At 45.0% G+C, this 57,671-nt stretch carries 35 protein-coding genes (2 of these 35 cut by a window edge); 21 read left to right on the top strand and 14 right to left on the bottom strand.

The window, feature by feature from the left end; translation table 11 throughout:
• From RB622_RS20000 to RB622_RS19965, 8 genes are all read left to right on the top strand, one after another.
• Positions 1-111, top strand: partial view of a hypothetical protein gene (locus RB622_RS20000; RefSeq protein WP_308048393.1) — the end only. 1,149 nt of this gene lie to the left of the window's left edge; only the last 111 of its 1,260 coding nucleotides appear in the window; its start codon lies beyond the left edge, outside the window; the stop codon is at positions 109-111.
• Between the two features lie 5 nt (positions 112-116).
• On the top strand, positions 117-488 hold the full coding sequence (locus RB622_RS19995) for a hypothetical protein (protein WP_308048391.1): 372 nt from the start codon (positions 117-119) through the stop codon (positions 486-488).
• Between the two features lie 21 nt (positions 489-509).
• Positions 510-2,006: a hypothetical protein gene (locus tag RB622_RS19990; protein ID WP_308048390.1), complete on the top strand. Its 1,497-nt coding sequence runs from the start codon at positions 510-512 to the stop codon at positions 2,004-2,006.
• Positions 1,967-5,581, top strand: coding sequence for a hypothetical protein (locus RB622_RS19985; RefSeq protein ID WP_308048389.1), 3,615 nt, complete (start codon positions 1,967-1,969; stop codon positions 5,579-5,581). Before RB622_RS19990 ends, RB622_RS19985 begins: the two co-directional genes overlap by 40 nt.
• 11 nt (positions 5,582-5,592) lie before the next feature.
• On the top strand, positions 5,593-6,804 hold the full coding sequence (locus tag RB622_RS19980; protein ID WP_308048388.1) for a hypothetical protein: 1,212 nt from the start codon (positions 5,593-5,595) through the stop codon (positions 6,802-6,804).
• 17 nt (positions 6,805-6,821) lie between these two features.
• On the top strand, positions 6,822-8,531 hold the full coding sequence (locus RB622_RS19975; protein WP_308048386.1) for a hypothetical protein: 1,710 nt from the start codon (positions 6,822-6,824) through the stop codon (positions 8,529-8,531).
• Positions 8,528-9,070, top strand: a complete 543-nt coding sequence (locus RB622_RS19970; RefSeq protein WP_308048385.1) for a hypothetical protein — start codon at positions 8,528-8,530, stop codon at positions 9,068-9,070. The genes RB622_RS19975 and RB622_RS19970 overlap by 4 nt, the downstream gene beginning before the upstream one ends.
• 62 nt (positions 9,071-9,132) lie before the next feature.
• On the top strand, positions 9,133-10,548 hold the full coding sequence (locus RB622_RS19965; RefSeq protein ID WP_308048384.1) for a hypothetical protein: 1,416 nt from the start codon (positions 9,133-9,135) through the stop codon (positions 10,546-10,548).
• Positions 10,549-10,804: 256 nt separating this feature from the next.
• Here RB622_RS19965 and RB622_RS19960 read toward each other — a convergent pair whose 3' ends face one another.
• The 3 genes from RB622_RS19960 to RB622_RS19950 form a co-directional block, all read right to left on the bottom strand.
• Positions 10,805-11,125, bottom strand: a complete 321-nt coding sequence (locus tag RB622_RS19960; protein ID WP_308048383.1) for a hypothetical protein — start codon at positions 11,123-11,125, stop codon at positions 10,805-10,807.
• A gap of 69 nt (positions 11,126-11,194) precedes the next feature.
• Complete coding sequence (locus RB622_RS19955) at positions 11,195-11,965, bottom strand: hypothetical protein (protein ID WP_308048382.1); 771 nt, start codon at positions 11,963-11,965, stop codon at positions 11,195-11,197.
• Positions 11,966-11,994: 29 nt separating this feature from the next.
• Positions 11,995-12,567 (bottom strand): type VI secretion system tube protein Hcp, encoded by a 573-nt coding sequence (locus RB622_RS19950; RefSeq protein WP_308048381.1) that lies wholly within the window; start codon positions 12,565-12,567, stop codon positions 11,995-11,997.
• Positions 12,568-13,010: 443 nt separating this feature from the next.
• Here RB622_RS19950 and RB622_RS19945 point away from each other — a divergent pair, with 443 nt between their 5' ends.
• The 8 genes from RB622_RS19945 (at position 13,011) to RB622_RS19910 (ending at position 27,566) form a co-directional block, all read left to right on the top strand.
• Positions 13,011-13,418, top strand: coding sequence for a hypothetical protein (locus RB622_RS19945; RefSeq protein WP_308048380.1), 408 nt, complete (start codon positions 13,011-13,013; stop codon positions 13,416-13,418).
• A gap of 503 nt (positions 13,419-13,921) precedes the next feature.
• A complete protein-coding gene (locus RB622_RS19940) occupies positions 13,922-14,497 on the top strand; it encodes a sigma-70 family RNA polymerase sigma factor (RefSeq protein WP_308048379.1) in 576 nt (191 codons plus the stop codon).
• 118 nt (positions 14,498-14,615) lie between these two features.
• Positions 14,616-15,698 (top strand): FecR domain-containing protein, encoded by a 1,083-nt coding sequence (locus RB622_RS19935; protein WP_308048425.1) that lies wholly within the window; start codon positions 14,616-14,618, stop codon positions 15,696-15,698.
• Positions 15,699-15,896: 198 nt separating this feature from the next.
• Positions 15,897-19,511: a TonB-dependent receptor gene (locus tag RB622_RS19930; RefSeq protein WP_308048378.1), complete on the top strand. Its 3,615-nt coding sequence runs from the start codon at positions 15,897-15,899 to the stop codon at positions 19,509-19,511.
• 11 nt (positions 19,512-19,522) lie between these two features.
• Positions 19,523-21,241, top strand: coding sequence for a RagB/SusD family nutrient uptake outer membrane protein (locus RB622_RS19925; protein WP_308048377.1), 1,719 nt, complete (start codon positions 19,523-19,525; stop codon positions 21,239-21,241).
• Between the two features lie 79 nt (positions 21,242-21,320).
• On the top strand, positions 21,321-24,584 hold the full coding sequence (locus RB622_RS19920; protein ID WP_308048376.1) for a DUF1553 domain-containing protein: 3,264 nt from the start codon (positions 21,321-21,323) through the stop codon (positions 24,582-24,584).
• Positions 24,585-24,597: 13 nt separating this feature from the next.
• Complete coding sequence (locus tag RB622_RS19915) at positions 24,598-26,076, top strand: DUF1501 domain-containing protein (protein WP_308048375.1); 1,479 nt, start codon at positions 24,598-24,600, stop codon at positions 26,074-26,076.
• Positions 26,077-26,090: 14 nt separating this feature from the next.
• Positions 26,091-27,566: a c-type cytochrome domain-containing protein gene (locus RB622_RS19910; RefSeq protein WP_308048374.1), complete on the top strand. Its 1,476-nt coding sequence runs from the start codon at positions 26,091-26,093 to the stop codon at positions 27,564-27,566.
• Positions 27,567-27,780: 214 nt separating this feature from the next.
• Here RB622_RS19910 and RB622_RS19905 read toward each other — a convergent pair whose 3' ends face one another.
• The 4 genes from RB622_RS19905 to RB622_RS19890 form a co-directional block, all read right to left on the bottom strand.
• A complete protein-coding gene (locus tag RB622_RS19905) occupies positions 27,781-31,416 on the bottom strand; it encodes a T9SS type A sorting domain-containing protein (RefSeq protein WP_308048373.1) in 3,636 nt (1,211 codons plus the stop codon).
• Positions 31,417-31,926: 510 nt separating this feature from the next.
• On the bottom strand, positions 31,927-33,027 hold the full coding sequence (locus RB622_RS19900) for an efflux RND transporter periplasmic adaptor subunit (protein WP_308048372.1): 1,101 nt from the start codon (positions 33,025-33,027) through the stop codon (positions 31,927-31,929).
• Positions 33,008-36,217: an efflux RND transporter permease subunit gene (locus tag RB622_RS19895; RefSeq protein WP_308048371.1), complete on the bottom strand. Its 3,210-nt coding sequence runs from the start codon at positions 36,215-36,217 to the stop codon at positions 33,008-33,010. Before RB622_RS19895 ends, RB622_RS19900 begins: the two co-directional genes overlap by 20 nt.
• A gap of 17 nt (positions 36,218-36,234) precedes the next feature.
• Positions 36,235-37,605, bottom strand: a complete 1,371-nt coding sequence (locus RB622_RS19890; protein WP_308048370.1) for a TolC family protein — start codon at positions 37,603-37,605, stop codon at positions 36,235-36,237.
• 158 nt (positions 37,606-37,763) lie between these two features.
• On the opposite strand from RB622_RS19890, the gene RB622_RS19885 reads away from it, so the two are divergent.
• Together RB622_RS19885 and RB622_RS19880 are read left to right on the top strand one after the other, a co-directional pair.
• Positions 37,764-38,441 (top strand): response regulator transcription factor, encoded by a 678-nt coding sequence (locus RB622_RS19885; protein ID WP_308048369.1) that lies wholly within the window; start codon positions 37,764-37,766, stop codon positions 38,439-38,441.
• Positions 38,438-39,808: a HAMP domain-containing sensor histidine kinase gene (locus tag RB622_RS19880; RefSeq protein WP_308048368.1), complete on the top strand. Its 1,371-nt coding sequence runs from the start codon at positions 38,438-38,440 to the stop codon at positions 39,806-39,808. Before RB622_RS19885 ends, RB622_RS19880 begins: the two co-directional genes overlap by 4 nt.
• A gap of 264 nt (positions 39,809-40,072) precedes the next feature.
• Here RB622_RS19880 and RB622_RS19875 read toward each other — a convergent pair whose 3' ends face one another.
• From RB622_RS19875 to RB622_RS19850, 6 genes are all read right to left on the bottom strand, one after another.
• Positions 40,073-42,370: a hypothetical protein gene (locus tag RB622_RS19875; RefSeq protein ID WP_308048367.1), complete on the bottom strand. Its 2,298-nt coding sequence runs from the start codon at positions 42,368-42,370 to the stop codon at positions 40,073-40,075.
• A 359-nt stretch (positions 42,371-42,729) separates the two neighbouring features.
• The gene (locus RB622_RS19870; RefSeq protein WP_308048366.1) at positions 42,730-43,242 is read right to left on the bottom strand and encodes a hypothetical protein; all 513 of its coding nucleotides are present in this window, start codon (positions 43,240-43,242) and stop codon (positions 42,730-42,732) included.
• A 20-nt stretch (positions 43,243-43,262) separates the two neighbouring features.
• On the bottom strand, positions 43,263-44,723 hold the full coding sequence (locus RB622_RS19865) for a RagB/SusD family nutrient uptake outer membrane protein (protein ID WP_308048365.1): 1,461 nt from the start codon (positions 44,721-44,723) through the stop codon (positions 43,263-43,265).
• Between the two features lie 13 nt (positions 44,724-44,736).
• Entirely contained in the window at positions 44,737-48,252 is a 3,516-nt protein-coding gene (locus RB622_RS19860) for a TonB-dependent receptor (RefSeq protein WP_308048364.1), read from the bottom strand.
• 225 nt (positions 48,253-48,477) lie between these two features.
• Positions 48,478-49,539 (bottom strand): FecR domain-containing protein, encoded by a 1,062-nt coding sequence (locus tag RB622_RS19855; RefSeq protein WP_308048363.1) that lies wholly within the window; start codon positions 49,537-49,539, stop codon positions 48,478-48,480.
• A 183-nt stretch (positions 49,540-49,722) separates the two neighbouring features.
• Positions 49,723-50,310 carry a sigma-70 family RNA polymerase sigma factor gene (locus RB622_RS19850; RefSeq protein WP_308048362.1) on the bottom strand — a complete coding sequence of 196 codons (588 nt, stop codon included), beginning with the start codon at positions 50,308-50,310 and terminating at the stop codon, positions 49,723-49,725.
• Positions 50,311-50,668: 358 nt separating this feature from the next.
• Between RB622_RS19850 and RB622_RS19845 the strand changes: the two genes are divergently transcribed.
• From RB622_RS19845 to RB622_RS19835, 3 genes are all read left to right on the top strand, one after another.
• Entirely contained in the window at positions 50,669-53,815 is a 3,147-nt protein-coding gene (locus RB622_RS19845; protein ID WP_308048361.1) for a TonB-dependent receptor, read from the top strand.
• Positions 53,816-53,928: 113 nt separating this feature from the next.
• Complete coding sequence (locus RB622_RS19840) at positions 53,929-55,635, top strand: RagB/SusD family nutrient uptake outer membrane protein (protein ID WP_308048360.1); 1,707 nt, start codon at positions 53,929-53,931, stop codon at positions 55,633-55,635.
• 468 nt (positions 55,636-56,103) lie between these two features.
• Positions 56,104-57,441 (top strand): hypothetical protein, encoded by a 1,338-nt coding sequence (locus RB622_RS19835; protein WP_308048358.1) that lies wholly within the window; start codon positions 56,104-56,106, stop codon positions 57,439-57,441.
• Positions 57,442-57,469: 28 nt separating this feature from the next.
• Here the strand turns inward: RB622_RS19835 and RB622_RS19830 are convergent, their stop codons facing one another.
• On the bottom strand, positions 57,470-57,671 hold the 3' end of the coding sequence (locus RB622_RS19830) for an acyltransferase (protein WP_308048357.1). 899 nt of this gene lie beyond the right edge of the window; only the last 202 of its 1,101 coding nucleotides appear in the window; its start codon lies off the right edge, out of view; the stop codon is at positions 57,470-57,472.

The following is a 57,671-nucleotide window of genomic DNA, read 5'->3' as shown; positions in this document are numbered from 1 at the left end:
TCTATTCCCGGAAAAACTTTTGCATTCGAGCATCTGATTGATGGCGTGCGGGAAGCTTACGAAAATTCAAATGACAACTTTATTCACATTTCAATACCTGTAAAAAAATAGCCTCCATGTTTGAATTTCTTTATGAGCTGCTTTGCGGACAAAATCCGGATCCGATTTTTGCAACAGATATTTATCCTTTTGTAGGTCTGTTTACACTGGTTTTCGCCTTTGTTTTCACGCTTGTATTTTACATAATTCTGGGAAGGAGCAGACCTGTCTGGGACAAAACCGTTCACTGGGTCATCACCATGGTCATTTTACTGATCATCGCATTTGGCTTTGCCTACAACCATGCGCAGACGGTCACCGAGGAAAGTGAAAATTCTTTCTTCTATACTTTTGCAATGGTCAACACGCTCTATGCGTTTATTTACTACGTCCTGTTTTCAATCTTGTTGAAAAGATTTTCGATTTTCGCCAAGCGCACTCCCTTTTAACCCGTCGATTTAGCACAGATTATGCCTACAAGAAATACGTTTGTTTTTGGAATTGGTGGAACAGGGGCGAGGATCGTTCGCTCTTTGACAATGCTGCTTGCGGCAGGTGCAAAACTCAACGATACAAATAAAATTATTCCGGTTATTATTGACGTCGATGCGGATAATGCCGATACGAGCAGGGCATTGGCGGCGCTTAAAACCTATAAATTTATTCGCTCACACGGATATAGCAACACCGAAGAAATTCGAGATGGTTTCTTCAATGCCAACCTGAATACACTGAGCTCTATCACACCGGAAAACGATTATTCAGAAGGACTAGATGATTCATTTCAATTGCAATTTGAAAATCTGGAAAAATCATTCATTGAGTACCTCGATCCGAGAGGCGAGCTTGTGGGCGATATTAACATGGATCTGCTGGAAGCGCTTTACGATAATTCCAGTCACAACGACCCAAATACAGAATTAAATCTGAAATTAAATCAGGGTTTTAAAGGAAATCCAAACATTGGCTCCGTTGTTTTCAATAATCTGGCCAATACAAAGGAATTTAAGTTTGTATTGAAAAGCATTGGAGAACATGACCGAATATTTATTGCCAGTTCTATTTTTGGGGGAACAGGCTCCTCAGGCTTTCCGCAGTTGGTGAAATTGCTGCAACAGGAAGAAAAACTGCGAGGGAATAAGTATGGTGCGCTTACTGTGATGCCTTATTTTAATGTCACCGATGATAGTAAAAGTGCTATCAATTCGGATATGTTTAATTCCAAAACAGAGGCGGCGCTTTCTTATTATTTGAAATATCTGAATGGTAAAATCAACTGTTTTTATCAGCTGTGGGACAGGCCGCTGAAACAGTATGAAAACAAACAAGGCGGTATTGAACAGAAAAACAATGCTCACCTGATAGAATTAATTGGTGCCACTGCCATCATCGATTTCGTTAACAAACCGGACGGCAATTTTGCCAGCAAAGGTCAAACACAATATTTCGATTACGGAATAAAGAAAGAAGATCAGGTCATTGACATCAGGCATTTTTATCCCAATACTGCCAAAACGGTTATGGAGCCGCTGACGCAGCTTACTTACGCCATGAAAATTTATCTGGAAACATTGCCAGAGTTCCGTAACGAAGCTTTTTATAAGGAATTAAACTTGGCTGATAAATACTCGAATAACGAATTTTACCAGAATCTAACGGCTTTCTTTTCGGTACATTACAAAAACTGGCTGGTAGAAATGTCCGGGAATGAGCGGACTTTTCAGCCTTTTAATCTGACTCAGGATCTGAATGCGCTGGTGAGAGAAAAACCGATTGAGGTCAAGAAAGTGCTAGGGATAGTAACCAAGGCTGGAATTTCAGAAGCATTTCTGAAAACTGAATTAGGAAAACTTGAAGACGAGTTAAAGAAAAGCATCCCGGATCAGGATAAACGTTTCTTTAAATTGCTCAACCGTATTTCTGTGGAATGCTACAAAAAACTGGAAGCACTTCCATCCATGATCTAAATCTCATAGCCATGCCTTCATACATTTTTAGAAAATATCCGGGTTACAATCCGAACGAAATACAAGACTGGAGTCAAAGCACAGGAATTGATCCTGCCAGTTTTGATCCTGAAAATATAGCTTTTGGCAGAGGTGCGTCCAAGGCGGGAACTTCGATTCCCTCGCCCATGGCGCGGCTTGAACTCTTTGATACTGCCTTTCAAATTGTCGCTTCGGATCGCGGAAGTCTGGATGGAAATACGATTTATCATCAGCTTGTGTCCGATTGTCTGGATGTGTTTCAGCTCTTGTTTAATGCCAAAAATTCTGAAATCGGTCCCGGTAAAAAGATCTGGTTTAAGGAATGGAAAGTTCAGGAAAACATTGGCCGACTGAAAGAAAGGGGGAAGGATCACCCACACAATCTGCTGGCAAAATCACTGGAACAGATTTTCAATGATAAGGACAGCGACAGATTTTCGGAAATGGACAGCCTTTTCCTGATTTTCTATGAGAATAAGCTATTAGGCGGAACTTCGCCTCTTTCCTTATTTTTTACAACGCCAAACTGGACGCGGTACATCAAGAATAACGATATCAAAACAGTTCCGCAGAGCGCTGACGGGAAATTGTTTTTCAGCAATGATTACCGTCCGCTGTTCAAAAGGGATAGGGAATTCATCGAATATATTTACAAACTTTCTCTTCAATTTAGACCGGCATTTGCCAAAGCGGATGGATTTCGGAAATATCTGAACAAAACGGTGGATCGATATTTTCCGGATTTCAGACATCAGTTTCCTGATTATCAGCAGGCGGGTGTCAGTTTGATGGATGCTGAGTACAGTAAAATAAAAACGAATGTTGACGGGAAATTTCTAACCGTCAACGGGCTTTTCTTTTTCCATCAAAAAGAAGAAAAAGAAAAGGAAAAAATAAAATCGGTCAGCGACTTTATCATCCGGGCTACCGAGACGAAATACCGGGAACAGTATAACGATAAAAATGAGCAGCAGCTTGTTGAGCCACCTTTGGTTTTAGTCGACGGAATGAATATCCCGGGAGACTACATGGAGAAAAATATGCCATGGAATTCATCCACACGGATTAAGGATTTTTATCACAGAGGAGTTCCTTTGTTTGAAAGAAAGCTGCCACAGGGAAACGCACTTACCACGGTAACCTATCCTTTTCTCACCATTGATGATTTTCTGGAAGATTCTCTGGTGGAAATGCCATTTAACATTAACAGAGGGAAGTTTTACACTGGTTTTGGTGGTGATTTTAAATATTTGCTACCCATCAGGAAGGAATATTTCAACTTCTTCAGCCTGGCAGATTTGAAAAATAATCTATCGGTTGAGGTAAGTGATGGGCAGGTTACAGCGAATCTTAAAATACCTGTAAAAAACCGCAAAGGAGTTTCTGAAATCGTTTTTTCAAGGAAATATGAGAAGGGGAAATCCATTGTTGAATATCGTTCGGATTTGGGAATATTTCCGTTTTATCAGATCAATGATTGGGATCCGAGATTAAAGGACCTGAACGATTACACCGTTCTTTTGGCAGAAAGGAATGAAAAAATGTCGCTGAAAACATTGGCGTTTTATTCTTTCAAAAACTTTGCTGCCGACACGACAAATCTTAACGCGACCGTGGATGAGCGGTCAACCTGGTCGGATATCAATGCAGGGAATTCTGGTTCAACATCAAGATTTTATAAAGTAAAGGAAGCCTTTGATTACATCCAGTTGGCGTATTCTGATCCCAATGGAATCGATTCCGGCGGGTTAATTATTCCGAATTTCGAAACAAAAACTTTTAATAAAGATAACCTTACCAAAGCTTACACCTTTGCCATAGATTTTGGAACGTCAAACACGCATATTGCTTATATGCAAAATGGCGAGGCGTTGCCAAGGCCATTTGATGTTGGCGAGCAGGATCAGCAAATGGTCTTGCTTAATGCGCCGGGTAGGAATGAATCGGGTGGGAATAAATTCGATTCCTACGGTAATTCTGGTTGGATGGATTTGACATTAAGGAGAGAGTTTTTGCCGCCTGTTTTGGGAGCGGGACAAAATATTTCTTATCCGTTCAAAACGGCGACCTGCGAAATTGTTTCCTTTAACAATGTTCAGAGTAAGTCATTATTCAGCCATATCAATATTGGCTATTACATTGATCAGGAGGAAGTTCAGGCTAGTAATGTGAATTACACGACCAATTTGAAATGGTTGCTGGAAAACGATAATAACGATTCAAATAAAAGTCGGGTTAGTGCATTCTTGAAGCAGCTTTTATTGCAAATCAGAGCCAAATTAATCCTGAATTATGGTAATCCGGCCGATTTGAAAGTGGTCTGGTCCGTTCCGTTAAGTATGGAACGCGGGATTAAGTCGGAGCTGAGAAAAGTCCTGGATAGTGCTTTTAAGGATGTTTTCAAAAATTCGGGCGCCAAACTATTAGATCCAATCCCGGAGTCCGTAGCTCCTTATTTCTTCCTAACCAAATCGGATACAGATATTCAGGATACGGCCAATGTGGTGAACGTGGATATTGGCGGTGGCACGACGGACGTGATGATGTTTATGGAATCTGCCGGAAACCGGATTGATAAATATTTAACAACTTCATTCCGTTTTGCTGGCAGTGATATTTGGGGGAATGGGTATCGGAACAAACTAAAAGACAACGGTTTTATCCGAAATTATCTAGGTTATCAAAAGAAGAATAACATTAGTCCGAATGAGATAAAATACTTCAATAAGGTAAAGGATGACACAAATCTTAGTGCCGATGATTTGGTGAGTTTACTTTTCCGGTACGACGATTTTAAATTCAGTGATTCCATTACGATAGGAAATCCGGATTTGCTGATCATTCCTTACCTGCATTATAGCGCCATTATTTTTCATTTGGTGCAGTTGATTGAAGTGAAGGATTATCCTTTACCGAGATATTTGTCTTTTACCGGAAAAGGAAGTCAGTATATTAAACTGCTTTGTGGAGGAGATGAACGCGATCTGGAAGATTTTACCCGTCTGTTAATTAACGCTTATACAACTAAAACGCTTCAATCCGGATTTAAGATTCATCTGAATTCGAATCCGAAAGAGATCACTGCAAATGGTTCCATATTATATGCTTTGGCTTCGGAGGATGAGAAAGAGAAGTATAGAAAAAATATGGATTTCATACATCCAGGCTTTGATCCGAAGACAAATCCGGAATTGGAATTAAAGCTTTCAACCGGTGTCGGCAGATTTAATGTTTCGGATACGTTCGAAGTTGATAGTCCGCTAAATGTTGCGGTGCTTAAAAATCTTAATGAGTTTTTGGAAAAAACACTCAGCAACCCGGATATCGCGAAATTCCTGAAAGATTTTAAAATCAACGGTCTTAAAGAATCGTCGAGACTTTTGCAGTGGAACAATAATATTTTCAACGGAGAAGGTTTTGTCTACGACAGTTATCGTAAAGTTTTACAGGGTTTACATAAGCAGGAAGGTGAAAACGAGATTGCGGAATCATTATTTTTCTTCGCTTTGAAAGACGCGTTGTACCGGCTTTCAAAAAGTATAACGGAAATCTAACCGGTTGTTTAATGAGAAAGTTGGTTGTTTTCTTTGTGTTTTTGGTTTCCAATTTATCAGTAAAGGCTGACAATGATGCGGATAAACAAATCAGGGAAGCGAAATTTAAGATCGTAAAAGAAAGTATTGAATTTTTGGCATCCGACAAAGAAACATTTAAAGATGCCAAGCAAAGGCAATGCCCAGGTTGTAAAAGTTACGAAGAACTGATAATTTTTGTCAAAAACAACAGGATAAAAAAGGCGGATCAACTGATCGTTGACTGGCAATCCGTTGAGGTTGACGCCAGCGTTTCAAACTGGGAAAAAAGCCTTACCAGCTTTAAAGAGCAAGTAATTGCAAAAATTACGTCAGGTCCCAAGAGTAATCGGAAGAAGTTTTCAAATTATGATGCTTATAAAAACAGGCTGGATTCAATTATTGAAAATGTATCCATATCGGAGCCCATTGAAGATGTGCCTGATATTCAAAAAGTAGAGAAGGAGCAAAGCGTTGTTGTTGAACCAAAGGTAACAGAACCAGTAAAAGTAATGTCAGAAAAATCATCAGAATCAGCTAGTTTTTTTGCGTTTTTACCCGACATTTCAAAAGATATGTCTTATATCATTATCCTGCTTCTATTGGCCGTAGTCCTGTTTTTACTACGGGTGCTTCGCAATAAAAATCAAGTTATCGACAAAAACAGCAAGGCTTTGGAAGACCACCTTCACAAGAGCGGAAGTACAGAATGGCAGTCGAAAAATTTGATTAATGAGCTGAAAGCCGTTCAGCAAAAATTAAAAGAGGCGGAGGTCGAAATTGCTGTTCTTCAGGATAATTTAAGCGCTGAGGCGGAAAGAAATGAACGACTTGCTATCGTGGCAGAAATAGAAAAACCGGTGCAGCAAGTTACCGTTCCGCCATCAGAATCGTCTGTGAAATATGCTAGGTACGCAGACCAGGGGGATGGATTTTCTGATCAGGAATTGCTGGATGCGGAGGATAGCGAAACAATATTTGAGCTGACTATTTTATCTCCAAACACCGCGTCTTTTAAAATATCCGGCAATCAAAATGCGCAACGTTATGCGCTTTCAAACTCTCCTTATTTCCTCGGAAAAACAAGTCAATATGATACTTTTCCATCCGGCAATAGTTTGATTAACACGGATATACCTGGTGAATTGAAACTACAAGGTAGCAAATGGCTGATTGTTAAGCCGATCCAGATTAGTTTTAGTTAACAGAAATATTCAACGAAATGGCGTCAATAGAAAGCCTGAAACAGCAATTAAAGGATCTGCTGATTTTAAATCATGGCGATATAAAAATAACGGAATATCCCAATTTGGTGTCGGACGGGAAAGGACTTGATTTTAATCTTGGACAATTAAATCAGCTTATTCAACAGGTCTATTCTGAAATTGACTGGCGGCCATATGAGATTATTAATACTAAACTTGAACTGATTTTTCGCAAAGGCATCTTGTCGACAGAGCAATTTGAGGAAATTGCGTTGCTTGTCGGAGACAGCGTTAACAGGGATATTATTACGCAATATGTTATAGCAGAGTTAAGAAAAAGAGATTTTAAGCCGCGCGAGATAAATCACGCCGATCCGTTGTCTATTCAGAATAAATGGATGACTGATTTAGTCTGGCTGGATTATAAGGAAAGTCTGATTGAAGTGGAATGGCTTGGTGAAAAGGCTAATTCATTAAGCAAGCTTGGCGATATCTCATTCAACAATAAAGACGACGCAAAATATTTTCTACGAAACGGAAATTACCTGCCCGGGCTGGTCACTGCTTTGACGAAGAGCGCATCAAAAGCAGACGAATTTGCGAGAATAATTGAAGAGGAATTTGATTCGGAAAAGCGCTATTTGCGAATTCTCTATAAATTAAACCCGCGTTTACCGTTTCGGTTTACGGACGGACTTTACACAGAAGTTCCCGTTTTATTACAAAAAGCATGTGAAACTCCAAAAGGATATCAGGCCTTGCTGGAATTGTACAGAAAAGGAATACTTCAAATCTGGATTCAGGAGTCGGATCCGGGGATTGCCTTAAATCTTTCTGCGCAATACGATCTTAATAGTTTTCTCAGGTTCTTGTATAAAACAGATTCCACACTTCCTTTTTTTATTGGGAATCACCGGTTTTTAACACCCGACGCATTAGCAGAATACGCCAAAAAGGATTTTTCGATTTGGCCCGATGTTGCTGAATCTATGGCCGCTAAAAACATTCAGCAATGGTTTACAGGTACTGGAAAAGACGACTGGAATGATCAGATAGCCGGGAGTTATGCATTTATTTTGCACGCCGGGTATTACACGGAGCCGGAAATCAGGCTTGGTATGGTCCAGGCACTATTTCATATTACTAACCTTCTTTCGGATAAACCGAGACTTAAAATTGATCAGGAAAAAGTGCAGCTGCTATCGATCAATGGCGGTGTTGCTCTTAACCACAGTATCAACATAAGTTTGAAAAATGAAGGATATATTAAAGTAAAAGTCTATTTCAAATTCATAAAGGAGGGAATTTCTCTAACCAGGGATATTTTGGAGTTTAATAATCTTGAAGGCAAGGTTAGTGAGAACATCGACATCATCATTGATACTTTTTTACTTCAAAAAGATCAGCTTTATACGCTGGAATTGGTGGTCTCTTCGGTCTATGAGGATATTGTCATACCTGTTGAAATAAAAGTCGTTTTCCCGAAAAAGGCATACATCACCAAACTGGTTTTATACGGTTTGATGACGGCTTGTTACTTTGGCGCTTTTAGATTTCTGCTGGGTATCTGTCTAAATTATAGCGGTTGGTTGGTTCAAAATCCTGTAATTGGGAATCCTGGTGATGTAATCGGCAAGTCGCCACTGTTATCTTTTTTCCTGTTTGCGCTGTTTGTTTTGGGGGGGCTGTTTTCTTTCAAACTGGTTAAAAAATTCGAGAAGATATGAAAGACGGGAAATCAATATTCGTGGTTTTAGTTCTGACTGTCTTTGTAGTTTACGTGATGCGTAATTTTCTGGGACGATTCAGCGCATTTTTCTTTGTTCCAATAGACAATCTACTGTTCATTTCTCACAGTATTTCGCCTGTTTTAATGTGGATGATTTTTGGTTTGTTGATTGGCAGTGTCTATGGTTCTTTTATTGCAATTAAAAAATATAAGCTTGATTATAAGTTGCTTGTGTATCCGGCTCTGGTCCTGCTTATTGGTTTCGTTTTGATTTTACTCGCTTCCTTTGTTACGGAAAAGATTGGGGGGAGGTCTGAGTCCGGGGGCTCCCATGTAGAGGTAAATGAAGCAAACGGTAAATTTTCGGCTCCCTCAAATCAGGCCGAATGGAATGATGTATTAAAAAGAGGAATACAGGCCGTGGAAAATGAAGATGTTGCCACCAGTATCGATCGTTTTCTTATCTTTCGGAATCGGCAAATGATGGATTTTTTGTTCTTTGGGAATAAAAATTTAGCCGCACTGTCTTTTTGCTGAATTACCCCTCGACCGACTGTTCGGCGGTTTGATTACCGAACTTGTTATTCTTTGACCTAAAAATGAGAAGGAAAATTGCTTTTATCTGTGTTGTAATTTCGCTTTTGTATTCCTGTAAAAAAGATGAAGTAGATGAAAAAGTAAATACCACATTGCCGGAAAGGTTCTTTGCACAGTTATCAAACATTGATCTTCTTGAGTTTGACCTTGCTATTGATAAAAATGATGATATATATGTTTCGGGCACTACCAGCGCTATGACCGAAGGAGCAGACCTTGATTTCGGGGGAGTAATTTTAAAGGCAGGTGGAAACCGTGACGCATTTATTGTTAAGTATGATCAAGCGGGTAAAGTTTTATGGGCTAAACTATTGGGTGATAACAGCCAAGAAAATGGACTTACAGTTGGCGTTGATCATGATGAAAATGTATATGTAGCATGCAGATTCAGAGATTCTACCACAATTGAAGGTACAAAATTTAAGACGAAGACATTGCGTAATTCTAGTGGTATTCCCAATTGGGATGACTTATTGCTGGTCAAGCTTGATAAGAATGGGAAACACACTTGGACTAAACAGATTTCCGGTGTGGGATTTGAAACCCTTTCTTCGATAGAAATTAGTGAAGATGGCAAGATTTTTGTGTCTGGAGAATTTTATCAGAGTATCTACTTTGATAAAATTACCTACAATGTAAATGGGAGTGCTTTTTTTGTAGCCTGTTATAACCCCACTGGCGAGCTGGGATGGGCGAAAACGTATGGGGCCGACCACGGTTTATCTCCTTGGGGTGATATTTATAGTTCAAATATGAAACTATCAAGGGATGGTAAAATCATTATAGCCGGATCTTTCGAGGGGCAAAAAAAAATTGAACAAACCATGCTTAATTCTAATGGAGATCAAGATATTTTTATAACAAAGTTAGATAGGCAAGGGCGTGTTGAGTGGGTAAAAACGTTCGGAAGTGTAGGGACTGAAAATTGTAGGGGACTTAGTATTGATGAGGATGGTAATATAAGCATTGGAGGTTTCTTTAGAGGTCCCTTAATCCTTGGTCCTTACTCCTTTAAAACACCAACCGCTTCAGGAGATGCAATTTTAGCTAAGTTTAATTCAACGGGTTCTCTTATCTGGGCTTCACAAATTACCGGCAATGAGGATGAATACATTTATGATCTCGTAGCGCGTAAAAGCAAGCTATATACAGTCGGGTATTTTGGGAGTGTTGGTTATTTTGGAGACTCAACACTGCAAGGTCAGCGTTACACAAACACATTTTTTGCTGAATACACTGATTCTGGGAAGTTTGAAAAAGTGCAGACTTTGGGGAGTTATAGTGCAAGGGGGAGGAGGATTTTGGTTGATAGAAAAGATTTTACGATAGTATTGGGATATTTCGGATCTCCATATACTTTCAACAATTCAGTTTATGCAAATAAAAGTGTGAACGATATTTTTCTTGTGAAGTTTTGAGTATCGACTTAAAAAATGGCGTCGAATGGCTTTTTTTATTAAATAATTGCTGGAACAACAGACAGATAAGGTATTTTATTTAATTAATAAATAATTAAGTGTTTTTAGCTCTATGCACGCTGTGATGGACTAGAATTTTTGAAAAATAAGTAAGTCAAATTGTTGATAATTAATACGTTAATTGTTTTTTTGTAGCGGGTGTCCTTTTTATTTCATATTTAACGAAAATTGGGCGGGAATACGTCGTTGCACCGTCTTAATCAATTTGCTTGAGCTTATAATAGCTGTCGGCAAGCGGTGTAGTATCTGTGAACTGGTAGTTATTATGAAGCTTTGAACTTACCTTTCCGTTTATTTTGGCAATTGTTGTAATGGATTTGGTATCTGCGCTCCTTTCGATTTCAAATCCAGCGTTGTTGGTTTCCGAGCTGGTAGACCAAAAGATAATATTCCCGCTTTCAGATTTTCCTGCGGCAAAATTGATATGAGAACGGGAAGTGCTGTCAGAGAAAAAGCATATACTGCTTAGCCAAATAAAGGTCCGGAGATTCGCTGGAATTTCTATACTCTTGCGCACTTCACATATTTCTTCAATTTCGTCACAGGATTTAAGCGCCTTACTTGGAAAACAATAGCAGTACCTGTCTTATGGGATAACCACGAAAGAACCTATGGCCTGACGATTTGCACTTTTGATCTTGATACTGTATTTCCCGGGAGAAACAGCCGGTAATTTCGGCCTGATGATCTGTTCCTCAGAGAGGATCCGGGGATCGTTGTCTGAATAAACGACTGTTCCCCGAACATCGTAAATCACACTCGTAAATGGTTCAGACACGTTCAGTCCACTTATTTTGAAAGCCATATCCTTACTTTGTCCGGGATTCGGAAGCGCCGTCACCGTCAGCGTGGCGGCACTCGCCTTAATGGCGATGATGGTACTATATTCGTAGGTGTTGTCAAAATCCACTTGTTTGAGCCGGTAATACGTATAAGCCGCATATTCATTAGGATCGGTGTGTCCATAGCGATGAACCGATGTCGTGGAGCCGACCCCTTTCACTTTGCCCACCGTTGTGAAGCCCCAGCCCGGATTGAGGGTGCGCTCTATCTCAAAATAATCGTTATTGGTTTCCTCGCTGGTCTCCCAAACCAGTGCAACGTTTGCATCGTCTATCCGTTTGCCTTCGAATTTGATCAGCGTGACCGGTAGAATTGACGACTTGCATAAATTAACATCACAGGGATCCGCAAGGGGAGAAAGTGCTATTCCGCGCAAATTGAGATAATAATCCGCTTGCGCCATTGCAAAAAGCCGATCGGCGGCAATTTTGACAGGAGAATCGGGAACATTGTGCTGCGCCAGAACCGTCTGGCAGCATGCAAAACAGGCAGCGCAATATAAGATAAATCGCATAAAATTTATTTGATTTTGCTGGTCACTGATCAGAATTCACTTTTCCCGGTTTCAATATTATACATGAAAGGACTCGGATCGGCAACCCACTTTCCTTGATTGCTAAGGGTGTAGGTGGTAATTTTTATGGCGGTATAAACCAATTCGTAGCTTTCCGCAATGCCATTACATCCCGCCTCGCAATCACCCTGTGCTGCGCTGCTTGCGATGCCTGCGACAAAAACATCTTTAAGCTCGATTTTATTGGTCACAACACGACTCTGACCATTCGGAGCTAACCCGGTACTCACAATCTCCATGTCTTCGATGCGGGTGCCTTTGGCCATCAGGGTCCATAGCTTGTTTGAAAGTATGTCTGAGTTCTTGGTAATGATCAAATTTTGAAATACAGGTTTGCCAACACGGGGAGGCCCACCCGAGATAATAGTTTCAGCAGTTCCGCCGAGCTGCCTGCTGGTAATCACAACGTAGTCTCTAAATGCTGCATCGGCATTTCCGTTGGTGGTTAGCGGATCCGCTTTCAAGAAAACTTTCTGAGCAGAAATATGCTGGGCGACAAGGCAAAAAACAAGGGTAACGAAAGGAAGCAGAAGTTTTTTCATAGAAAGAATGCATTAGGGTTTGTGCTAAATATAGTGAATAATCACGATCTGATTATGAAGGAAAGCGGTTTTTATTTCTCCATTTGTTGTATAAAAAACAAGACGTTAAAAATGGCTGGCATTGAACCCTTACAGTGGGGGGCTGATTGAGGGTTCAATTAAAAGAACGCATATGCAACAAGCACGAAAGCCAGCGCTGAAAGAGGGAAAAATGAGCACTTATTGTATTATTCAAAGCGCTATCACGGGTGTTGCATTTTTGAAGTAAGATTCCTTTAATCAATAAGAATATGCATTTCCAACCAATTGTTATTTCAATGTGTCTTTTTATTTTGTTAAGAACCGGTTGTGTAAGGCGTTGTGGAAAGTGGTTTCATTTTCAATGATCTGGTAATGAGCAAAAAATATTAATGATTGTTAAACATTTTAAAAGATCATTCGATATGAAAGTATCCTTCTACACAAGTTTTTTCCTGTTAGCAATGTTTAGCTGTACTTCCGATACAGAAATAGACGATCCAGCAAGTGGTCATGACATTCAAAACGCTCTCCGCAGCGCACAATCACTATGCGATCGAAATTCGATGGTATGGTTGTCAGATATGCTTATCAAAGCAGAAGAAGATCGCATAAGTAAGACGCATAAAGGCAATTACATCGGTGTAATTGCTCTTATTAAGTACAAAAGTCAACCAGTAGTTTACACTAATTTTGGGCTGGGTAGTGGCGGAATAGCCTTTTATCTGTTTGACTGTAACGGAAATCCGGTTAGCTGTGACGCTGATGATGAAGTTGGCAAAATTCCCGGTCTGGCAAGGGAAAATATAATCTATACCAGTTTACAGGAATGACTGACTGCTTCCAAGTGTGTACTTACACTCCGTTTTCGGTCCAATTCTGGTTCACCAGCCAGCGATAGATATCCGCACCAACCTTTGTCCCAGTTGTGCATTTCATTGTTCCATACGTAATTAAAATGGGGATCGACAGTTTTTTTAGATAACCCCAAGGTGGTATGGAAAATGAATAAGTAGCCTTGTTTGAGTCACCAGAACCTGCTATTTCTTCCGCATTTTCTACAATAATATCATCCCTTCGGGATTATCGATAAGTTTAAACAACTTCAATATTAAAATGTTGAAAAAAATTCCTTTCTTTAAAATATACCCGCGGGATTGATTGATCAGAATCCCATTAATACTTGTACTGGACAGCGGTTTAGCTTTGGCTCGAGTGGTGGCCATTGATGTGGCTACTGCCGCTCAATCTTTTAATTTACCCCGTACTTGCAGTAATAAGCGTTGTAATTATACTTTATAAAGAAATTTGTATTCAATTTAATTACCAGCGTCGAATGGAAAAGGATATGCTTCTCTGGCAAAAATTTAAAAACGGCGACCGTGCTGTTTTTGAATGGATGATCCAGGAACATTACCGCATCTTGTTCAATTATGGGAAAAAGTTTCTTCCGGACCACGACGCGCTCACCGATTGCATTCATGACCTGTTCAGCTCGCTCTGGGAACGGCGCCAATTTTTGGGCGTTACGGACCAGATCAAGCCTTACCTGCTTAAAAGTTTAAGGAATCGTATTATTAAGGAAAAGCAGCGGAGCAATATTTTTATTCCCATTGAAAATGAAGATGAACTTTTTCTTAATGAAGAAGACATCGAATCCAGGATCATTATATCTGAATATACGGAGGAAAAGAAAAGGCAGATCGGCTATGTGCTGCACTTGCTGACACCCCGCCAGCAGGAAATAATTTACCTCAAATTCTACGAAAACCTAACAAACGATCAGATCGCCACCGTGCTGACAATTTCCCGTCCAGCGGTTGCTAATTTACTTCACATCACGCTCAAACTGTTCCGGGAAAAGTGGGAAACGCTCTTGCACACCTTTATTATTTTTATTGCTTCGATCTGAATTTCAGAACATTATAGAAGTTATAGAAGAAATTTGAAAAATAGTTCAATTTTTTTCGTGATTTTTTACTGACTTCCCGATTATGTCTGTGTAAGTGCCACAATTATGGTACGTTGTGATGAAATATTATGACAAATACAATTTGGAAGACTTCCTCCTGGACGAGCATTTCAGGGTCTGGGCAGTTCAGGCAGAACCAGATTCGGATGATTTTTGGGTAGAACTCGGCAGGCAGTATCCGGATAAAAAGGTGATCATGCAACAGGCACGTGCATTGGTTAGGACCTGGAATCAAACCAATGCAGAACTTTCCGACGGTGAAATTGAAACTCAGGTATCACGCATTCTGGAAACCACCGAAATCCCATCAATTAAGTCATATGCTTTCAAATTTGCCAAAGCCTGGATCTCAGTTGCCGCTGCATTGATATTCATGCTGGGTCTTGGCTGGGCGATTTCCTTGAAAAGGCAGCATGGAAAATCCGCTGCTGACTACGAGCAATATGTATCCGAATCGATAATTCCTATGAAAGAAGTTGTAAATCGGACAGGCCGGAAAATGAGGGTCAGACTGCCTGATAGCAGCGTAATTTCACTTTCGCCGACAAGCCGGATCAGTTACGCGCAAACATTCATACACAACAAGAAAAGAGAGGTTTATTTGGAAGGGGAGGCATTTTTTGAGGTAAAGAAAGATGCGCATAACCCGTTTTTTGTTTACGCACACGGACTCGTAACACGTGTGGTCGGGACGAGTTTTCTGGTTAAGACGACCGAAGCGAATGTTGAAGTGCTTGTCCGGAGTGGAAGGGTTTCGGTTTTGGCAATGAAAGACATAGACAGCCAGGATAACCGCAACACGGAATTACTCCTGACCCCAAACCAGCAAGCCATTTTTTCTACCAAAGATAACCTGATCTCCAAATCCATCTTAAGCATGCCGGTTGAACTGATAAAACCCGAAACGCAGAGTGGTTTTGTATTCCGGGATCAGCCAATTGATAAGGTTTTTGCGACACTCGAAAAAGTTTATGGTATTCCCATTGTCTACGACAGCAAACTGATGGAGAAATGCGCTTTGAACGTCGAGTTGAGCAACGAACCATTTTTTACGAAGCTTGACATTATCAGCCAGACAATCGGAGCAAGTTACCGCGTCAGCGATGGAAAGGTTATCGTTTCCAGCGAAGGATGCGAGTGAAAATTTAATATTCCTAACTCACATAATTTTAAACTGACTACCTATGACTACATGAGTCTGAATTAAAATAAGCCGGCAACTGGTCCAGAGTTACCGGCTTCAATACTCCACTCTATTTTAAGTAAGTACTTAAAGTCCCTTTGCAGGGATTGAGGGAGGGCTTTGCCGTTAGTGTACACCAAAAACCAATGTAATATTATGAAAAAAAATAGTATACCATTAAAAATTCTGGTAACTGTGATAAAAGTTACATGCATTCCATTTATGATCTCGCTGATCTGCACCAGCTTTTCCTTCGCGAGCGACGGACAGGCACAGGAGCTTCTTAACCGGAAGGTCAGCGTCCAGGCAGAGCGGCAAGAGTTAAAGAGTGTTTTGGCCACGATTGAGAAATCCGCGAAAGTGAAATTTTCATATGTGCCATCCCTGGTTAAAAATCAGAAAGTGACTTTTTCTGCGATGAACCGGACGCTTGATATGGTCTTAAAGGAGCTGCTTGTTCCGCTCCAGATCAGGTTTTCAGTTTCAGGTGATTATATTATTCTAAATAAGAAACAGGAAGATGATGCCAATCCGCAGAAGGAGCAGGGAATGATTACGCCGCTTCCCTATCTGAATCCGGTTGACATTACCATCAAGGGCCAGGTACTTTCCAGCGACAACAAAGAGCCGCTTCCGGGCGTGAGCGTGGTGATCAAAGGCACGCAAAAAGGGGCGATCACCAACTCCGATGGGTCTTACACGCTTGTCGTGCCTGATGAAAAGTCCATTTTAGTTTTCAGCTTCGTAGGTTACGTGTCACAGGAGATCCAGGTTGCTAACCGGTCGTTGCTGGACGTTATCCTGGCCGCAGACATTAAGGCGTTAAACGAAGTGGTTGTAACGGGTTACACCACCCAGTCGAGAAGAGACATTACGGGTTCTGTGAGTGTGATCGATACGGATAAATTACTGTCCGTGCCGGCGACCAACCTTGCACAGCAATTGCAGGGACGCGCGGCTGGCGTTACCGTGGGCACGGATAACACGCCAGGTGGCGGCGTGGCCGTTCGTGTACGCGGGTACGGAACATTGGGGAACAATGATCCATTGTATGTGATTGACGGGGTTCCGACCAAAGGAAGTCTGAACACGATCAATCAGAATGACATTGAATCCATTCAGATCTTGAAGGATGCATCTTCTGCTTCGATTTACGGTTCCCGTGCTGCCAATGGTGTGGTGATCATTACGACAAAGCGAGGAAAAAACGGTGTTCCTAAATTTACCTTTGATGCCTATGTCGGTGTTCAGAAGCTTGCCAAAACGATGGATCTGATGAATACGGAAGAATACGGAAAATATCTCTGGCAAAGTAAAAAGAACGCGAATGTGGTGAACCTGGTGACAGGTAATCCTGAACATGCTCAGTATGGTCGTGGTGCCCAGCCGGTAATTCCCGACTACATCATTCCGGATGGAGCTTCCGCGAGCGACCCGCGTGTGAACCCGGCCAATTATAGCTTTGACCGTTACACAGATCCGCTTTTTGGTAAGACAAAGTTTTCGATTACAAAAGCTAATAAAGAAGGAACAGACTGGATGAATGAGGTTTTTAATCCGGCTCCGATCCAGAATTATCAGCTTGGTGTTTCGGGCGGTACGGAGAAAGGTAGATATGCTTTTTCCGCCAATTATTTCAACCAGCAGGGTATTCTGATCCATAATGGCTACAAACGCTATTCAGTTCGTGCCAACACGGAGTTCACGATCAAGAAAAGGATCCGTATTGGTGAAAACCTGCAGGTTGCTTATGGACAGCGTCAGGGAAACTATGGTAATAACAGTGAAACAAGCCAGGTTTCCAATACCTACCGCGCACAGCCGATCATTCCGGTTTATGACATTGGAGGGAATTTCGCAGGAACATTGGGAAGTAACCTGGGTAATGCCAACAACCCGGTGGGGCAGTTGGTAAGGAACAAAAACAACGGTTATAAGGATTTACGGATCTTCGGGAACACTTATGCAGAGGTGGATATCCTGAAAAATCTGACTGCAAAGACCAGCTTTGGTATTGATGCAACGGTTTCAGCAGGAACGTATTTTACGCCTGTCGAAGTTGAGCTCGCGCACGGAACCAATGTGAACAGTCTGAGTGAAAACCGGAGTTACAGCTACGCCTGGACCTGGACCAACTCATTGACTTACGACAAAACATTTGGAGATCATCATTTAAATGTTTTCGCGGGTCTGGAATCGATCGACTCCTACGGTAACTTTGTCAATGCATCTCGTCAGGGATTCTTTTCCAATGCGGAGGACCTGAGATATATCGACGCAGGTAATCCGTCAACGTCAACCAATAGCGGTTATGCTAGTTCATCGTGGTCATTATTCTCCTACTTTGGCCGGGTCGATTATTCGTTTAGAGACAAATACCTGCTTCAGGGAACCGTTCGCCGCGATGCTTCTTCCCGTTTCCAGGCCGCGTCCCGCTATGCTTCTTTTCCGGCAGCGAGTGTAGGATGGCGCTTGTCGAAGGAAGCATTTTTGTCAAACGTTAACTTCATAACGGACCTTAAACTGCGTGCAGGATGGGGCCAGACCGGCAACCAGGAAATCGGGGATTTCAATGCCTATTCTACTTATCAAAGCAGCCCCAGCAGTAGCGGTTACGGGATCGGCGGCGCGCCAATCGGTTATGTTCAGGGTTTTGACCTGGCCAGATTTGGAAATCCAAATGCAAAATGGGAAACAACTACAACCGTCAATTTCGGCTTGGATGCCAATTTGTTCAAAGGGAAATTTGACCTGAGCCTGGATGTTTTCGATCGCCAGACGAGAGATCTGCTCTATACAAAAGCATATGACCCGCGTCTGGGAGACGCCGTTATTCCTGCGCAGAATATTGCTTCCCTGCAAAACAGAGGTATTGACCTGGGGTTGAATTACAATGACGCATCAATGGACGGACAGCTGACATACAGTGTTGGTGTTAACTTTTCGACCTACCGCAACAAGATCCTAGCTCTTGATCCACAAAATCCGAGTGATTTCCTGCCAGGTTTCTCATTGCGTACGCCGGCAGTAACGCGCTCGATAGCAGGTCGCCCGATCTCGTCTTTCTACGGATATATCATCGATGGTATCCTCCAAAATGAAGAGCAGGTCGCAGCGCACGCGAAATTTCCGGGATATTATGATTCTAATATTTATATCAATGGCGTTAAAACGCAGGGGGTGGGCAAGTTTAAGTACCGCGATATCAACAATGATGGTATTATCAATGCGAAGGATCAGACTTACATTGGTAGTCCGCACCCGGATTTTACCTATGGTATCAATGCAAATGTAGCCTATAAAGGTTTCGATCTGACCATTTTTGCGCAGGGCGTCCAAGGAAATGATATCTTTAATCATGTTCGTTACTGGACTGATTTCGAGGTGTTTCAGGGAAATCGTACCAAGCGTATGCTGTACGACTCATGGAGACCTGATAATCCAAAAGCCAAGCTTCCGATCCTCGATGCCAATGACGCCCAAAGCGGGGAACCTTCGACTTATTTCGTTGAAAACGGATCATATCTGCGGTTTAAAAATATCCAGCTGGGATATACCTTGCCAAAATCAATCCTTTCCAAGATCGGTACGGACCATGTGAAAGTGTATGTGCAGGCGCAGAACCTTTTCACTTTCACCAAATACACGGGACTTGATCCTGAGGTGAACCTGAGAAACTTCAACAGTGGTTCCGACCGTCAGATTGGTGTGGATGAAGGTGTTTATCCAACGCCAAAGTCGATTATCGTAGGTCTTAGTATTGGATTTTAAACAGAACCAACATGAAAAAGATATTCATACTCATTACATTATTCATCGCCGCCTCTTGCAGTGACGCCTTTCTGGAAAAGAAACCTTTGGGCCAGTATAGTCCAGACATTATCAAAACGGTTCCTGGCATTGAAGGCGCATTGACCGGTGCATATGCATTGCTCGACGGTATCGGGACAAGCGGGGTAACTTCCTGGCACGGAGCTGTTTCTAACTGGATTTTTGGCAGTGTGGTTTCAGATGATGCCTACAAAGGATCTGACGCAGGGGATCAGCCTGAGCAGACTTTTATGGAGCGGTATGTGTGGCTGACAACCAATACGCACATTTACGGTAAATGGAGGACGTTGTACGACGGTGTGGCACGGTCTAACGACGTGCTTAAAACGTTGCCGGAGGTGTCAGGCCTGAACGATGCCCGTAAACTGCAAATCCAGGCGGAAGCCAGATTCCTGCGCGGGCATTATCATTTCGAAGCCAAGAAAATGTGGGGAAACATCTCTTACATCGACGAGCAGCTTTGGAATACCAGTGATCCCGGGAGTGTTCAGATCCCGAATACAGAGGATGCCTGGCCAAAAATTGCAGCAGACTTTCAGTTCGCAGCGGAGAACCTGCCCGTAAGCCAGACGCAGCCAGGAAGGCCTACCAAATGGGCAGCGCTTGCTTACCTTGCCAAATGCCACATGTTTCAGGCTTTCCCGAAAGGTCAACCGGATGTAGCCCATCTTACCGCTGCGAAAGCCGCATTGGTTCAGGTGGTTAACAGCGGTAAATACAAATTGATGGATAATTTCCATGACAATTTTGCTGCCGAGACCCGTAACAATGCGGAGTCCATTTTTGAAGTACAGTATTCTGTAACTGCTGCGGATGGTTCTGGTGGTAATCTGGGTGACGAGCTTACTTATATGTACCCTAACGGACCAGGTGGTTGCTGCGGATTTTATCAGGCTTCACAAAATCTGGTTAACTCTTATAAAACGGACGAAAAGGGCTTGCCAATGATTCAGACTTTTAATGATGTGGATGTAAAAAATGACGAAGGTTTGTTGTCATCTGCCCCGTTTGAGCCCTATACGGGCCAGCTTGACTCACGTCTGGACTGGACCGTGGGCCGCCGTGGGATTCCTTTTATCGACTGGGGTATTCACCCGGGTCGTTTCTGGATCCGTGATCAGTCTTATGCGGGACCATACTCTTCCAAAAAGCAGATCGTTAGTAAAGCCGAATCAGGCAAGACCGGAAACCCGAGACAAACCACGAACAATTACCGCCTGATGCGTTACGACCATGTTTTGTTATGGTTGGCAGAATGCGAAGTTGAACTTGGAAATCTTGAAAAAGCGCGTGAATATGTGAATTTGATCAGGCAGCGGGCTGCTAATCCGGGCGGATTTGTTAAAACGGATGATGGAAAGCCAGCGGCCAATTACGTGGTCGGTCTTTATAATGATCCATGGACTAGTGCGACGGCTGCGAGAGAAGCGGTGCGCTTCGAAAACCGCCTCGAGTTTGCGATGGAAGGTCACCGCTTTTTTGACCTCGTGAGATGGGGGATTGCTATGAACGTGCTGAACAAATATCTGGACAAAGAGAAAAATTTGCGGACCTATCTGAGTGGTGCGCGGTTTGAGGAAAAGCACCAGTATTACCCGATTCCGCAACAGGCGATCGTTTACAGTACAAAAAATGGTCAAGCTACTTTACAGCAAAACCCTGGTTATTAACAGTATACATGGCGCAGCAAAGAAGCTGTTTTAAAATATGGCTTCTTTGCTGTAAATTATGATTTAAAATTACCCATTAATGTTCAAGAACTTCTTTAAATCTTACCTCATATTGCCGCTCGGGGCCGCTGTACTGGCGTCCTGCGGAGGTAAAGTTGACTTGCCGGATGATGTTGCAGCAGAAATGTCAACACTGTCAGAGCCGATCGATTATACGTATGATGTCAAACCCATCTTGTCTGACCGGTGTTTTGCCTGCCATGGCCCGGATGCGGCGCATCAGAAGGCTGATTTGCGGCTGGATGTTGCTGAAGCCGCTTATGAAAAAGAAACGGAAAGCGGCCTGAAAGCGATCAAACCAGGGAAGCCGGGCAAAAGTGAACTGGTGCACAGAATTCTTTCAACAGATCCGGACATTCTTATGCCCACGCCGGAATCACATTTGTCGCTGACAGCGCGAGAAAAGGCGATTTTGGTGAAATGGGTGGAAGAAGGTGCGGAATACAAACCGCATTGGGCATTTACGAAAGTGGAAAAATCCAAACTTCCGAAAGTCAAAAACGAAGGCTGGGCTAGGAACGATATCGACAGATTTATCCTTAACAAACTTGAAGAAAAAGGTGTAAAGCCAGCACCCGAAGCGGACAAAACCACATTGCTCCGCAGAGCATATCTTGACATTACAGGCCTGCCGCCAACACCGGAAGAAGTGAAAGCTTTTTTGGCGGACAAGTCTCCGAAAGCATATGAGAACGTAATCGATAAACTGCTGGCCTCGCCGCATTATGGAGAGCATATGGCAGTTTCCTGGCTCGATGCGGCTCGTTACGCAGATACGCAGGGGTACCAGGACGATGGTATGCGCACAGCATGGCCGTTCCGCGACTGGGTGATCAAGTCTTTTAACCAAAATCAGCCTTATGACCAGTTTGTAACCTGGCAGCTCGCGGGAGATATGTTACCGAAGCCCACGCGTGATCAAATGGTAGCGACAGGCTTCAACCGCATGCACCAGCAGAGCCAGGAGGGAGGGATTATCCCGGAAGAATACAGGACGGCTTACGTTACTGACCGGGTAGATACTTTTGGCAAAACATTCCTGGGCATTACCGTGGAATGTGCCCGGTGCCATGACCATAAGTACGACCCGATCAGCCACAAGGATTATTATTCGTTGTATTCGTTTTTTAATAATAATAATGAAAACGGGCAGATCCCTTACAATGGAGAAGCCAGTCCAAGCATCAGCTTGCCGACACCGGAGGCAGAAGCAAAGCTGAAATTTATACACGCCAATCTTGGCAAGGAGAAAACGGGACGGGAAAAGCGCATGGCAGTAGCCGAGCAGAACTTCCGACAATGGCTTGCCGCTGCCGAAGCTAATCCGGAAAAGGCATTGCTTCCGGCATCCAAAGATCTGGCGGGACATTTTACGTTTGATGAGCCGAAAGGAAAGGAATTTCAAAATCTGGCCGATCCGAAACACAAAGCCAGTTCGGAAGGCGACGACAGCTTGTCGAATATAGCCTCACGGCCCGGAAAGATCGGGAAAGCGCGATACATGTATGGCGAGAATCCGGTTGGGTTCGGTGATAAGTTTGCTTTTTTCGAGCGCAACCAGCCTTTCAGCGTCAGCATCTGGCTGAACCTGCATGACCCTGCGGTAACGGGCTCGCTGATCCACAAATCCAATGGTGTCATGAATGGCTACCGTGGCTGGAATGTTTTCCGCGAGGCGGATGGTCGTATTAAAGTGACAATGAGTCATGTTTGGCCTGAAAATGCGATTGAGCTGCAAACAGTGGATAAGTTTCCGATGAACAGATGGACGCAGATCGGGTTTTCTTATGACGGTTTGAGCAAAGCAAATGGTCTGAAACTGTATATCAACGGGCAGCCTGCAAAAGTGGTTGTGCACAATGATAACCTTACCGAAAGTATTCTTTACGGAAAGAAAAAAACGAACTGGTATGTGGACAGGCTGAATATCGGCCATCTGTCTGATCAGCGCACCAAGAACTTCGAAGTGGATGAGTTGAAGATCTATACACGTCCGCTCACGAGTCTTGAAATGCTTGGTCTTTATACATTAAAAAATGAATTGATCACAGCGATCAAAACGCCGGCTGCCACGCGAAATCCTGCCCAGACAGCTTCATTAAAGGAGTATTATTTCAACAACATTGATCCTGAATTCACAAAACACCTGGCCGAAAGCAGGAAACTGATCGGGGAGGAGACAGAAATTCTGGACAAGGAAATTGATGTGATGGTGATGAAAGAGCGCAAGTTTCCGCGGAAATCTTTCATCCTCAACAGGGGCGCATACGATGCCCCCGGAAAACCGGTAAATCCGGATACGCCCGACAGTTTCTTTAAAATCCCGAAAGATTATCCAAAAACCAGGTTGGGACTCGCCAAATGGCTTTTGCATGAAGATCATCCGCTCTTTACCCGTGTGACGGTGAACCGGTTCTGGATGATGTATTTTGGTCAGGGATTAGTGGTTTCCAGCGACGATTTTGGTAACCAGGGAGAGCTGCCCACGCACCCGGAGCTGCTTGACTATCTGTCGGCAACATTTCGGCAATCGAACTGGAATGTGAAAGCTATGCAGAAAATGATCGTGATGTCCGCGACTTACAGACAATCTTCCAACGGAAATAACAAAACGCGGGAAAATGATCCGGATAACAGACTTTATGCGCGCGGTCCGAGCTATCGCATGAGTGCGGAGCAGATCAGGGACAATGCGCTGGCATCTAGTAGCTTGCTTACGCCAAAGATTGGGGGTAAAAGCGCATATCCGTATCAGCCAGGTGGCCTTTGGGAAGCACTGGCGACCCGGAATGACGTCACATATAAGCAGCAACACGGGGATAGCCTTTACAGACGGAGCCTCTATACGATTTGGAAACGTAGCGCGCCACCGCCGATGATGCTGAATTTTGATGCAGCAGAAAGGCATTTCTGTATTACAAAAAGGCAAAAAACCAGCACCCCGCTGCAGGCGTTGGTGGTGATGAATGACCCGCAGTTTGTAGAAGCTTCACGTGTGCTTGCTCAGCAGATGCTGAAAAAAGGTAAAACACTGGATGAACAGATCGCATATGGGTTTACGGCGCTCACGAGCAGGCCGCCAAGCGCAAAGGAAATATCCATTCTGAAGGAGCTCTACGAAGAGGAATATGCTGAATTCAGCAAGAACCCGAAACGTGTGAAAGAAATCCTGTCGACAGGGGAGTATCCTGTTGACAAAATGCTGAATCCCGCCCAGGTTGCGGCGGGAACGATCGTGGCCAGTACCGTGATGAACTTTGATGAATTTTTGATCAAGAGATAAAAGAAAAATAGTTATGAGCTTTTACAGAGAACTTGAAAACCACGTGCACGAGCAGTTAAGCCGACGGAATTTCTTGTCAAAAACGAGCCTTGGATTGGGAGCGGCTGCAATGGCTTCCTTGCTAAACGCAGATGATTCGATGGCAAAAAAGGTGATAGATGGAACGCCTGAGGGTGCTTCACTGCCACTGGGCAAGCCTCATTTTGCGCCAAAAGCAAAGCGGATCATTTATCTGTTCCAAAGCGGGGCACCCTCACAACTGGAATTGTTTGACTATAAGCCCAAACTGGAACAAATGTGGGGCCAGGACCTGCCTGAATCCGTTCGGAAAGGGCAGCGTCTCACCGGTATGACGGCCGGGCAAAGCAGTTTTCCGCTGGCAGCTTCCAAATATAAATTTGCAAGATACGGACCCAGTGATCTAATGATCAGTGAATTGATGCCTTATACATCAAGTATTGTGGACGATGTGACTTTCATTCGCTCCATGCATACCGAGGCGATCAACCACGATCCCGCCGTAACATTTTTCCAAACTGGAAGTCAGCAAGGCGGGCGTCCATCCTGGGGCTCCTGGATCAGTTATGGGCTTGGATCCGACAATCAGAATATGCCTTCATTTGTTGTCTTGCTTTCCAAAGGGCGTGGTGGCGACCAACCCCTTTATGCGAAATTGTGGAGCAACGGTTTTCTGCCCTCTGTGCACCAAGGCGTGGTTTTTCGCTCAGGACCCGATCCGGTTTTTTATCTGAACAATCCGGAAGGCATTGATAAAACCAGTCGCAGGAGAATGCTGAACTCGCTTGCGAAGTTGCAGCAGGCGCAGTTTGAAAAAATCCTTGATCCCGAAATAAATTACCGGATGTCGCAGTACGAAATGGCATACCGCATGCAAACGGCCGTTCCCGAGACGATGGATATTTCAAAGGAACCAGAATACATTTTTGACCTGTACGGAGAAGAATCCCGCAAGCCGGGCACATTTGCCGCGAACTGCTTGCTTGCCCGGAAGCTTATCGAAAAGGATGTGAAGTTTGTACAGCTGTATCATCAGGGCTGGGACCAGCATGGCAACCTGCCGAATGATATCAAAACAATGGCCAAGAGTGTGGATCAGGCATCTGCTGCATTGATTAAGGACCTGAAACAACGCGGATTGCTGGATGAAACGCTGGTGGTCTGGGGAGGGGAATTTGGCCGTGGCGCTTATTCACAAGGCAAACTTACCAAAGATAATTACGGTCGTGATCATCATCCGAGGAGTTTTACGATCTGGATGGCCGGAGCCGGGGTTAAGAAAGGTTTTGTGTTTGGAGAAACGGACGAGTTCGGCTACAATGTGATCAAAGATCCGGTGCATGTGCATGATTTTCAGGCAACGGTTATGCATTTGTTAGGTGTTGACCATGAGCGGCTGGTCTTCAAGCACCAGGGTCGCCGCTATCGCCTGACCGACGTCCATGGTAAAGTTGTAAAACCAATATTGACCTGATCCCCACATTTCAAATGTATAATTTATTGTTGCAATCTTCTGACTGGGCCCTTTTTATCGGGCGCTTCCATCCGGTTCTTGTACATTTACCCATCGGCTTTTTAATTATTACGGCTCTTTTGGAAGTGCTGAGACGGTTTGATAAAGTCATTGTTTCTGAATCTGTGATCCGGCTGTTACTGCTGCTTTCGGCAATAGGCGCGACCCTGGCGTGCATTGCCGGATATTTGCTGGCCGATGGTGGTGGCTACGATCATGAATTGTTGGACAGCCATATGTGGAAAGGGATTGGCATTGCCCTATTTGCCTGGATTGCCTGGCTCCTCAAATCTGACCTGCTGACGGCACGGCTTAAAACGGCTCCCGTTTTGGCGAGTTCGTTGTTGCTTGTGGCGACATTGTTGACATTTGTGGCTGGTCACGATGGAGGGTCGCTCACGCATGGAGCAGATTACCTCACGCAGCATACGCCTGAACCCTTCCGGTCACTGGCGGGAATGCCCGCGAAGGTGGTTGAGATCGCAGAACTGGGGCCGATTGCGGATGTTCCCAATGCCATTGTTTATGTAGATATTATCAAGCCGGTTTTGGAGAGGACCTGCACTCAATGTCATGGCCCGGGTAAACAAAAAGGTGATCTGAGGCTGGATAACTTAACGGCTATGATCAAAGGAGGAAAAGAAGGGCCCGCCATTGTCGTTGGTAAAAGCGCCGAAAGCGAGTTGATCAAGCGTTGCCTGTTGCCATTGGAAGACGAAAAACACATGTCGCCAAAAGGAAAAGCACAGTTAACTGAAAACCAGATCGCATTGATTTCCTGGTGGATAGATCAGGGAGCTTCGGAGGATAAGAAAGTAGCCGAACTGAAAACAAATGATGCTGTGAAGCCTGCCCTGGCTTCATTGGGGAGCTCTGCGCAAAACGAAGTTGCCGATAAGACAACTTCTGAGCCGGAAATAAAAGTCGCGCTGGGAAATCCACAGGCCATTGAAGCGCTTCAAAAGGTGAATTTTCTCGTGCGGCCTTTGGCACACGGACAAAATCTGATCGAGGTGAGTGCGGTGAACAAACCGGGCTTGACGGATGAGCAGGTTGGGTTGCTTAAACCATTGTCCGAGCAGGTCATTTGGCTAAAAATAGGCGGTACGAAGATTACAGATAATGCCTTGAAAGCAATTAGCGGGTTTAAAAACCTGAAAAAACTGCATCTTGAAAACACCGCAATAACAGACGCCGGACTTGATGCACTGAAAGATATGCCGCATTTGGCCTATCTCAATCTTGTCGGAACGAAGGTTACAGACGATGGTTTAAAGAAAATAGCTGCGCTTAAAGGGCTGAAAAGTGTTTTTGTTTGGCAATCAGCCATTACCGAAAAAGGCATTGAGGAAATTCGGAAAACACATGCACACATTCAGATTGTTGGTGGATTAAATGAAGAATCTGTTGCGGAATTTGTTAGATTAGGTGAAGCAAAAACACTTAATTGATGTCTTTAAATACGTCGCAGACGCCGGGTTGGTACCCTTGAATGATTTACGATGGGGTTCTCTTGGTGAATGAACAAAGAATTGCGCTAAGTGATTTTGCTCTTAATGGGCGTTCTCCATTTTTTGCCTATTTGCTGGAAAAAGTTAAAAGTCGCTACTTCTGTTTTTCAACAGCGGTAGCGGCTTTTAGGTAAATGCTTCCTTTAATGGGATGCTATTTATTAATTACAATCTTTTTTACCGTCATTGACCCATCTTTCATGGTCGTTTTAATGAGGTAGATACCGTCTGCAAAAGTTGTAATGTCAATACCCCGTTCCGGAACCCCGCTGCTCCGATAGATTTCCCTTCCATAGCTATCGGTCAGGGAGATCAGACGTACCGATTCAGGGGCTATATCTTTCAGATAAAGAATGTTTGTTACGGGATTTGGGTAAGCCGTTACCGCTGGCGAATTTCCCGTTAGTTTAACACTTACCACACGTGAATAGCTGTACGTACCGTCAATGTCTACCATTTTTAAACGATAATAGTTGAGACCCGAAAGAGGGTTTTCATCATTGGCAGTATAAATTGCCAAAGCGTTGCTTTCGCCAATGGCCGCTTTATCTGCAATTTGGTTCCAGATTTTTGCATTACTGCTGCGCTCGATCAGGAAGCGATCTGCATTGCTTTCCTGCGAAGTTTTCCATATAAGACCTACGATGCCATGCGCTTCGGCCTGTGCCGTAAAGCTTATTAAAGTTACAGGAAGAGGGCTGTCCCAGCTTAGTGTGTAGCTGGCGGGGGCGGATTCTGCTCCGGCAGCATCAACGGTTTTGAACCCGAACGATACCCTCGTGTAACCTTTTCCGTTCAGCCCAACTGAGAAAAGTGAAGGATCTGCAAATTTGGTTTTGTTGATAATATCGTTCTGCGTAACAGGGATACCATTATAGAATAACACCGGAGCATCGCCCGTGGCTGTACCTCCGTTTGTGACAGGTAAAGAGGTGATTACAAAGAAAAAAGGTGTTGCATCCGTTCCATCCGGATCAGTCCCTACAAGCGGCGCTACTTTGGTTCCTGAGCCCGAGGAAGCCCCAACCGAACCATTCAATAGAATTAAATCTCCTGATAAGGGTTTGCTGGTCAGGCCGTACGTCGCAGAGGTTGCCTCGGGTTGCTGCTGGATGGCGAAGTTTGCATTTTCAACATGGGCAGTTACCTGCCCCAGATCAATCACATTGGTTTTGTTTCCTGGGTTAGCTGTTGGAGTCCCGGCAACTTTGGTATTGGTACCGGTGGCTTTCCATCCTGGAATCTGCGAAGCCTCTGTCAGATCTGTTCCGGATGTTTGCTGCGCAGTCGTCAGGATAACTTTATAGGAAACGTTAGGTGTTACCCCTTGGAAGTTGTAAGATCCATCCTTGTTCAGTTGTACGGATTGCACGACTTTCCCTTCTGCATTTACCAGATTTACCCATTTATTTGATCCTGTTACCGACGAATTTCCGCCATTGTCATCAGCGTTCTTGCCACTTACAGGCTTCTCGCTGCCATTTTTTACGGCATCGCCATCTGTATCGTGCCATACGTTGCCACTGATGGTGACGGGCGGCAGCTGTATACCAAAATTATACCCGGCTACGTCTGTCGAAGCCACGGTTATACCTGTCAGGGTGTAAGGCGTACTGCATGGAGGGGTACATACATTTCCGTTATTGACGTTAGTGCCGGTATATGTCCAGGTACCTGGCAGGGTTCTATCTGTGGCGTTGTTAATGGAGGAAGCGGGTGTGTTGGCACCAAACGACTTGTTTGTGATTTCCACCCGGTAGTTACCTGGTCCGAAAGTCGCTGGCAATTCATAAGTACCATCTGCATTCACTTTTACAGAGGAAACAATTTTATCGCCGTTGGCTGCATCTATCCAGATCAGGTTGGCCCATAATTGGCTGCCGGGGTTAAGCCCGCTTTCGCCTGCGTCAAGCCTGGCGTCCTTGTCCGTGTCGTTCCACACCGCGCCGCTTACCTTTTTGTAGGTACAGGCTACGATGTCGAACTCGATATCTGTTGACAGCGCCACATTGCAGGGAGCACCGCTGGTTGTCTGGTAGCTTACTTTTATTTTACCTGTAGCACCATTCAGATTAAGCATACCCGTAGTAGGGTTCAGGGTAACACCTGCGGGAGGCGTACCTACAAACGAGAACGTCCCATTTGCCGGACTACCTACCAGGGTGATGGGCTGCATATTGCCGCAGTAGCTGTTGCCTGTGGCCGTGATACCTCCTTCGATCGTAACCACCGCAGCGGTAGTAGCACCGCATACCTGAACGCCTTCTGTGTTGTATGAAAATGTACGATAGAAAGCCTCCGTACTGGTTTTGTCTCCTGCACTACCCCTGATCGCATGACCAACATAACCAAAGTTAGACACACATTGACGCGTAGCCATGGTGGTATGCCCTCCCGTTTCTACGGAGGTATATGGCCCGCCAACGCCCATAGCATCGGCCGGCCGGCCTGGATTGACCGCTTTACCTGCCGGGTCAGAGGTACCATCGTGTTCGTCAGAAGTCGCAGTACTTGATCTGCCCAGCATTACCCCGATATCAGTACCCCAGTTCCAGATCTCACCCGTGTTATTGATAACGTTGACTGCTGCCCATCCCGCTCCGTCATGTTCACTGGGCGAAATCCATTTAATGTTGTTCATTATGGCACCTCCACTGGTATAAGTTGGTTGGACCCAGCTGTTTGAGTTGGTAGTACTGAAAATACCCAATTGACGATGTACGTTATCCCCCAGGGAATATAGCGTACCGTTCGTGTACAGGATATAGTATGTAATATTTAGAATACTTGAAGTAGCACCAACAGCTTGGGTAGCGCCTATCATTTTAATATTGCCTGTACCGGGTTTAACCATCAGCGAAGCATAATTTCTGTCACTTGCACCGCCAGTCCCTGTGCGGGTCGCCTGTCCCCAGGTGTACAATTCCTGCGTTTGCGTATTGGTATCGTAGGTTAGGGCAATCATCGCCCTGTCAACGCCTCTTAGGGCTACCACATTATTCAGAGGTGTGCCGCTGGCTGTTGAAACCCGCACCCAGCTACGCGCATCAGTTCCACCATGCCTGATGGTTGCGTTTTGAGACAGCACCCAAGCCTGTCCATCGCAGGTTACGAGGGCCAAAGTCGCCTTGGTAGCAAACAGCATTTTAACTTGTTGTGGCTGAATAGTGCCCGGCAAATCCCACTGGTTGCCATTGACGATACTGTTATTTCCTGCGCCACTGGCAATGGCCTGGAAAGCCGAATTGCTTGTCAGGCCAGCATCAATTACCCCTCCTTCATATCCCCAGGTGTATAAACCATTTTGGGTCAGGATGATCGCCTGAACCCGGTTTACTGTACCACTCCCCAGGGCTGCTTTCAATATTTTATTGTTTGCGCCATAATTGAACCCATTGGCAGGCGTAACCGCAGTGGGAACAATAAGAGCTCCCGCGACGGTTTGCAAACCAGTTGAAGCAACGCCCTCGCCCCAGACCAAAAATGAGCCGTCATAAGTACGCACGAGGGTGGAGTGGAAGGCCGAAATGTAATTATCATATTCCAGGGTCTGGAAATTGTTAGTAGACGCAAAGCCGTAGTTGTTATAATCGGTACCGGGGCAGCCTTCGCCTGTTTGAAAACCACATTGACCAAATGCATTACCTGGTAATAACGCGAACAGGAATGTGAAAATACCTAGTGTAGCAATGAAACACTGGTTGAGATTTTTGCGTCGTTTTGCGCATGATTTTACAAACGATTTGCCAGGCAACGGAAGGTTCCGTTGCTGAAAGGAAGTAAACTTCATAACCAAATAAGAAGGGTTTTAAAATAGAAAAATTTTTACCAATAAATTCTTGAAAATGCCTATCAAGGCTCGGAAATAGAAAAAATTCTACAAATGTAGGATTTTAATTTGGAGGCTATAAGCTCAATTGAAAGAAATAATCTTTCGGTCACATCCGGTGCGTGTAGAACTGATCGTTTTAAGGTTCCGGTTTGCCGAGTTGGGTTCTGTTGAGTTGAGAGGTAATGTGTTTATTTTCAATACAATATAATCTTTTGTTTGATTTTGTATTCGTGACTTTCTGCTGAACAAAAAATACAATATGAATGCATGATGATGGATATCAGTATAGAAAAATTACTAGTCGGATAAAATAAGGATATAGAACTAATGCAGAGCATATGAAAGGCAGGTGCGGATGGCGGCGCCATGGCGATTCGATACGTCAATCCCCAACCTTTGGACCTTAAATCCAGAGGTTGGGGATTGACGTATCGAATTGTAAGATGATTTTAACGCTATCGAATTGAGTTACTTCGCCACTATTTTAATGCCGCTTTTAAGATTATTACGTGGATTGGTAACAAGAGAGTCACCCGCGCGAAGGTTTCCAAATACCTCGGTCATGCTGTCGGACTGCTGGCCTGGCTTTATTTCGACATACTCGGTTATGCCCGATTTGATTCTGACAACGTATTGCCTCTCAGTTGAGACGAGAATTGCTGCGGTGGGTACGGCCAACGCATCTTCGGTCCCGTCGGAAGCAAGGGTAATCTCGGCAAACATGCCTGGTTTCAACAGACGTGAGCTATTATCAACGTCAATCTCCGCAGTTTCTGAGCGGAATTTCTGGTTCATGTTTCCCGATCTCCGCGCAATTTTTCCATTGAAGGTTTTGCCCGGCATCGCATTTACCTGAAAGGTTACCTGTTTACCACTCTTAATGCCAATACTGTAAGTTTCCGGAATGTCCACCACCAGCCTGAGGTGGTTTTGCTGCTGGAGCATCAGCATGGGGCCGGCCATTTGTACACCCGAACCGACCAGTGCGCCCGGATGGACATTACGCTCGGTGATGACACCATCAAAAGGAGCTCGCACGACCAGATACGATTTAATCTTAGTCAATGCACCAAAATTGGCTTGTTCACCCATGGCCGAAGCACTGTCGGCCATCATGCGGGCGTAGGCACTTTCCAGATTTAGTGCCGAAACCGAACCCGCAATCTTACTTCCCGATACGAGTCTTTTGTAGTGCTCTTTACTGCCGACCAGCATGGCCTGCGCTTTAAGATAATTTGAACGGGCAGCGACCAGCTGCTCTTCGGTTTCAGGCGCATCGAGTACCATTAATACTTGTCCAGTACGGACGCTGGAACCTCTGTCAACCAGCACCTTTTCAACGAATCCGGTAGCCTTTGGATAAATACTTACTTCCTGAAAAGGCAAGAACTCGCCTGGTAATTGAATTTGCTGTCCAATTTTTTGACGCGACACCCTGCCAAATTGGTAAGAGAGCTCCTGAGTTGCTACATTTTTAGTCTTAGTGTCGGAAGACTCCGAAGGTGAACAGCCGGCTAAAATGGATAGGCTTAAAAGTAGCGATAAACCGCTATATCGTATGGTTTTCATAGGTTGAAGCGTGATCTGAGTGAGTAGAACCATTGGTGGTAATAAGTTTTGAAAGGTTTGTGTGATCAGGTAAAAGCGAGGGGTCCTGGAAACCTGCGTTTCCTTGTAACCATACATAAACCTGTGGGACAATGTAAAGTGCTGCCAGTGTTGAAGCGATCAGTCCACCGATAACCGCCCGACCGAGAGGCGCTACCTGTTCGCCTGCTTCACCGGTTCCCAGCGCCATCGGAATCATACCTGCCACCATGGCAAAGCTTGTCATCAGTACAGGTCTTAAGCGCAGACCGGCACTATCCAGGGCGGCGCGCTTGGTATCCCGGTACTCCCACCGCAACCGCTCGGCATTGGTAACAATCAGAATGGCATTGGCTACCGAAATACCTGTCGACATGATAATGCCCATGTAAGATTGCAGATTTAGCGTACTTCCAGTCAGCAGAAGGATCGCAATCGATCCGACAATGACGGCTGGAACTGTCGAAAGAATTACAAACGATAATTTCATCGACTGGTAGTTGGCAGCCAGTAGAAGAAAAATCACAACGATGGCAATACCAAGTCCGACCTGCAAGCTGTCAAGTGTCTCGGTCAGCAGCGAGGACATTCCCTTGATTTGGGTTACGAGTCCTTTGGGTACTTCACCCAGTTGGGCGATTACCTGCTCGACGGAACTTGTAGCCGTTCCCAGATCCGTGTGGTGAAGATTTGCTGAAACCGTGACAAAGCGCCGTGGGCCGATGCGGGCATATTCACCAGGCAAGGTATCGATTGAAAAAGTTGCAACGTCCGCCAGAACGGGGCGAGCTTGCCCTGCTACGAGCGGGATCTCCTGTAATTGAGAGAGATTACGCATTGCGAATTCGGGTATTTGCACCTGCACCTGATAAGTATAGGCCGCTTTTTGGTCGAGCCACTGATTTTTTTCGGTAAAGCGGCTCGATGACGTAGATGCCGTGATGGACCGGGCGGTTTGCTGTAAGCTAAGTCCCATGATGGCAAGCTTATGGCGGTCCAGATGGATATTGATGACCGGAAATTTCAAAGGCTGAACAATACGGACATCGCGGAGGTGATCCACTTTCGACAGCCCGGTCACCAGTTTGTTTGCATAGGTTTCGATCTGTTTCATATCCCGGCCCGCAACCTGCACTTCGATCGGGGTAAATGCGCCGCCGCTCATGAGCTTTTCAGTCAGATCAGCGGGTTCAAAAGAAATTGTCAACTGCGGGAACTGTTCGGTTACCTCTTTGCGGATGCGTTCTTTCAAGTCCTGCATGTTGGTGCGATAGTCAGGGTCCAGTCCCACTTTAATGACCGCGTCGTTCGGGCCGCTGGTGCTGACATATAAATTCGTGGTCGCGTAATTGGTAGGTACCACCCCGACATAGGCAGACGATATGGCCAGGTGTCCGTCTGACGCCTGGTCAACCAGGGCCAGCAGCTCGCTTACTTTTTCTTCTGTTCTTTCCAGCCGTGTGCCATCCGGCATTTTCATGCGGATTACCATTTGCCCGGAATTCAACTGCGGCAGCATATCCTTCCCAATCAGCATGAAGCCGACTGCTGCCAGCGCAAGGATTGCTATAAAATATAGACCTACCATCAGGCGGTTGTAGCGCAGCAATCTTTTGTTCTGTCTCACGAAACTTTCACGTATGCGGTCGAAGCGCGAGGGCTTATGAAGGCTTTGTTCTCTGTTGTCTGCTTGTTTATGTATATGCTCTTTAAGCATCCAGTTTGCCAGAATCGGCACCAGACTTTGTGCAAGAAAATAGGAAACAGTCATGGCGAAACCTATCGATAAAGAAAGGGGAAGGAACATGGCTCTGGGGACACCGCTCATGATAAAAGAAGGAGCAAATACGGCAAGGATACAGAGGAGGATCAGCAGCAGGGGCAAGGCCACTTCCCGGCAGGCGTCATAGATCGCCTGTTTTTTAGGTTTACCCATTTCCAGGTGCTGGTGGATATTTTCAATCGTTACCGTCGCCTGATCGACCAGTACCCCAATGGCTAATGCGAGTCCGGAAAGAGTCATGATGTTGATCGTCTGTCCAGCCAGACTTAAAAACAAAACAGCGGCGATGATTGAGATTGGGATGGTAACAATCACGATGACCGATGAGCGCCAGTCGCCCAGAAAAAGAAGGACCATAAGGCCGGTCAGGATCGCGCCGAGGCCTCCTTCAAAAAGAAGACTCTTGACCGAGTTGATTACAAAAACAGACTGGTCAAACTCGTAATTCACCTGAATATCATCCGGCAGAAGACTGCGCATCTCGGGCAGTTTTGCCTTCAACGCCGTAACCACTTCCCAGGTAGACGCGTCTGCGGTTTTCACGACAGGGATATAAGAGGAACGGCTGCCGTTCACCAGGGCATAGCCTGCCGTTACGTCCGACCCGTCCTGTACTGTGGCCAGGTCCCGTAAAAAAACGGTGCGGTGCCCTTCGGTGGTAACAGGAATCTGGCCGAAATCGGCTACTTGTTCTTCCAGAGAATTCAGTGTGGTGATATAACTTGTGTTTCCAACGCGGATGTTACCCGAAGGTGTCATGGCATTATTAGCGGCAAGTGCTTCCACGACTTCATCGGGAGAAATATTCAAGCTGCGCGCCTTTTGAGGATCCAGGTTAATGACAACTGTTCTGGCGTTGGTACCAATCGGAGGCGGCGCTGTCAGACCGGGGACCGTGGAGAACATGGGCCTGATACGGGTAACGGCAAGCTCGTGGATTTCTTTCAGCGAACGGGTTTTACTACTAAATACAAGATCGCCAATAGGGACCGACGAAGCATCGTAGCGTACAACCTGCGGCGGCAGCGCACCTGGCGGGAAAAATTTCATGGCCCTATTGACTTGTATGGCAACTTCGGCCGCGGCCTGGGCCATGTTACTGCCCTCATAAAAAGCAAGTTTTACCACGGTAAGCCCCTGCACACTGCGGCTGGAAATTTCTTTGATACCGCCGATGTACAGGAACTGGTCCTGCATACGGGTAGCAAAAAATCCTTCCATCTGGGCCGGTGACATTCCTCCGTAGGGTTCAATGACGTAAATAACGGGTGAGTTTAACCTCGGGAAAATGTCAATGGGGATACGTGTGGCCGACATGACCGAAAATACAATCAGCCCGGCTACTAAGACCAGTATCGTAATCGGACGTTTCAATGAATTGGATAGCATAATCTGAACAGAAAGTTTTATAAGGGCCGGAAAAGCGTGAGGAATTCGTCAAAATTGTTAGTTGCATAAGCCCGTTCCAACCGGACATCGACGGCCCTGCGCTGTATGTTTACCGCCTGTTTTTCTGCCATAGAAAGCAGTTGTAAGGCATCGGTAAGGCCAAGAATATTTTCGATTCCATTGTTATAGAGGGAAAGTCTTTGCTGGTAGGCAAGTTCTGCGGAGTTCAGCGTCGTGGGTAATTCAAGCAGGGCAAGCCGTAAGGTTGCCATGACGGAATCCGAGGTGGTTAGCATATTCTGCAACTGGATTTTTTCGGCGGTCTGCTGGCTGGCAGCTTCCTTAATTTTCCACCGCTGCTGCACCGAACGGTTTTTGACCCGATGAAAATCAGTAAGGTTGACGGTCACTGCCATGCCTAGGAGAAAGTTGGTCCTGCTATAACCAAACCCTTTTCCAAGAGGACCAAAATTGTTGTCGATATCAAGACTGGTTCCTCTGGCCCAGGCGGAAGTCAGAACCGATACCCTTGGCAGCGCGGCTTTGCGTATGAGCTCGATTTCAGTTGTTTCACGGTTGACCAGATTGCTGCGGAATTGAAGCAGGGGATGGTTTGTCGTAAGTTGCATGTCTGATGGTTTGACCAGCAGGGATTGCTGCCGAAAGGTAGTATCAATGTCAGATTCCCTGACCGGTCTGCCCGTTAGTGTTGCCAGTTGAATAAAAGCACGTTGTAGCTGCTGCTGCATTTGAAAATAATTCAGCTTTGCACGAGAGAATTCCACCGAAGCGAGCGATGAATCCAGTCCCGGACGTATGCCATTCTGCACCAGATTGCTGATCACCTTGCGTACCGTGTCAACACGGGCGAGATTTCGCTGTTCTATTTTCAGTGTTTGCCGGAGCCATAACAGATCCAGATAGGTGTTGATTACCGTTTGCCGGATCCTGAATTGCTCGCGTGCTACGGCTGATTCTCCGATGGCAATATCGGCAAGGGCCAGACGATCTTCGGCTTTGAAACGGCCGAAATTGTAAATTTCCCAATCGGCGGTGGCCAGCGCAATGTTGCCCGATGCCAGATCCGTAGTATTTTCGGACCTTCGTCCCCCGGCGGTTGGAACGATAAGACCCAGGGAGAAATAAGAACCGGAAAGTCCATTGGCCGTACCCATATTAACCTGGTCATGCAGGCGCACATTGGGTAACCTGTTGTCTTTGATCACCTGCGCATTGATGCGGACCGCCTCCAGAGCTGCCTGTTGGGCCGCGAGGGTGGGATAGTGTGTCAAAGTGGCGCGAATCGCATCTTCCATACTCATTATTTGCGCATAGAGCCGGCAAGCAGTAAGGAGAATAAAAAAAATACCAATAATAAAGCGTGGCATGGGGTTTAGGGTTGGTTTAAAGTCCAAAATAAATATGGATCCAATTAGAGGGTAATTAGAGGGTTATTAAAATTTGGTTAGAGCGCGTAGTTTGCAATAGTGTTCCGATCCTGATGCGTAATTTTACTGCCGACAGGTGCATAATAAAGTGAAGATCTATGAATGTTTTAGTCGTTGAAGATGATGTGGAACTGACGCAGTTTGTTCAAAAAGGCCTGCAATCAGAAGGCGTTGCCGTATCGGTTGCTTTTGATGGGGTGATCGGACGAAGTATGGTCAACGAAAACCGCTTTGATGTGGTGGTGCTGGATGTAAACCTGCCAGGCTTGAATGGATTTGACCTGTGCCGTTTTATCAAACAAAACTGGCCCGCTGTTCCCGTGATTATGTTGACGGCATTAGGAAGTCTTGACAACAAGGTGCTGGGTTTTGAGGCTGGGGCCGACGATTACCTGTCCAAGCCTTTTGCATTCAAAGAGCTATTGTTTCGTTTGAAGGCGCTGGCCAGAAGGCACCCATCCCGTGCGCCCAGACCGAAGCGGTTGGAGTTATTGGATTTGCAGATTGAGACCGATTCACACAAAGTCTGGCGGGCAGGGGAAAGAATCGAACTGACAGCAAGGGAATATGCTTTGCTTGAATACTTGATGCTTAATCAGGGAAAGGTTATCAACCGGGTCGATTTGCTTGAAAATGTCTGGGACGTGCACTTTAATACCAATACCAATGTCGTGGATGTATATGTGAATTATCTTCGCCGGAAAATTGACCGTTCCGGTACCAGGTTGCTGCATACCGTTTTTGGTGTAGGCTATATGATAGGTGCAGAGCCATGAGTATAAAACGCAGAATTACGATTGGATTCGGGGTTTTGGTGGCCAGTTTGCTTTTGTTTTTTTCGATTTTTATTTACCAGAATTATGAATCTTATCGAAAGAATCTGATGCGAAACCGGCTTCAGCGGAGGGCTTTGGCCGGACAGTTGTATTTTCAAAACCGGATGGAATTTCACCGTTCGAGCTACCTTACCCTTCCTGACCAGCATGAAGCGATCCTGAATGCCAGCAATGAAACGATTTACAAATCGTCAGGACCTGATGATTTTAAGCTTACTACCCAATTATTAACCGATGCCCGGGAGAGGGAGGTTTATTTTCAATATCATGCAAAGCCCTGGACCGCTGCAAAAGAGGGCGTTGCGCTGGCTTTCAAAGTGAATGGTGTACAGTATGTTTCTGTCGTTACAGCCTATGATCTGACGGGTCGGCACGCCAATGAAAGCCTTCTGTTTATTTTAATCACGGGCAATATTATTCTGCTGGTGATCGTCGCCTTTGCCAGTTTCTGGTTTGCAAGAAGGGCCCTTAGCCCCTTTGACGGGTTAATCAGGCAAATGAATCCGGCCGCAGTCAACGACTTTTCTTTCCGGCTTAAAAATGAAACCCAGGGAGATGAAGCCGCATACCTGGCTACGTCATTTAATGCATTACTGGGTCGGCTGCAAACACTGGCGATCAGTCAGGAGCATTTTGTTTCGTACGCTTCCCATGAAATTCGCACACCTTTGACCGTCGTAAAGGGCGTACTGGAAACATCTCTGGCTTATGATGAGCACCTGACTGATACCAGAAACAGTATGACCAAAGCTCTGGTGCGGTTGGAAGGTGCGATTGAGCTGGCCAATTCCCTGCTGCATCTGGCCGAAGTGGAAGGTTTGCAGGCAGCCAGGTTTCAGGAAGATATTAATATTGTCGACACGATACTGGACACGATTACCTACTTTGGAGAGAAACGACCCGAGCAGCACATTGCGCTGCGGCTGACCGATAATTTCACTGAGCACAGTCCTATGGTGAAAATTCTGGGGAATTCGACGCTGCTCCGCACGGTGCTTAATAACATCTTGGAAAACGCCAGTAAATATTCGCATGGCAAACCTGTTACGCTTTTTGTGGATCTGGAAAATCAGCAGGTGGCTATTAAAGTAAAGGATCAGGGAATCGGTATTCCCGGCAGCGAGTTAAATGATATATTTTTACCCATGATGCGGGCCGCCAATGTAAGTAATCTGCCTGGATTCGGGTTAGGGCTGACCATTGCCAAGAAAATCATCGACATGCATTGCGGCACACTGATTGTCGATTCAGAAAAAGATCAGGGGACAACCGTTTGTATCTTGTTGCCCGCGCTGCCTTTTTCTTAACCTTAACTTCAATTTAAGCCAAGCAACTGCTCTGCTACCTGGATAATTTAATTTGCAAAGCTCCATATCCGGATAAGTTATGTCATTGCCACCGACGAAATGTTCCCATAGGAAGAAAAAGAAGGAAACATCCTAATGTGCTTGTCCCATCGGGACATTTCGTTGGTAGAAACAGAGATAAATTGATGTGTTTTTCGTTCCGTAGGAACGTTTCGTGGTTTGTCTATTGGTTTACCACAAACAACTTCACTACTTTAAACGCAGTTAACCTTTTTTCGAATCATCTGTATTTTCCCTTTTAAGCGTACAAAAAGGTTTCATGTTTTTACCATCAGGATCCGTTTTATAAAGCTTCCAGGTGCCGCTGTTTATTTCTTCCAGGTGGAATTGATGCACAGGATTGGCAAGCTCCTTTTTCACCCAACGTGGAAACGCATTTGCCGCACGGGCATTTTGCCAGGTTCTGATCGCCTTGAAAATGGCATCTTTTTCAGGACAGCTTTCAACATCTTTTTGATTGAGCTGAAGGCTGTAGGTGGTTCCCACACCCACGGAAATGGCCTGGACATGCTCGTATTGTGCGACCGTCGAGTTTGCTTTGATCGGGAAATTTCCACCCATCCCAACCGGGAAAAAGTTGGCATAGCTTACATCCCTTAGGTCCTTTCCCTGGCTTGTTGTGCTGCCCCATTCCCTGCTTTCAACATCATACAGATTTTTTCCTCCGCCTACATTCCAGATACTTTGATAGTGCCAGGATCCTTCTGACAAAGTAGATCCTGTGAAACGGATATAGGGTACACCCAGTTCTTTTGCCTTGTCAAACATTTTATGAAAGAAACGTTTGACGGAGTAATATCCATGACCGTTGTTGAACAAAAACTCCTGCCCGTCAAAGTCATAATAGGCCAAACCGTTGATCTTGCATACAGCCGCATAATATTCGGCTATTTTATCCTGCAATTGCATGTTAGGGATCAACCCGTCATAACCATAATTGATGGTGACCTGAAGTTTATAAAGCGTATCGCCAGCTGAATGATTCGCGGCGTGGGTGTTCCAGTAGCCTCGTTTGATGTTCAAAAGGCGATAAGGAGCCTTGTCTGAAACGCCCATATAATGGATGAGCTCTTTTCCGATCTTGATTATATTCAGGTCTTTGCTATGGCCCTCCCAGCTGGCTATTTCGTCAAGATATTTCGGATCATTGACAAGGATAACCGTATCGCTTTGTCCGATGCTTTTCGTAAGCACACGTTTTTGCTGATAACACAAACTATCACTTGGAAAAGGACTGGCATCTTGGGTTCCCGGTGCCAGGGCCGTAGTGATTGGTGTTCGGCCGATTATAATCCCATATGCTGCGGCCATTTCAGAAAACTCTTTGTGCGATTTATTCCCAAGGGCCATTTTAATCGGTTTGTTTTCAAAATTTTTCCCGTCCAGATATCCTTCATTGGCACGGTTTGGTCTGATAAATCCCTGATCATACAAGCTGATCGCCTTAAAGCCTAAATGATGGGTGTAGGGAACGATACTATCGTATACTCCGCCAACGGACATCGCATCCGGAACAAAAGCGGACGGATCTTTGATCCATTTGCCATTGAGCGTAGGGTAGGGCAGACCTTCGGAACGCACAATATTTTGGATGACATCCAATAGCGCCGTACTGTCCGGACTTCCCCAAAGTGCCACAGAAGAACCGATGTAATCGACGCCTAGAGGTTGTACTTCGAGGTGGTTGGGCGTGTTCGCAGCCATATTGGGTATCAATGAAAAATAAACCTCGCGTCTGGGGGCTCTGTCCCTCGAATTATACGCAATGGATATTCTGCCTTTGGCATCAATCTGGGCCGCATTTCCATATAAAATCCTGTAATAAGGCTCCTTATGGGCATAAAAAGCAACGTCGTTGATGCCATCACCGCCGATAGGGAAAATTTGGCCTTCGTGAAGGTGAGTCGGTAGTGGGAAACGTTGTGTGTCCGGACTGTGGATAATATACTGAAAGGGGGCGGCATCGGCAATGGTTTCGGATGTGCCGCCCAGGGTATTGTCATTGAGCGCCAACATACCGATGGCGTAATTGACAGCGTCGCTGGTATCGCGGGCTACACCGATGATTTCTCCGAAAAGATTGGTGATATTGGTCTGATAGGCACCCCACTGTACATTATCGACACCCTTCCGCGGGTGCAGCGACAGCAAGGTCATTTTAAAATATTTTTTATGGGCAGTCAAAGCAACCGTCGCAACCGAGCCGTTAGGGTATTGCAGTGTAAAGACTTTCTTTGTTTTGTTGTAAATCGCTTTTTGGGGCTGATAGTATTGTTGTTTTTTACTGTCGTAAAGCGATAACAGCGGAGAGGGCTTATCGACGGGACTGAATTCGCGTTGCCCGGTCGGCCGCGTTACATTTTTCATACTCGTGATCCATCCTTTGTTGTTGATGTGGATTCTAAAATAATTGGTACTGAAGTCGTATTGCGCATAGGAATCAATATGAGCGATGCAAATGATAATACCTAAAATAATGGTTTTAAAAAGCCGAAATTGCATGTTGGGACTAAGGTTAGGGCAATGATTAGGTTATTTTTAATTGTGGTGATGGAAGAGATCCTGTCGTTTGTTGCTTATGACAGCGCAATTTCTAAAATAAAACAGGAATTATTAGCATCCTGTCTTGACAGGACATCACGATTTAACGCACAATTTTTAACGGAATTATTTTGAAGCCGATGATATAGAAAAGAAAACCGAGGAATTGAAAACCAAAGAAACAGGAGTGGAAAACATACGAGGCAACGTGAGAGAGGTTTGCCTGGCTGAAAGATGTGGGCGAAAATGGGCTTTGCCTGAATCAAAAATAAGAAATCCCCTGCCCGGTTTTCGGGAGGGGATTTCGAGAAAATACGAGATTATTTAACCTTCAACTTGCCTATTTCCACAACCGCTGGTTTGAATTCATTTGTGTTATAACCGTGGTTTGTTACCACCACAACCAGGTCAAATTCTCCTGATTTGGTATACGTATAAGTGCAGTACCAGCCCTCACTCGAAAGCGTCGTTTTCAATCCTCTCGCGCCAACCAGCCCGTAATCCGAATATTGATCACTGTTAACAAGTACAGGATGGTTGAACATATCGATGGAATCGGGAAATGTAACGCCGTCCGTGCTCACCTTTTTCTTCATAATAACCCTGGCACCTCCCGGCCACACCGAGCACATGTCAGCATCGGTATCCACAACTATTTTTACCGGTTTTCCCTTAACAGGCTGGTTAACAAGAGAATCCTTCCCCTGGGCATTGGTCATGTATAATTTAACACTGGCAAGGCCCGGTGTAGCAACGATATCTTCTTTCAGGCAGGACATGAACGATGCGCCCGTGAACAATGCAAAAGCAATTTGATATAAGATCTTTTTCATTTTATTAATGATCATTAAAATTAATAACCGGGATTTTGCGGTAAAGTTTGGTCCTTCTCAATTTCAGACACAGGAATGGGCAGAATAAGCTGCTCTTCCGGGATTGGCCCCGATATGGCAATATTGGTATCATAATCGACTTTCGTCATGATAGCTTTGGTGATCACCTCCACCGCTTTTCCTGTCCGTACCAGGTCGAAATACCGATGTCCTTCAAAAGCAAGCTCCATTCTTCTTTCGTGCAGGATCGCGTCCAGATCCAGTTTAGCGGCCGTTATGTTCGGCACTTTGGCCCGCGTCCGGACAAGGTTTACATAGGTAACCGCTTCATCTTTTTTACCAAGTACCATCAGTGCTTCGGCATACATCAAAAGCGCGTCCGCATAACGGGTGATAACATAATTATTGTCGGTACCTGTGTTGTTGTACGGTTTCAATTGTGCGGGGGCAGGGGAATGTTTGATCACCCATGCCTGGATTGGAATGGTACTCGCAGCAATGTATCCCGAGTCAATGGAGGTTTTGTAGCGGATTGTTTCCCCGGTATCCACAAATTCGCGCATCAGATTATGCTCGACCAAAAGGTTAGACGCACCGGCAACTCCCCAGATCAGGCCCACATCATTATTGACCCATCTGAACCAGTAACTTGGCTGACCTGCGGCTACGTTAAAGTTCACTTCAAAAATGGATTCGTTGTGAAATTTGTTCGTCGACAGGAATACGTCACTGTAATTGGGCAAAAGAGAATAAGAGCCTGCGACGTTATCTACAATCAGTTTTTTCAGCACTTCAGCAGCTTTTGCATGATTGTTCAAAGTCAGATAGACCTTGCCTAACATGGTCAGTGCGGCACCCTTTGAAGCCCTGGCTTCCTCACCTTTCAACTCTGATTTTTTCAAACAGTTCGCTGCCGCGAATTCGAGGTCGGGGACGATCAGTTTGCTGTAAACTTCCGCCGCCGGGGTTCTTCCAACACCAAATGCTTTCGAGAGATCTGTGAACGGTTCCGAAACCAAGGGGACTGCGCCATAAATCCGAACCAGATTGAAGTACGCCAGGGCACGCAGGAACGAAGCTTCTGCTTTGTAAGCGTTGATCGTCTTTTCTTCATCTGCATTTTTCGGCACATAAGCCGCCATGATGGCCATGAGCGAGTTGGCATTGGCGATCATTTTGAAGTTGTTATTCCAGATGCCAGCCTGAGCGTTTCCATTGGTTTTTTTGAAAGTCTGCCAAACGTCCGTGCGGAAACGGTCTTTTCCATCATCCGACATCAGTTCCGGAATGAGCGGAAGGTCGGTTTGGTTGTAAATGCTTTGCAGGACTTTGTAAACTCCCACCAGCCCGGTTTTCATTTCGGCCGGGTTACGGTAAAAGCTTCGTGGCGAAAGGGTGTCCTCAGGTTGTCTGTCGAGGAAATCTTCCGAACAGGAAATGAACAAGATTGCAGTGATTAAAACTAAAAATGTATGCTTCATTTTGATACCTGATTTAGAAAGTTAAGTTCACACCGAAGGAGATCGATCTGGACATTGGATAGGAATCCCGGTTGATTCCCTGCGATAGTGAATTGTCGCCCTGGGCATTTGCCTCCGGATTGTACCCTGGGAACTTGGTAATATAGAACGCATTGATTGCTGTTGCATAGAACCTTACCCGCGCGAGTTTTAACCGTTCAACCACTTGCTGAGGCAAAGTATATCCGAGTGCGATATTCTGGAAGTTCACGAAAGTGCCTTTGTACAAAAGTGACCCGCTGAGGTTGGTGCCATCGTACGATTTACGGCTTGGTGCCGTGTATTTGGCATCGGGATTGGTTGGTGTCCAGTAGTTTTGGTAGTAGTCAACCGTTGTATTGTTTTGTCCGGTACCCCTTCCGTAAATGCCTTCCATTTGGCGCATTGAAATGTCGCCGCCGTGCGTACCATTGATTTGAATCGTCAGGTCTATGCCTTTGTATTCGAAAGAGTTGGTCATACCCCAGACGAAATCGGGGATTGCCGAACCGATGATGGTATTGTCGCTCGCATCGATAATACCGTCGCCGTTCACGTCGGCCAGTTTAGGCGTACCCGGGCTGGACCTGAACCGCCAGCTTGGATTATTGGCATTCACGATCGGCGAAGTTTTTACGTCTTCCCAGTCACGATAGGGGCCGAGGTAGCTGGCTCCGTAAATTCCCGCAATTGGCCTCCCTTCCGTCGTATAACCGTCATTGTCAATCAGTGGACGTTTGTCTTTACCAATATCCAATACGCGGTTGCGGTAGTATGACAAGTTTGCGTTTGTCGTCCATTTCAACGCGCCAACCAGGTTTCTTGTGGTGATGGAATACTCATAACCACGGTTACGCATGGCGCCAATGTTTGCCCTGTAAGCACCGAAGCCGGTGATCATTGGAAGCGGCATGTTGAAAAGCATGTTTTTAGTATGTCGGTAAAAATAATCAACGCTGAGGGAAATTCGATTGTTAAGTAACTCAGCGTCAATTCCCGTGCTCCAGTCGGTTGTTTCCTCCCAGCCCAGGTTTGAGTTTGCAATTTTACCTTCCGTATAGGATGGTGAAACAGCAGAACCAGAGCCGAGTACATAAGAAGATGAAGTCAGTGTGCTTAATGCCAGGTAGTTGGGTATTCCGGCATTTCCAATGACACCCCAGCCTCCGCGGATTTTCAGATCGCTGATGTATTTTTGAAGGGGCTTGAAAAATGGTTCGTCGGAAATGCGCCATGCCGTTGAAATTGATGGGAACACACCCCATTTTTTATCAGCGCCAAATTTTGAAGAACCATCACGACGAATGCTTCCGGTCATGTAATATTTTCCGGCATAATTATACATGACCCGTCCAAAGCTTCCGATCATGGCTTCACTATACCGGTTCGTCCTCACGTCCGTTTGTGCATTCTGAACGGTGATCGGCTGGTTTAAAGTCGGAATAAGGTCGGTTGGGTAATCGTACTTCATCATATAGGCATCGCGATAGTTCGATTCTTCCACGGAGTAACCCGCTACCGCACTGACGGAATGTTTGCCAAATTCACGCTGGAAAGTTAGGAAGTTCTGAGAGTTCCAGTACAACCGGTTTGTGGTTTCGTTAATGCCCTGCGATCTTGAAAAAGTAGCAGAAGCCGTTGGTACTGAGCTTGGATTGAAGTAATCCCGTTCACGATAACGATATTCGGTATGAAACTCTGATCTGAATTTCAATCCTTTAATAATATCGATTTCGGTATAAAGTGTCGAGAGATTTTTGAAATTACGTCTTGCATCCTTCTTTTGAAACAAATGCAGTGGGTTTACAAAAAACGCAAAATTCCAGTCCCAGGGATCCAGCAGCGTATTTCCGTAGAAAACCGGTTCTCCGTCTGCCGTTGTCGGGTTCCAGATTGGAGGCATGGCGACGGCATTGTAAAATGGATTGCTCGTACCACCGCCTTCAATGTTTGGAAGTACATTCGAGTTTTCGAGGGTTGGGGCAAGCAATAAGCCGGCACGAATGCGCTGAGTCAGTTTTAGGTCGATGTTGGCCCGGAACGAAACGCGGTTGTAATCCGAGTTCAGTACGATACCTTTCTGTCCAAAATAACCGCCGGAGATCATGTAATTGACATTGTCTGTTCCACCGGAAGCAGAAAGCTGTAGGTCTGTGACGCTACCAGTCCGGGTGATCAGATCCTGCCAATCGGTGTCATAAGGCATTTTGTAAATGGTATCGCTTACGGTGATCCAGCGATAAAAAAGGTTACCCGGAGCCGCCATACCTGCGGCATTGCTTGAGTACTTTTTCCAGTTCTCAATGCGTTTTTGAGGGGAATCTGTCCATTGCCATTGCGGCGCGTCCAGGCTATTGGTTCCAAAATTCGGGTCTTCTACAATGTAAGCGTTGGCACGTGCGTCATCGAGGTATTTGAGAAAATCATCCCCGTGCAAGACGTCGGTTTTGTTGATCATCCGGTCGAAACCACGGCTGACGTTAATGGAAAGTGTTGGCTTCCCTTTTTTACCCTTCTTAGTGGTGATCAGAATGACTCCGTTTGCAGCCTGTGTTCCATAAATGGCGCTGGAAGAAGCATCTTTCAAGACTTCAATGGATTCAATATCGGCGACATTGATCCCGTTTAACGGGTTTTCGTCTTTGCTAAAACCGTCCTTGAGCGGAAAACCATCAATCACAATCAGCGGGTTATTGCTCGCATTGATCGAGCTCACGCCACGTATCCGGATGTTGGTTCCACCACCAGGTGCCGTATTTGAATTAGAAATCTTAACACCCGCCATTTTTCCGGCCATGGCAGCGGCAAAATTGGACATCGGTTTGTCTTTCAGGTCACGGCTTGAAACGGAGGAAATAGCGGTCGAAACATCCCGTTTTTTCTGTGTTCCGTAACCGACCACCACCACTTCTTCCAATGCTTTCATATCTACTTTCAAGGAAATATCAACCACGGATTGATTGTTAACGGAGACTTCCTGGTTGATATAACCAACAAAAGAATAGACGATTGAAACGGGTCCGTCAGGTAATGCAATGGAGTATTTTCCATTGACGTCGCTGATCGTACCCCGTTGTGTCCCTTTTACAACGACGCTCACGCCTGGAAGTGGCTCCGATTTATCGTCGATGATAGTTCCGGTAAGGGTTCTTTCCACCGCCACAATTACTTTTTCCGTTTCAGTTGGCTGGTTGTTTTTTCGCAAGACAATGTGTTCACCAGATACTTCGTACCTGATTTCCAGTGGATTCAGTAACTTGTCAAGGACATCCGATAATTGTTCGCCAGATGCTTCGAGGTTGAAATTGTAGTCAGGTTTGGTCAGTGTAGAACGGTATGCAAATTTAACTTTGGCTTTTTTCTCGATCTCGAGCAGTGTTTTGTCAAATGATTGATTTTTGACGTGGATCTTGACCGGTCGGCTCAGTACATTTTGAGCCTTCATGGTATGCGCCAGCGATATTCCTGTGCATATCACCGCCAGTGTGAGCTGTAAAAGTGACCTTTTCATAAGCTGGTACAGAAAGGCTTGATTTTGTTGTTTTTTGTTCATTAATTTAAATAGGTTTTGTGATTGGAAATGCAAAACAATGGTGTCCGGTTGCTGCCGGGTACCTCAAAAAATCCAGGACCGGTAGTGTTGCTGCACTACCGGTTCAACTTTTTAAGGGTCATTATGTTAAAGTCCCTCAGAATTCATCACATATGGTTAGGGTTTAGGTTTGAAAAATAGGTTTTACTCAGTACAGCCTGCGCCAATAAAAATCACTTCTCCGTCCAGCACATTGTATCTTGCTTCAACCATCTTTCCGATCAGTTCAAGTGTTTCGAAAAGTGATTCGTCGGAAAGGGACATATTCAGCCGGCAGTTTTTAAATTTCTCCTGATCGTAAATGACCTTGATCCCATAAATTTTTTCCAGTCCTTCAAAAACTTTCGAGATCGGCGTGTCTGTGTAAGTATATGTCGCAAGCTGCTCAGGGGTAATGAGTACTTTGGGCTGTGCAACCAGTGTACGTACGAGCAGCAGGTCTTTCCTGGTGTAAACGGCCCGTTGATTTGGCGTTAGTGTTAAACCTTCTGACTCAGCATGTTCCGCTCCATTTTCTGATCGGTAAACATGTACACTTCCCGAGGTCACTTCAACTTTTACATCCATGCCGCCAGGGTAGGCTGATACTTTGAATTTTGTGCCTAATACCTTGGTCGTTAGTCCGTTGGTGAACACGAAAAATGGTCGGTTCGGATTCTTACCTACATTGAAAAATGCTTCCCCATCCAGATGCACAACCCGACGGTCTGCCGACTCCATGTTGTAACGCACAGTGCTTTTGGGTGATAGGGTAATCGAGCTTCCGTCATCAAGTCTGATGGTTTTTGGCCCTTTTCCCTCGTTGGACGATAGGATTTCTAAATTGGGTTTAAGGATATTCCGGGCGAAATGAACCGGTGTTTCAGTTGGGTTATACCAAAGTGCGATGCCAATCAGGATCGCGATGGAAGCTGCAACCGATAAGTACAAAGGTTTTCTGCTTATGGAAATCTGTTTTTCGGATGATATCTGGTCCATAATCACCTGCCTTGCCAGCTCGATCTGAGAAGCGGGGACTTCCGGATAGAACTTGGAAAATCCCTGAATGAGGTCCGCCGCCTGGTCCATTGTGCCCGATTGATGCGGATAAGTATTCCTGACGGCCTGCCAATACGCATTACTGTCCGCATCCGGATTTTTCACCCAGCGGATAAAATGCGCATCATGTATAAAATCTTGCAGGCTAAAATGTTCGTAATGTTCCATTGGGTTTGTTAACTATACCCTACAGATACACGGATTTTTAAAACGTACTCAGTAAAATCACAAAAAATATTAGAATAATTAATTTATGATTTTTAAACGTGATTTTATGGCCAAAAGCCTGGGACAAGTACCTGGTTTAGGTATTTCGGTTTTACCAGAAACGAAGACGGACATAGCTGCTGCTCAGAATCCGTAGTAAAACGCAATCGCAAGAAGTGAAACCGGGAAGAAGGGTAGCTCTGATCGTAATTGTTGCATCGCCCGGTTTTGCAGATTTCGCACGGATTGTTGGTTGATATGCATCATGCGGCCGATCTCTTCCGCTGAAAAATCATGGTAGTAACGAAGTTGAATGACTTCCTGTTGACGAATGGGTAATTTCAGTAATGCTTCGTGGAGCCGTGAGAGTTGGATGCGGTTGTGTTCGTCCATGATCCAGTTGGTTTCAATATCTTTTTCTGCCGGAAACCATTGCTCGGACAAATCACCGTCCATACTGAAAACGAAACGGTCCGATTGGGATGATCGTACCAGCTTGTTTCTCAGGGACCGGTATAAGTAAAAGCGTGGAGAATGTACCGCTCCGAGTTCGCTGCGTTTATTCCAGAGATGCAGAAACAGATCCTGAATGCTGTCCTGGACGAGTTCGTGGTTGGTGCAAATCCGATAACCATAACGGAATAGGTCCTGTGCAAAATGACTGTAAAGCTTCTCAAAAGCTTTCGAGTTACCCTGACACAGTTCATTCCAATGTTCCTGTTCCTCTGACATAGTTATAGTCTGATCCCTTACTTCGCCCGAAATAAATCTATCAAACAATAAATGTAATAATTTAAAGACTTTACTGGCAATGTTCCTGAAATAATGTTAGCATAAAAATTAAAATTGAATAATCTGTCTTCCCCATCCCACAACCTATTTATCTAATCATGAGGGATGCAAAAAAAGTATCAGCGTTGAACAAAAAATGGGTTGGTCTTCCCTCGGGCTACTTCTACATTTGACCTCTGAGGTTACGATATTAAACGCCTCTTTCTAAACAACCATCTTAACCAAAATGCGAATGAAAAATTTCTATTCACTAATGGTAAATCATGTCAAAGGCAAGATATTTTTATTGCTTCTGATAATGTCTGCATGCCTCCTGGCGCCTGGTTTCACCCGGGCGAATTGCTTAGCTGTTGATCCTGTGGATTTCAATGATAAGAACATCAATACTTCGAAAGAGGGTAAAACCGCTGTAAAAAGGGATTTGGAAAAGTCCCTGCGTGAATTAAAAGGAACAGTAACGGATGAATCCAGCGAGCCATTACCCGGTGTCACGGTAAGAATAAAAAGTAAAAATACCGGGACAATCACCAATGAAGTCGGCGCTTATTCCCTTACCATACCGGACGGAGGAAATGAAATGCTGGAGGTGTCTTTTCTGGGGTTTGTGACGCAGGAAATACCTGTTCAGGGAAGGTCTCTTATCAATATTGTCCTTGCCGCTGATTTAAAAGGAAAAGCGCTGGATGAAGTTGTTGTAGTTGGTTATCAGCAGGTTAAGGCAAAGTATATAACGGGTTCGGTTTCATCCGTCTCGGTGGGAGAACTTTCGGCTGTCCCGACCACCCAGCTTTCTAATGCGATCGCTGGTCGCTTTCCAGGGGTTTATATTAGCCAGGCTACGGGTGCCCCGGGTGCGGGTTCCAGTATCCGGATCGGTGCTGCCAATTCCTGGAATGCCAGTCCGCCTATTTACGTCATTGATGGCGTTGTCCTGAACAAACAGGCTTTTGACCAGCTTTCCATGAATGAGGTTAGCGAGATCAGTGTCTTGAAAGATGCAGCGGCGGCTTCCATTTATGGTGCGCGTTCAACCAATGGCGTTATCCTGGTCACGACTAAAAATGGAACGGCCGGCAAGCCAACCGTTCAGATTAATTCGAGTTATAGTTTTGAAAAACCAACTTTTGATGACGATGTCTTGAGTGACCATGACAGTCATATACTGAATAACGTTTACTGGAAAAAACAAACGGGGAAAAACTGGTTTGGGGATGATGAAATAGAAATGATTGAAAAATTAGGGTACAGTACCAATTATTTAAAATATCTGTACCGCAATCCATCCACCATGACAACTTCTTTAAGTGCCTCGGGAGGAAAGGAAAATATTCAATTTTACTTAGGTGGATCTTTTGATAAAAATAAAGGATTCCTGGATAATATGGATTTTTCAAAATATAATCTCAGGGCGAAAGTGACTGCCTCTTTGACGAAAAACTTAGAAATCGGATTAAACATCAGCACCGACAATAGCAACAGGCATCAGTTCAACTCTTCTTCTCCTGACGTAAGCGACTGGTATGGCCGGTTAAAGTATCTTTTCTACTACATTCCTATCAAGATCGATGATAATTTTGTGAGTACGCGGTGGTTGCATAATCTTCCCGGTCTTGTCAATGGGAATGGCGGTTACGTCAGTGATAAGAATGAAAGTGTGAATGCGCTGCTGCACATGAAATATGATGTGCCCTTTATTAAGGGCCTATCGATCATCGGAAAATATAGCAGAAACAACACCAGCAGATTTATCAAAGGATATTTTATTAAACAGGAGGAATATGATTACGGCAGAACAGGCTCTACGGGTAAAGTGGTTACCACGGAACTGCTGGGCAAGGTAAAAAGTATCTGGCCTTCCAGGGAGTATTTGTCCAACACTTTATACAAGACAAGTTCTTACCAGTTTAATGGTCAGTTATCTTATGCCCGCGACTTTGGCGACCACAGTATCGACGCCGTCGCGATTTATGAACAATATGACATGGGTGCCAACAATTTCTCGCTCACCCGATACGATTTCCCGCTTGTCACTAAAGACCAGTTTTTTGCAACCAGCGATAATGCCATCAATTCCGTAGGCTCCGGGGAAGAGAATTATGTGGGACGGCAATCCTACGTTGGCAGTGCGCAGTACCGATACAAGGAGAGGTATTTATTGTCTGCCAGTTTAAGAAGTGACGGCTCCATGCTGTTTGCGCCTGGTAAGCGATGGGGCTATTTTCCGTCGGTATCGGCGGGTTGGATACTTTCGGAAGAATCCTTTTTTAAGCAAATGTTGCCCGCTTTTCGCTATTTTAAAATCCGGGGATCCCTTGGGTATACGGGTAACGATGCGATTGGCGGATTTCAATGGCAGGAAGCGTATTACGGCCGCGGACAATATTATTTGGGAGGGGCCAATCAAAACGTTATCAATTATGGCGGGATCATTAACAAAGATCTGACCTGGGAAAAATCCCGTTCATTCAACTACGGTATCGATTTGCTGACCACTTCCAATATCGGACTGGAACTCAATTACTGGACGCGGCATACCTACGATATTCTGGGGTCCAGAATCATTACCTTGCCAACCACATTTGGTGGAACGTTGCCTGCGGAAAACTACGGGCAAGTGGATTCCAAGGGTTTTGATGTGGCATTAACCTATGGCAACAAGGTTGGCGATTTTAAATATGACGTCAGAGGTAACTTTTCTTTTGCTACCAACAAAGTAGTGAAGGCCGATTTTGCAGCAAATGGACTGGATGTAGACAATCCAAATGGAAAGTCGCTCGGATATATTGCCACTTATAAATCCACGGGAATTATAAGAACGCAGCAGGAACTAGATGCACTACCGGCTGGCTATACGATTTTAGGAAGAGCACCGGTTTTGGGTAGCTTAAACTATGAAGATATTTCGGGGCTGGATGGCAAACCCGACGGGAGAATCGATACCTACGATCGTCAGGTGATATCGAAATACGGCATGAATAATATACCGTATTCTGCGGGACTAAACTTGGATCTCAGCTGGAAGGGGTTTTCTGCGAGTATATTTTTTCAGTCACTTTTTGGACATAAAAAGCTTTACACAGACAACTGGGGCAGAGGATTTCCACTGGATGCCCGGTTGTATGCTTATTGGGGAGATGCCTGGAGTCCTGAAAATCCTGATGGTAAATATCCAACCATTCCCGGGCCCGCTGATCCGAACAGTACAATGACCTCTAGTTTTTGGCACGAAAATGGCGGTTTTATTCGCCTCAAGAACCTTTCAGTCGGATACGATTTGCCTCAGACTGTATTAAAGCATGTCGGTATAAAAAAGGTCAGACTTTATGTAAACGGAACCAATCTCCTTTATCTGAGCGGATTTAAATGGTATGACCCGGAAATACCTTCTCTGGCCAGTTATCCTAATATGAAACAATATAGCTGTGGTGTAAGTATCACATTGTAGGTAGCTGTTGGCCATTCGCTTTAAGCCGATAAATGAATAATAGGATTCATAGCGAGTTTCGCAAACAAATAATATCAACTCATTTTTTGCTATTACCTAAAAAAATTAAAGAAATGAAAAGCAAACTATTATATAGCACCGTCCTGATCTTTTTGTTGGGACTGTTTACGATAAGCTGTGACAATGTTCTGGATAAAGAAAATCTGACGGCGATACAAGCTGACGATGTCTGGAACAATATAGAGCTGGCCAAAGGTTATTCGAATGGAATTTATGCCGCCCTGATGCCGGGCATGCCTACACAGGCTGGCAGTTATTCAGATGAGGCGGGCGGTACTAACTATGTAGGCACATTCGATAATCCGTATGGTTATGGAAATGCAACCGTCAACAGCAGCACTGTCTGGAACTATGCCGTGATTCGAAATATCAATTTTATGTTGGAAAAAATAGATAAGGGTACTTTATCGGATAGCCAGAAGAACCCGATCAAGGGCGAAGCCTATTTTTGGAGAGCATGGGCTTATTGGCAGATGGTAGTCAGCTATGGCGGAGTTCCTTTGGTACTGGATGTTCAGAGCACTGATAATATTGAAGCGATTCAGGTCAAAAGAAATAAAACGTCTGAATGTGTGGATCAAATCGTTAAGGATTTAAACCAGGCTTTTGAGCTTCTTCCGGATAAGTGGACTGGTGTGGATGTCGGCAGAATTGATAAAAGTGCAACAATAGCGTTCAAAGCACGTGTGATGTTGTTTTACGCGAGTCCGCAATTCAATCCCGCCAACATACAAAGCCGCTGGCAAAACGCCTACGATGTAGCGAAATTGGCGAAGGAATTTTGTGAATCCAAAGGAAAAGGTTTATTTGAAAATCCACTTGGCATATGGACTGAGGAGCTTAACAAAGAAGTGATCATGGTGAAGCAGTATAATGATCCCGGTGCCACTTATTATGTTGGTTGCCTACGGCCCATTATGTGGTCTGCTGGTTGTACGGGCTGGGACCAGGCGACACTGGATTTGGTTGAAGCATTTCCACTGGTTGACGGAAGACCCTGGGATTCCAGGACGATGTCCTACGATACGTTGCACCGACATCGTGATAAAAGATTTTATGCCACGATTGGCTACAATGGTGCGGCTCCCTATCTGAAAGATATGATGGATCAGAAAACCAATTTATGGACATACATTGATAAAGGTGTTCACATGGATGGGCTGCTGCCAACCAGCACCAGTTTTTACAGGGTGAAAGCGGTGGACAGATCGATTGACGTGAATGGCGTGGACCGGGCGAAAATGGACTGGATTGAAATCAGATTTGCCGAGGTATTGATGACTTTTGGAGAGGCCGCCAATGAAGCTGGAAATACCCAGGAAGCCCTTAAGGTGTTGTATGATATGAGAAACAGGGCCGGGATTTTGCCGGGGAAGGATAATAAGTATGGCATTACTGCATCCACGAAAGAGGAAATCAGGAAAGCATACATGCTTGAAAATCAGTTGGAATTTGCTTTTGAAAACAAAAGAATAGGCACTCTGAGAAGATTAAGACAATGGGATCAGGTTCTTAACAAAACAACCCGGCATGGGCTCAAAATCACGCTGAAAGAAGGAAAAACCGGCCCCAAGGGTATGGATAATATTGACGATTTTGTCAATGCTTTTAACGTTGAAAAAATATCCGTCCAGACAATTCCATTTAATGTGAAGCCGGAATATTATTTCTTTGCTATACCACAAAGTCATTTAGAACAGAATCCAAATCTGGAACAAACCAAGGGCTGGCCCGGCGGAAACTTTGACCCGTTGCTGTAACGGCCGTAAGCGCTTCATTTTCTCGGTGGTTATGATTCAATTGACCTCCAAAGGATGTTATTCATATGTAGGGGCCTGAGACCGCATGACACCCGGGGCTACCGGGCCGGTCGTCGGGCGGTCTGGATACTGCGACTAACTGGAGCCAACACCACCAGCCATTCCTAAGGAACGATATTTTACAATTTCAATATCATTGCTACCGCGCGGCGGACCGCCAACGAAATGTTCCTATGGGAACAAAAATACCGAAATATCCTTATCCCATCGGGACATTTCGTTGGTAGAGGTGAGGATAGATCGATCTGGTTTTCGTTCCGTAGGGACGTTTCGTGGTATTGATATGACCGATTAAATTATCTTCGGGTAGAGAATCGGAACAGACCTGTGTTTTCAAAACATACAGGAAATAAACATGATCTTTTGCCAAACAGTAAGTTATCTTTTTGAATTAGTCAATACAACCTCATGAAATACTTAAAATCGTTCATACTTATCCAGTTGCTCACGGTTTCCGTTGGTTTTGCGCAGAGGGCAAAGCCTGGATCATTTTTGTCAAATGGAGATCTTATCTTTCTTGAAGGAATGACCAAAGATGTACTGGAAGCCTCCCGTATCCATCCCGACCAATTTATTTCAAAAGAATTCGGTTCGAATAAAACAGGGGAAACTTTAATAAGACCCGGTGGGAGAGATGCTTACCCGTCATTCTGGATCCGGGATTATGCCATGTCCCTTGAAACGGGACTTGTTCCCAGGAAAGAACAGCTGCACATGCTGATGCTGACGGCTTCAACACAAAGCGACCAGGCCTGGATTACAAAAGGAGGAAGTCTGGTTCCTTACGGGGCTATTGCTGATCATGTGCGGATCGATGACGGCAAACCCATTTACTTTCCGGGTACTTACAGCTATGAAGGGCAGGGGACACCTGATTGGGGAATGCTGCCGCCTTATTGCGACCAGTTTTATTTCGTCCACATGGCCCATTATTACGTAAAACAGACCGGAGACTATAAAATATTATTGAAAGAAGCAAATGGAACCCGATTAATTGACCGGCTAAAAACGTCATTTCATGTCCCTCCGTCTGATGTGACGAATCATATTGTGAAGGCTACGGAAGCGATTCGGGGCGTTGATTTTGGTTTCAGAGACGCGCAGGCGATTACGGGCAATCTTTGCTTTCCGTCCATTCTAAAATACCGGGCTGCCATGGAGTTGTCAGAAATGCTGCAACGGATAAAAAGCAATGATGCAGGAAAATACCGGCAGATCGCTTCTACAATCAAGGAGACCTTACCCAAATTGTTTATGGACAATAGAGGTATGCTGATGGCTTCAACAGGGAAAAGTAAGCAGGCGGACGTCTGGTCCACCGCTTTGGCTGTTTACCTGGGCATGCTTGAAGGAGAAAATCTGAGTAAAGCCTCCAGTATGCTTGCCAAGGCCTATAAAGCCGGCACGTTAAGCTATAAAGGCAATGTCCGGCATATACTGACCACCGACGATTACAATGAAAAAACGGCCTGGGAAGTGTCTCTCTCGGCTAAAAATACCTACCAAAATGGCGCTTACTGGGGAACGCCTACGGGATGGGTTTGCTATGCGATCAACCAGGTTGACCCGACGTCTGCCAAAGCATTGGCCAATGAATTTATGGAAGATCTCAAAACCAATGATTACCGAAAGGGAGGTAATTTTGGCGCACCCTATGAATGCTTTAACCAAGGCACCTATACGCAGAATCCAATCTACCTCACCACGGTGGCTTGTCCTTTGGTTGCATTTAGGAAAATGAGGTAATACTGTTTTTGATTTAAGGATTTTTAGGTTAACGTCCAATGATCCCCCGCGTTCTCTGAATAAGCATGGGAATCGGTTTTAGGTTTTTCAGTTTTAATGCTGGTGCTTCGATGAGATGCCACGAAAGGTAAGCCAGCATTGCAGAAATGATAAGACTCATAAAAATGAGGCTTATGGGATTCATTCCGAAATAGTATACCAGCGTTTGCTGTACAGGAAATCCATATATG

Origin of the sequence: Dyadobacter sp. LHD-138 (assembly GCF_030929615.1) — a bacterium.
In the GTDB taxonomy this organism is placed as follows: domain Bacteria; phylum Bacteroidota; class Bacteroidia; order Cytophagales; family Spirosomataceae; genus Dyadobacter.
The sequence above is the reverse complement of the archived record's forward strand: the minus strand, read 5'-3'. Positions and strand labels throughout refer to the sequence as shown.

Coding starts and splice junctions, on each gene's coding strand:
- RB622_RS19975 (WP_308048386.1), top strand. CDS start 6,822: ATGGCGTCAATAGAAAGCCTGAAACAGCAATTAAAGGATCTGCTGATT.
- RB622_RS19990 (WP_308048390.1), top strand. CDS start 510: ATGCCTACAAGAAATACGTTTGTTTTTGGAATTGGTGGAACAGGGGCG.
- RB622_RS19920 (WP_308048376.1), top strand. CDS start 21,321: ATGTTCAAGAACTTCTTTAAATCTTACCTCATATTGCCGCTCGGGGCC.
- RB622_RS19890 (WP_308048370.1), bottom strand. CDS start 37,605: ATGCCACGCTTTATTATTGGTATTTTTTTTATTCTCCTTACTGCTTGC.
- RB622_RS19940 (WP_308048379.1), top strand. CDS start 13,922: ATGGAAAAGGATATGCTTCTCTGGCAAAAATTTAAAAACGGCGACCGT.
- RB622_RS19945 (WP_308048380.1), top strand. CDS start 13,011: ATGAAAGTATCCTTCTACACAAGTTTTTTCCTGTTAGCAATGTTTAGC.
- RB622_RS19870 (WP_308048366.1), bottom strand. CDS start 43,242: ATGAAAAAGATCTTATATCAAATTGCTTTTGCATTGTTCACGGGCGCA.
- RB622_RS19850 (WP_308048362.1), bottom strand. CDS start 50,310: ATGTCAGAGGAACAGGAACATTGGAATGAACTGTGTCAGGGTAACTCG.
- RB622_RS19885 (WP_308048369.1), top strand. CDS start 37,764: ATGAATGTTTTAGTCGTTGAAGATGATGTGGAACTGACGCAGTTTGTT.
- RB622_RS19875 (WP_308048367.1), bottom strand. CDS start 42,370: ATGCAATTTCGGCTTTTTAAAACCATTATTTTAGGTATTATCATTTGC.
- RB622_RS19895 (WP_308048371.1), bottom strand. CDS start 36,217: ATGCTATCCAATTCATTGAAACGTCCGATTACGATACTGGTCTTAGTA.
- RB622_RS19840 (WP_308048360.1), top strand. CDS start 53,929: ATGAAAAGCAAACTATTATATAGCACCGTCCTGATCTTTTTGTTGGGA.
- RB622_RS19910 (WP_308048374.1), top strand. CDS start 26,091: ATGTATAATTTATTGTTGCAATCTTCTGACTGGGCCCTTTTTATCGGG.
- RB622_RS19955 (WP_308048382.1), bottom strand. CDS start 11,965: ATGCGATTTATCTTATATTGCGCTGCCTGTTTTGCATGCTGCCAGACG.
- RB622_RS19915 (WP_308048375.1), top strand. CDS start 24,598: ATGAGCTTTTACAGAGAACTTGAAAACCACGTGCACGAGCAGTTAAGC.
- RB622_RS19985 (WP_308048389.1), top strand. CDS start 1,967: ATGCTACAAAAAACTGGAAGCACTTCCATCCATGATCTAAATCTCATA.
- RB622_RS19970 (WP_308048385.1), top strand. CDS start 8,528: ATGAAAGACGGGAAATCAATATTCGTGGTTTTAGTTCTGACTGTCTTT.
- RB622_RS19935 (WP_308048425.1), top strand. CDS start 14,616: ATGAAATATTATGACAAATACAATTTGGAAGACTTCCTCCTGGACGAG.
- RB622_RS19865 (WP_308048365.1), bottom strand. CDS start 44,723: ATGAAGCATACATTTTTAGTTTTAATCACTGCAATCTTGTTCATTTCC.
- RB622_RS19845 (WP_308048361.1), top strand. CDS start 50,669: ATGTCTGCATGCCTCCTGGCGCCTGGTTTCACCCGGGCGAATTGCTTA.
- RB622_RS19905 (WP_308048373.1), bottom strand. CDS start 31,416: ATGAAGTTTACTTCCTTTCAGCAACGGAACCTTCCGTTGCCTGGCAAA.
- RB622_RS19855 (WP_308048363.1), bottom strand. CDS start 49,539: ATGGAACATTACGAACATTTTAGCCTGCAAGATTTTATACATGATGCG.
- RB622_RS19860 (WP_308048364.1), bottom strand. CDS start 48,252: ATGAAAAGGTCACTTTTACAGCTCACACTGGCGGTGATATGCACAGGA.
- RB622_RS19900 (WP_308048372.1), bottom strand. CDS start 33,027: ATGAAAACCATACGATATAGCGGTTTATCGCTACTTTTAAGCCTATCC.
- RB622_RS19995 (WP_308048391.1), top strand. CDS start 117: ATGTTTGAATTTCTTTATGAGCTGCTTTGCGGACAAAATCCGGATCCG.
- RB622_RS19930 (WP_308048378.1), top strand. CDS start 15,897: ATGAAAAAAAATAGTATACCATTAAAAATTCTGGTAACTGTGATAAAA.
- RB622_RS19880 (WP_308048368.1), top strand. CDS start 38,438: ATGAGTATAAAACGCAGAATTACGATTGGATTCGGGGTTTTGGTGGCC.
- RB622_RS19925 (WP_308048377.1), top strand. CDS start 19,523: ATGAAAAAGATATTCATACTCATTACATTATTCATCGCCGCCTCTTGC.
- RB622_RS19965 (WP_308048384.1), top strand. CDS start 9,133: ATGAGAAGGAAAATTGCTTTTATCTGTGTTGTAATTTCGCTTTTGTAT.
- RB622_RS19980 (WP_308048388.1), top strand. CDS start 5,593: ATGAGAAAGTTGGTTGTTTTCTTTGTGTTTTTGGTTTCCAATTTATCA.
- RB622_RS19835 (WP_308048358.1), top strand. CDS start 56,104: ATGAAATACTTAAAATCGTTCATACTTATCCAGTTGCTCACGGTTTCC.
- RB622_RS19950 (WP_308048381.1), bottom strand. CDS start 12,567: ATGAAAAAACTTCTGCTTCCTTTCGTTACCCTTGTTTTTTGCCTTGTC.